49 protein-coding genes and 3 pseudogenes (1 of these 52 only partly in view) are annotated in these 56,520 nt (G+C 66.9%); 29 read left to right on the forward strand and 23 right to left on the reverse strand.

Going from position 1 to position 56,520, the window contains the following annotated elements; all coding sequences use genetic code 11:
• Together AB4Y92_RS17325 and AB4Y92_RS17330 are read left to right on the forward strand one after the other, a co-directional pair.
• Positions 1–110, forward strand: a pseudogene (locus tag AB4Y92_RS17325) (IS1595 family transposase); the annotation flags it as partial.
• A gap of 269 nt (positions 111–379) precedes the next feature.
• Positions 380–1,627 carry a polyhydroxyalkanoate depolymerase gene (locus AB4Y92_RS17330; protein ID WP_441820878.1) on the forward strand — a complete coding sequence of 416 codons (1,248 nt, stop codon included), beginning with the start codon at positions 380–382 and terminating at the stop codon, positions 1,625–1,627.
• Between the two features lie 143 nt (positions 1,628–1,770).
• Here AB4Y92_RS17330 and AB4Y92_RS17335 read toward each other — a convergent pair whose 3' ends face one another.
• Together AB4Y92_RS17335 and AB4Y92_RS17340 are read right to left on the reverse strand one after the other, a co-directional pair.
• Complete coding sequence (locus AB4Y92_RS17335) at positions 1,771–2,784, reverse strand: sensor domain-containing protein (RefSeq protein WP_441820784.1); 1,014 nt, start codon at positions 2,782–2,784, stop codon at positions 1,771–1,773.
• On the reverse strand, positions 2,781–3,146 hold the full coding sequence (locus tag AB4Y92_RS17340; RefSeq protein ID WP_215056407.1) for a PadR family transcriptional regulator: 366 nt from the start codon (positions 3,144–3,146) through the stop codon (positions 2,781–2,783). The genes AB4Y92_RS17335 and AB4Y92_RS17340 overlap by 4 nt, the downstream gene beginning before the upstream one ends.
• Positions 3,147–3,373: 227 nt before the next feature.
• Here AB4Y92_RS17340 and AB4Y92_RS17345 point away from each other — a divergent pair, with 227 nt between their 5' ends.
• Together AB4Y92_RS17345 and AB4Y92_RS17350 are read left to right on the forward strand one after the other, a co-directional pair.
• Positions 3,374–3,838 carry a DUF1579 family protein gene (locus tag AB4Y92_RS17345; RefSeq protein WP_441820785.1) on the forward strand — a complete coding sequence of 155 codons (465 nt, stop codon included), beginning with the start codon at positions 3,374–3,376 and terminating at the stop codon, positions 3,836–3,838.
• A gap of 14 nt (positions 3,839–3,852) precedes the next feature.
• Entirely contained in the window at positions 3,853–4,806 is a 954-nt protein-coding gene (locus tag AB4Y92_RS17350) for a peptidylprolyl isomerase (RefSeq protein ID WP_441820786.1), read from the forward strand.
• A 295-nt stretch (positions 4,807–5,101) separates the two neighbouring features.
• On the opposite strand, the gene speG is transcribed toward AB4Y92_RS17350, so the two are convergent.
• Positions 5,102–5,677, reverse strand: coding sequence for a spermidine N1-acetyltransferase (speG, locus tag AB4Y92_RS17355; protein WP_441820787.1), 576 nt, complete (start codon positions 5,675–5,677; stop codon positions 5,102–5,104).
• Between the two features lie 105 nt (positions 5,678–5,782).
• On the opposite strand from speG, the gene AB4Y92_RS17360 reads away from it, so the two are divergent.
• Entirely contained in the window at positions 5,783–6,079 is a 297-nt protein-coding gene (locus AB4Y92_RS17360) for a hypothetical protein (RefSeq protein WP_441820788.1), read from the forward strand.
• Positions 6,080–6,136: 57 nt separating this feature from the next.
• On the opposite strand, the gene AB4Y92_RS17365 is transcribed toward AB4Y92_RS17360, so the two are convergent.
• Positions 6,137–6,967, reverse strand: coding sequence for a DUF4349 domain-containing protein (locus AB4Y92_RS17365; protein ID WP_441820789.1), 831 nt, complete (start codon positions 6,965–6,967; stop codon positions 6,137–6,139).
• A gap of 146 nt (positions 6,968–7,113) precedes the next feature.
• Entirely contained in the window at positions 7,114–9,759 is a 2,646-nt protein-coding gene (locus tag AB4Y92_RS17370; protein WP_441820790.1) for a TonB-dependent receptor, read from the reverse strand.
• 1,136 nt (positions 9,760–10,895) lie between these two features.
• Between AB4Y92_RS17370 and AB4Y92_RS17375 the strand changes: the two genes are divergently transcribed.
• Positions 10,896–12,740 (forward strand): DUF885 domain-containing protein, encoded by a 1,845-nt coding sequence (locus AB4Y92_RS17375; RefSeq protein WP_441820791.1) that lies wholly within the window; start codon positions 10,896–10,898, stop codon positions 12,738–12,740.
• 160 nt (positions 12,741–12,900) lie between these two features.
• Here the strand turns inward: AB4Y92_RS17375 and AB4Y92_RS17380 are convergent, their stop codons facing one another.
• The 4 genes and pseudogenes from AB4Y92_RS17380 to AB4Y92_RS17395 all read right to left on the reverse strand — a co-directional run bounded on the left by AB4Y92_RS17380 (position 12,901) and on the right by AB4Y92_RS17395 (position 18,373).
• Complete coding sequence (locus AB4Y92_RS17380) at positions 12,901–14,646, reverse strand: ricin-type beta-trefoil lectin domain protein (RefSeq protein ID WP_441820792.1); 1,746 nt, start codon at positions 14,644–14,646, stop codon at positions 12,901–12,903.
• Between the two features lie 374 nt (positions 14,647–15,020).
• A pseudogene (locus AB4Y92_RS17385) lies at positions 15,021–15,476 on the reverse strand (XVIPCD domain-containing protein); the annotation flags it as partial.
• Positions 15,477–16,413: 937 nt separating this feature from the next.
• Positions 16,414–17,064, reverse strand: coding sequence for a hypothetical protein (locus AB4Y92_RS17390; RefSeq protein WP_441820793.1), 651 nt, complete (start codon positions 17,062–17,064; stop codon positions 16,414–16,416).
• A gap of 223 nt (positions 17,065–17,287) precedes the next feature.
• A complete protein-coding gene (locus tag AB4Y92_RS17395) occupies positions 17,288–18,373 on the reverse strand; it encodes a substrate-binding domain-containing protein (RefSeq protein ID WP_441820794.1) in 1,086 nt (361 codons plus the stop codon).
• Between the two features lie 278 nt (positions 18,374–18,651).
• Between AB4Y92_RS17395 and AB4Y92_RS17400 the strand changes: the two genes are divergently transcribed.
• From AB4Y92_RS17400 to AB4Y92_RS17420, 5 genes are all read left to right on the forward strand, one after another.
• A complete protein-coding gene (locus AB4Y92_RS17400; protein ID WP_441820795.1) occupies positions 18,652–19,110 on the forward strand; it encodes a hypothetical protein in 459 nt (152 codons plus the stop codon).
• A 262-nt stretch (positions 19,111–19,372) separates the two neighbouring features.
• On the forward strand, positions 19,373–21,055 hold the full coding sequence (locus tag AB4Y92_RS17405; protein WP_441820796.1) for an OFA family MFS transporter: 1,683 nt from the start codon (positions 19,373–19,375) through the stop codon (positions 21,053–21,055).
• A 46-nt stretch (positions 21,056–21,101) separates the two neighbouring features.
• Positions 21,102–22,028, forward strand: coding sequence for a formate dehydrogenase accessory sulfurtransferase FdhD (gene fdhD / locus AB4Y92_RS17410; protein WP_441820797.1), 927 nt, complete (start codon positions 21,102–21,104; stop codon positions 22,026–22,028).
• Positions 22,025–24,376 carry an FdhF/YdeP family oxidoreductase gene (locus AB4Y92_RS17415; protein ID WP_441820798.1) on the forward strand — a complete coding sequence of 784 codons (2,352 nt, stop codon included), beginning with the start codon at positions 22,025–22,027 and terminating at the stop codon, positions 24,374–24,376. Before fdhD ends, AB4Y92_RS17415 begins: the two co-directional genes overlap by 4 nt.
• Before the next feature lie 13 nt (positions 24,377–24,389).
• A complete protein-coding gene (locus AB4Y92_RS17420) occupies positions 24,390–24,614 on the forward strand; it encodes a hypothetical protein (RefSeq protein WP_441820879.1) in 225 nt (74 codons plus the stop codon).
• A gap of 34 nt (positions 24,615–24,648) precedes the next feature.
• Here the strand turns inward: AB4Y92_RS17420 and AB4Y92_RS17425 are convergent, their stop codons facing one another.
• A complete protein-coding gene (locus tag AB4Y92_RS17425; protein WP_441820799.1) occupies positions 24,649–24,999 on the reverse strand; it encodes a GFA family protein in 351 nt (116 codons plus the stop codon).
• A 118-nt stretch (positions 25,000–25,117) separates the two neighbouring features.
• Here AB4Y92_RS17425 and AB4Y92_RS17430 point away from each other — a divergent pair, with 118 nt between their 5' ends.
• From AB4Y92_RS17430 to AB4Y92_RS17440, 3 genes are all read left to right on the forward strand, one after another.
• Positions 25,118–25,540, forward strand: coding sequence for a VOC family protein (locus tag AB4Y92_RS17430; RefSeq protein ID WP_441820800.1), 423 nt, complete (start codon positions 25,118–25,120; stop codon positions 25,538–25,540).
• Between the two features lie 74 nt (positions 25,541–25,614).
• Entirely contained in the window at positions 25,615–26,448 is an 834-nt protein-coding gene (locus AB4Y92_RS17435; protein ID WP_441820880.1) for a DUF72 domain-containing protein, read from the forward strand.
• Between the two features lie 124 nt (positions 26,449–26,572).
• On the forward strand, positions 26,573–27,532 hold the full coding sequence (locus AB4Y92_RS17440; RefSeq protein WP_441820801.1) for an aldo/keto reductase: 960 nt from the start codon (positions 26,573–26,575) through the stop codon (positions 27,530–27,532).
• A 195-nt stretch (positions 27,533–27,727) separates the two neighbouring features.
• Here the strand turns inward: AB4Y92_RS17440 and AB4Y92_RS17445 are convergent, their stop codons facing one another.
• Positions 27,728–28,378, reverse strand: a complete 651-nt coding sequence (locus AB4Y92_RS17445; protein ID WP_441820802.1) for an NAD(P)-dependent oxidoreductase — start codon at positions 28,376–28,378, stop codon at positions 27,728–27,730.
• A gap of 82 nt (positions 28,379–28,460) precedes the next feature.
• Here AB4Y92_RS17445 and AB4Y92_RS17450 point away from each other — a divergent pair, with 82 nt between their 5' ends.
• Complete coding sequence (locus tag AB4Y92_RS17450; protein ID WP_441820803.1) at positions 28,461–29,363, forward strand: LysR family transcriptional regulator; 903 nt, start codon at positions 28,461–28,463, stop codon at positions 29,361–29,363.
• Positions 29,364–29,586: 223 nt separating this feature from the next.
• Here the strand turns inward: AB4Y92_RS17450 and AB4Y92_RS17455 are convergent, their stop codons facing one another.
• A complete protein-coding gene (locus AB4Y92_RS17455; RefSeq protein WP_441820804.1) occupies positions 29,587–30,483 on the reverse strand; it encodes a cyclase family protein in 897 nt (298 codons plus the stop codon).
• Between the two features lie 240 nt (positions 30,484–30,723).
• Positions 30,724–31,629 (reverse strand): DMT family transporter, encoded by a 906-nt coding sequence (locus AB4Y92_RS17460; RefSeq protein ID WP_441820881.1) that lies wholly within the window; start codon positions 31,627–31,629, stop codon positions 30,724–30,726.
• A 423-nt stretch (positions 31,630–32,052) separates the two neighbouring features.
• On the opposite strand from AB4Y92_RS17460, the gene AB4Y92_RS17465 reads away from it, so the two are divergent.
• Entirely contained in the window at positions 32,053–32,937 is an 885-nt protein-coding gene (locus tag AB4Y92_RS17465; RefSeq protein ID WP_441820805.1) for a LysR substrate-binding domain-containing protein, read from the forward strand.
• A 654-nt stretch (positions 32,938–33,591) separates the two neighbouring features.
• On the opposite strand, the gene AB4Y92_RS17470 is transcribed toward AB4Y92_RS17465, so the two are convergent.
• The 3 genes from AB4Y92_RS17470 to AB4Y92_RS17480 all read right to left on the reverse strand — a co-directional run bounded on the left by AB4Y92_RS17470 (position 33,592) and on the right by AB4Y92_RS17480 (position 38,350).
• A complete protein-coding gene (locus AB4Y92_RS17470) occupies positions 33,592–33,969 on the reverse strand; it encodes a TfoX/Sxy family protein (RefSeq protein WP_441820806.1) in 378 nt (125 codons plus the stop codon).
• 27 nt (positions 33,970–33,996) lie between these two features.
• Positions 33,997–36,447: a TonB-dependent receptor plug domain-containing protein gene (locus AB4Y92_RS17475; RefSeq protein WP_441820807.1), complete on the reverse strand. Its 2,451-nt coding sequence runs from the start codon at positions 36,445–36,447 to the stop codon at positions 33,997–33,999.
• A 481-nt stretch (positions 36,448–36,928) separates the two neighbouring features.
• Positions 36,929–38,350, reverse strand: coding sequence for a M1 family metallopeptidase (locus tag AB4Y92_RS17480; protein ID WP_441820808.1), 1,422 nt, complete (start codon positions 38,348–38,350; stop codon positions 36,929–36,931).
• Between the two features lie 551 nt (positions 38,351–38,901).
• Between AB4Y92_RS17480 and AB4Y92_RS17485 the strand changes: the two genes are divergently transcribed.
• The 3 genes and pseudogenes from AB4Y92_RS17485 to AB4Y92_RS17495 form a co-directional block, all read left to right on the forward strand.
• Entirely contained in the window at positions 38,902–40,101 is a 1,200-nt protein-coding gene (locus AB4Y92_RS17485) for a glycoside hydrolase family 64 protein (RefSeq protein ID WP_441820809.1), read from the forward strand.
• 142 nt (positions 40,102–40,243) lie between these two features.
• Positions 40,244–40,639: a DoxX family protein gene (locus AB4Y92_RS17490; RefSeq protein WP_441820810.1), complete on the forward strand. Its 396-nt coding sequence runs from the start codon at positions 40,244–40,246 to the stop codon at positions 40,637–40,639.
• 29 nt (positions 40,640–40,668) lie between these two features.
• Positions 40,669–40,755: pseudogene (locus tag AB4Y92_RS17495) on the forward strand (DUF6053 domain-containing protein); the annotation flags it as partial.
• Between the two features lie 36 nt (positions 40,756–40,791).
• Here AB4Y92_RS17495 and dbpA read toward each other — a convergent pair.
• Positions 40,792–42,192, reverse strand: coding sequence for an ATP-dependent RNA helicase DbpA (dbpA, locus tag AB4Y92_RS17500; RefSeq protein ID WP_441820811.1), 1,401 nt, complete (start codon positions 42,190–42,192; stop codon positions 40,792–40,794).
• 208 nt (positions 42,193–42,400) lie between these two features.
• On the opposite strand from dbpA, the gene AB4Y92_RS17505 reads away from it, so the two are divergent.
• From AB4Y92_RS17505 to AB4Y92_RS17520, 4 genes are all read left to right on the forward strand, one after another.
• Positions 42,401–42,970 carry a hypothetical protein gene (locus AB4Y92_RS17505; RefSeq protein WP_441820812.1) on the forward strand — a complete coding sequence of 190 codons (570 nt, stop codon included), beginning with the start codon at positions 42,401–42,403 and terminating at the stop codon, positions 42,968–42,970.
• Between the two features lie 100 nt (positions 42,971–43,070).
• On the forward strand, positions 43,071–43,556 hold the full coding sequence (locus AB4Y92_RS17510) for a GreA/GreB family elongation factor (RefSeq protein ID WP_441820813.1): 486 nt from the start codon (positions 43,071–43,073) through the stop codon (positions 43,554–43,556).
• Between the two features lie 239 nt (positions 43,557–43,795).
• The gene (locus AB4Y92_RS17515) at positions 43,796–44,782 is read left to right on the forward strand and encodes an acyl-CoA desaturase (RefSeq protein ID WP_441820814.1); all 987 of its coding nucleotides are present in this window, start codon (positions 43,796–43,798) and stop codon (positions 44,780–44,782) included.
• Positions 44,779–45,858 (forward strand): hypothetical protein, encoded by a 1,080-nt coding sequence (locus AB4Y92_RS17520; RefSeq protein WP_441820815.1) that lies wholly within the window; start codon positions 44,779–44,781, stop codon positions 45,856–45,858. The genes AB4Y92_RS17515 and AB4Y92_RS17520 overlap by 4 nt, the downstream gene beginning before the upstream one ends.
• 18 nt (positions 45,859–45,876) lie before the next feature.
• Here AB4Y92_RS17520 and AB4Y92_RS17525 read toward each other — a convergent pair whose 3' ends face one another.
• Both AB4Y92_RS17525 and AB4Y92_RS17530 read right to left on the reverse strand, forming a co-directional pair.
• Positions 45,877–46,191 carry a metalloregulator ArsR/SmtB family transcription factor gene (locus AB4Y92_RS17525; protein WP_057942115.1) on the reverse strand — a complete coding sequence of 105 codons (315 nt, stop codon included), beginning with the start codon at positions 46,189–46,191 and terminating at the stop codon, positions 45,877–45,879.
• A gap of 282 nt (positions 46,192–46,473) precedes the next feature.
• Positions 46,474–47,493: a fatty acid desaturase gene (locus tag AB4Y92_RS17530; protein WP_441820816.1), complete on the reverse strand. Its 1,020-nt coding sequence runs from the start codon at positions 47,491–47,493 to the stop codon at positions 46,474–46,476.
• 156 nt (positions 47,494–47,649) lie between these two features.
• Here AB4Y92_RS17530 and AB4Y92_RS17535 point away from each other — a divergent pair, with 156 nt between their 5' ends.
• Positions 47,650–47,973 (forward strand): GIY-YIG nuclease family protein, encoded by a 324-nt coding sequence (locus AB4Y92_RS17535; RefSeq protein ID WP_441820817.1) that lies wholly within the window; start codon positions 47,650–47,652, stop codon positions 47,971–47,973.
• Between the two features lie 2 nt (positions 47,974–47,975).
• Here the strand turns inward: AB4Y92_RS17535 and AB4Y92_RS17540 are convergent, their stop codons facing one another.
• Positions 47,976–48,365, reverse strand: a complete 390-nt coding sequence (locus AB4Y92_RS17540) for an MAPEG family protein (RefSeq protein WP_441820818.1) — start codon at positions 48,363–48,365, stop codon at positions 47,976–47,978.
• A 126-nt stretch (positions 48,366–48,491) separates the two neighbouring features.
• Entirely contained in the window at positions 48,492–49,484 is a 993-nt protein-coding gene (locus tag AB4Y92_RS17545; RefSeq protein WP_441820819.1) for a zinc-dependent alcohol dehydrogenase family protein, read from the reverse strand.
• A gap of 166 nt (positions 49,485–49,650) precedes the next feature.
• Here AB4Y92_RS17545 and AB4Y92_RS17550 point away from each other — a divergent pair, with 166 nt between their 5' ends.
• A complete protein-coding gene (locus AB4Y92_RS17550; protein ID WP_441820820.1) occupies positions 49,651–49,875 on the forward strand; it encodes an RNA-binding S4 domain-containing protein in 225 nt (74 codons plus the stop codon).
• Between the two features lie 107 nt (positions 49,876–49,982).
• Here the strand turns inward: AB4Y92_RS17550 and AB4Y92_RS17555 are convergent, their stop codons facing one another.
• Positions 49,983–50,978, reverse strand: a complete 996-nt coding sequence (locus AB4Y92_RS17555; protein ID WP_441820821.1) for a hypothetical protein — start codon at positions 50,976–50,978, stop codon at positions 49,983–49,985.
• A 208-nt stretch (positions 50,979–51,186) separates the two neighbouring features.
• Between AB4Y92_RS17555 and AB4Y92_RS17560 the strand changes: the two genes are divergently transcribed.
• The 4 genes from AB4Y92_RS17560 to AB4Y92_RS17575 all read left to right on the forward strand — a co-directional run bounded on the left by AB4Y92_RS17560 (position 51,187) and on the right by AB4Y92_RS17575 (position 56,151).
• Complete coding sequence (locus tag AB4Y92_RS17560; RefSeq protein ID WP_441820822.1) at positions 51,187–52,242, forward strand: bifunctional nicotinamide-nucleotide adenylyltransferase/Nudix hydroxylase; 1,056 nt, start codon at positions 51,187–51,189, stop codon at positions 52,240–52,242.
• 76 nt (positions 52,243–52,318) lie between these two features.
• The gene (locus AB4Y92_RS17565) at positions 52,319–53,743 is read left to right on the forward strand and encodes a nicotinate phosphoribosyltransferase (RefSeq protein WP_441820823.1); all 1,425 of its coding nucleotides are present in this window, start codon (positions 52,319–52,321) and stop codon (positions 53,741–53,743) included.
• 193 nt (positions 53,744–53,936) lie between these two features.
• On the forward strand, positions 53,937–55,103 hold the full coding sequence (locus tag AB4Y92_RS17570) for a hypothetical protein (protein WP_441820824.1): 1,167 nt from the start codon (positions 53,937–53,939) through the stop codon (positions 55,101–55,103).
• On the forward strand, positions 55,096–56,151 hold the full coding sequence (locus AB4Y92_RS17575) for a DNA methyltransferase (protein WP_441820825.1): 1,056 nt from the start codon (positions 55,096–55,098) through the stop codon (positions 56,149–56,151). The genes AB4Y92_RS17570 and AB4Y92_RS17575 overlap by 8 nt, the downstream gene beginning before the upstream one ends.
• A gap of 43 nt (positions 56,152–56,194) precedes the next feature.
• On the opposite strand, the gene AB4Y92_RS17580 is transcribed toward AB4Y92_RS17575, so the two are convergent.
• Positions 56,195–56,520 carry the end of a hypothetical protein gene (locus tag AB4Y92_RS17580; protein WP_441820826.1) on the reverse strand. 394 nt of this gene lie beyond the right edge of the window, so only the last 326 of its 720 coding nucleotides appear in the window; the start codon falls outside the window, past its right edge — the gene reads right to left on this strand; the stop codon is at positions 56,195–56,197.

Consider the following 56,520-nt stretch of genomic DNA (forward strand, 5'->3'; position numbering starts at 1 on the left):
CCAAGACCACCTTCTACCTGCACCTCAAGGAGTGCGAGTTTCGCTTCAACCATCGCCACGACGACCTCTATCGGGCGACCCTTAAGTTGCTACGATCCAACCCCCTCTGAGGGGCGTTTGCTTCCTAAGACCCTTTTCAAAGGGGGCAACGGTTGGCGCGCCCGGTCGAATGCCAAGCATTCGAATCCGCCGGCCTCGCAAACCCCCGCCCAGCCGACGATCTCGCCACCCACCGCGACACCCCTCACCATTCACGCGACCGCCGTCCCAATCCGCTATGCTGCGGCGCAGCAAACCGCTCGTGCCGGGGTCAGCTACTCTCCGGCGCCAGCCCTGCACCGCCACCGCTGTACACCGCCACTGAGAGTCCGACCCGATGCTGCTTTACCAAATGCACGAACTCGGCCGCGCCTGGATGGCCCCGATGACCTACTGGGCCGACGCCGGCGCGAAGATGTTCGCCGCGCCCGGCAGCTGGCTGTCCACCGTGCCCGGCGCGCCGCGCCTGGCCGCCGGTTACGAACTGCTCTACCGCATCGGCAAGGACTACGAGAAGCCCGAATTCGGCATCCACTCGGTGCAGATCGACGGCAACGCCTATCCGGTGATCGAACGCGAGATGCAGCGCAAGCCGTTCTGCCGGCTGCTGCGCTTCAAGCGCTACGCCGACGACGCCGACAACATCGCCGAACTCAAGGACGATCCGCCGGTGCTGGTGGTCGCGCCGCTGTCGGGTCACCACAGCACGCTGCTGCGCGATACGGTCAAGACGCTGCTGCGCGATCACAAGGTCTACATCACCGACTGGATCGACGCGCGCATGGTGCCGACCGAAGAGGGCGCCTTCACCCTCGACGACTACGTCGGCTACATCCAGGACTTCATCCGCCTGATCGGCGCCGACAGCCTGCACGTGATAAGCGTCTGCCAGCCGACCGTGCCGGTGCTGGCGGCGGTGTCGCTGATGGCCGCGCGCGGCGAAGCCACGCCGCGTTCGCTGGTGATGATGGGCGGGCCGATCGACACCCGCGAAAGCCCGACCAAGGTCAACGACCTGGCCGTGCACAAGCCGCTGTGGTGGTTCGAAAGCAATCTGATCCATCACGTCCCGGCCAACTTCCCCGGCCGCGGCCGCCGCGTCTATCCGGGTTTCCTGCAGCACAGCGGATTCATGGCGATGAATCCGGAACGGCATTTCCAGTCGCACTGGGATTTCTACCAGGACCTGCTCAAGGGCGATCTGGAAGACGCCGATTCGCACCGCCGTTTCTACGACGAATACAACGCCGTGCTGGACATGCCGGCCGAGTACTACCTGGATACGATCAAGGTCGTGTTCCAGCAGCACCTGCTGCCGCGCGGCCTGTGGGACGTGGCCGGCGAGCGGGTCGATCCGGGCGCGATCAAGAACACCGCGCTGCTGACCATCGAAGGCGAGCTCGACGACATCTCCGGCCAGGGCCAGACCCGCGCCGCGCACACGCTGTGCACCGGCGTGTCGAAGGAACGCCGCGAACACCTCACCGTCGAAGGCGCCGGCCATTACGGCATCTTCAGCGGCCGCCGCTGGCGCGAGCAGGTGTATCCGCAGGTGCGCAACTTCATCGCCAAGAACGCGGCGAAGTAACCTAGGCGTCATCGGCTCGATCGAGCCACCAGGAAAGCCCGGCCACGCGCCGGGCTTTTTTCATGCGCGGCCGATCGCCACGCGCCCAATAAAAAAAGCCGGCGCGAACGCCGGCTTTTGCGTTGCATCGCGGCCAGCCGCGATCAGTCGCGCTGCGCCCACTGCACCAGCAGATGCTTGGCCAGCTGCGCATGCGCATAGCCGATCAGGCGCGCCACATGCAGCATCACGAACAGCAGCAACACGCCGACCAGGGCGAAAACCGGCATCGCCCACGGCTCCCAGGCGCCCAGGAAGGAAACGCCGTCGATCCGGATCAGGCCGTCGAACAGGCCGAACAACTGCGCGAACGGCAGGAAGATCAGCGACAACGACAGCGCCAGACCGGTCACCGCGATGCTGAAGTACAGCGTGCCCAGCGGCATCATCAGCAGCATGTACAGCAAGGTGCCCCAGGTGCGCGGATCGGTGAACATCTCCTTGATCCGCTCCAGCACCGGCCGGCTGCGATCGGAATACAGCGGCCGCCGCGGCATGCGCTCGCCCAGCATCACCTCGACCAGGCGCCCTTCCACCAGCGACAACACCCGCACCGAGCCCAGGAACAGGATCAGCAGCGGAATGCCGATGATCAGCACCATCAGGCCGAGCGACAGCGACACGCCGGTGCTGACCCAGGTGAAGTAGAACGTGCCGGTGGCCAGCGACAGCAGCATGTAGAACAGCGCGCCGTAGGTGCGCGGTTCCAGCGCCACGCCGAAGAAGCGGCCCAGCGCCGATTTGCGCGGCGCCGGCTTCGGCGCGCGCAGCGCGGTCTGCACCTTGACCTCGGTGTCGCGGTAGATGTCCGCGACCTCGTCGGGCGCGCCGTAGCTGCCGGCGACCGCGGCGATGATCTCGGCCTCGCTCTGGCCGGGGTTGTCGGCCATTTCCGAGCGCAGGTATTCCTCCGCGTCGTACAGCGCGTCCTGGATCAGCGCCGGGTCGGCGCCTTGCAGCGCTTCGCGCAGGCGCTGCAGGTAATCGGGAATCGAGCGCGGCAGGCCGGCGGCGGCGCCGGCATGGGCGGCGGCGGCGGCGGGGTCGGCGCTGGGCGCGTCGGCGCCGGACGGGTCGGCGGAGGTCGGATAGTGGCTCGTGCCGGCTATGGCGTTCATGAGTTCAGCCCCTGGAGTACGGAATCGACGGAATCGCGGGTGGCGCGCCAGGCCTGCGTCCATTCGCGCAGCACGGCCTGGCCGGTGTCGGTGATGCGGTAGTAGCGCCGCGGCGGTCCGGTCACCGACGGCTCGACATAGCTGTCCAGCAGCCCGGCCGCGCCGAGATTGCGCAGCACCGGATACAGCGCGCTCTGCTTGCCGCTGAGCACGCCCTCGCCTTCGCGTTCCAGGCGCTTGGCGATCTGGTAGCCGTACATCGGCTCGCTGGCCGCGGCCAGCACCGCCAGCAAGGCCAGCGACACGGTGCCGGCGCTGAGCTCTTTCTGGAACTTGCGCAACTGGCTGTCGAGTTCGATCACGGCGGCCCCCGCGGGGTGTCTGGCTAGGTTGGAGCTCAGGCTATTACGAAGTTCGGTATAGCGAATGTGCCGGTAGTCATTGGGCAGGAATTAGTCGAGAGGAGTGAGGAGTGAGTGGAAGGCAGGGCAGGCGAGACTGGGCCGTTACTCACTCCTCACTCCTCTCCACTCACTCCTGCTTCCAGCTACGCTTCGCCGACCCGCCACCCGCCGCCTCCGGAGCCGTCATGGAATTTCCGCGTCCCGATCCCGCCCAAGTCGCCCTGCTCCATCGCCTGGCCGGCGACTGGTCCGGGCCGGAGCTGGCCTCGCCTTCGCCCTGGGGCCCGGGCGGCCCGGCGATCGGCCACGGCCGCTACCGGGTCGGCCTGGACGGCACCGCGCTGATGCAGGACTACGAGCAGGAGAAAGACGGCAAGATCGTGTTCCGCGGCCACGGCGTCTTCCTGATCGAACCCGACAGCTCCGACGTGCTGTGGTGGTGGTTCGACTCGATGGGCTTTCCGCCCGAACCCTCGCGCGGCCGCTGGCAGGGCGACACCCTGCATTTCGAAAAATCCACGCCGCGCGGCGATGCGCGCTACCGCTACGAATTCGGCGGCGACCGCTATCGCTTCGTGATCGAAAACCGCTTCCCCGGCCAGAGCGATTTCGCCGAATTCATCCGCGGCGATTACGCTCGCCAACCCTGATCAGGAGATCGTCCATGCTTTCGATGCATCGAGCCGCGTTGCTCGCCCTCGCCCTGAGCGCCGCGGTCGCCGCGCCGGTCTTCGCCCAGACCGCCGAGCCGGCCAAGGGCCGGACCATGCAGCAGATTCTCGAGGCCAGCCAGCCGTCGGACTGGCGCACGCTGGACCCGAAGAACACGATTTATCTCGAACTGGCGCGCGGCCGTGTCGTGATCGAACTGGCGCCGCAGTTCGCACCGGCGCACGTCGCCAACATCCGCGCCCTGGCCCACAACGGCTATTGGAACGGCCTGAGCATCAACCGCTCGCAGGACAACTACGTGGTGCAGTGGGGTGACGCCAACGGCGAAGACCCGGCCAAGCGCAAACCCTTCGGCAAGGGCGTGAAGGCGAAACTGCCGGCCGAGTTCTCGCGCAAGAGCGCGGGGCTGGCGATGACGGTATTGCCCGACCCCGACGGCTGGGCGGCGCAGGCCGGTTTCGCCGCCGGCTTTCCGGCCGCGCGCGATTCCGGGCAAGGCAACAGCTGGCTCGCGCATTGCTACGGCACCGTCGGCGCCGGCCGCGATCTGGCCGCCGACTCCAGCAACGGCACCGAGCTGTACGTGGTGATCGGGCAGTCGCCGCGTCACCTGGACCTCAACATCACCACCGTCGGCCGCGTGATCAAGGGCATGGAGTTGCTGTCGACGCTGCCGCGCGGCACCGGCAACCTGGGCTTCTACGAAACCGCCGCCGAGCGCACGCCGATCCAGGCCATCCGCCTGGCCGCGGACGTGCCCAAGGCCGAACGCGCCAACCTGGAAGTGCTGCGCACCGACACGCCGCTGTTCGCGGCGCTGGTGGAATCGCGGCGCAATCGTCAGGACGATTTCTTCAAGCGCCCGGCCGGGCACATCAACATCTGTAACGTGCCGTTGCCGGTGCGCGATCAGGTGGCTGAGAGCAAGGCGGCTAAGAAGAAGTGAGGTTGCGCTGGCGGCGAAGTCTCTGCTTCGGCAGAGCATTCGTTTTTTGCTCGTCATTCCCGCGAACGCGGGAATCCAGGGCCTTTCGTGCGAGAACGTTTGAAGTCTCTGGATTCCCGCGTTCGCGGGAATGACGGGCCTATTTTCTGCAGACGCTGACCGTGCTCTTAGCCCCTCTCCCGCTCGCGGGAGAGGGGTTGGGGTGAGGGCACGCGAACCGACAAGCGCGCCGCGGGCCCTCATCCGGCCCTTCGGGCCACCTTCTCCCGCGCAGCGGGAGAAGGGCCGTCAGCGGCTATTTACGATCGCGCCAGGCACTGCCCTGCCCCAGCACCTGCGGCTGGAACAGGCACATCCGCACCACGTCGTGATAACGGCCGTCGCTGAAGAACTCATCGACCAGGATGCCTTCGCGCTGGAAACCGGCGTCTTCGTAGATCTGGATCGCGCGCAGGTTGTCCACGTCCACCAGCAGATACAGCTTGTACAGATTCAACACCCGGAACGCGTAGCTGATCGCCAGCCGCGTCGCCGCGCGCGCGTAGCCGCGACGCTGCTGTTCAGGCGAAATCATGATCAGGAATTCGGCGCGCCGGTGCAGGTGGTCGATCTCGACCAGTTCCACCAGCCCCACCCGCTCCTGGCCGCCGTCCTGGACGATGAAGCGGCGCTCGGACTGGTCGTGGATGTGCTTGCGGTATAGCTCTTCGAGTTCGACGAAGGACTCGTAGGGTTCTTCGAACCAGTAGCCCATCACGCTGCGATTGTTGTTGAGCACGTGGACGAAATGCAGGTCGCCGCGCTCCAGCGGTCGCAATGTGACGCTGGGCACGGGCACCGACGAAGGAGCGGTTTCGGAGGTCGTGTTCATGCGCCTAGCCTACCGCGACGCGATTCAGACGGTGTGACGTTTCACGCGGTCTTAGCTGCGCCCTGCCTAGCCTCCAGGCTCCCCCGCGATTCCAGGTTTCCCGCCATGCCCCTGCTTCGATTGCGTATCACCGGCAACGACGACGACGCGCGTGCGATCAGCAATCTGCTGTCCAGCCTGGACGGGATCGAACACGTGGAGGAAGTCGCTGATCTGATGCCGCACATGGACGACTCCGATTCCAGTTCCGCCGGCCTGCCCGACGACGCCGGCCCCGGCGTGCACGAACTGGAAATCGACGCACCCAACGCGTCCACCGCGAACAAAGTGCGCGAGGCAGTGGAGGCGCTGGCCTTCGACCTGGACGTGCTGGTCGAGTTCGAGTCGGAAGAAGAGCGCTGAGCGCAACGCTCGCCTGCGACCGGGCCGCGTCGCCGCGGCCCGGCTAAAGCCCGCGTCTCAGCTCTTGCGGCGCGCGCGGCGGATACGGCGGATCAGCACCACCAGCACGAACAACACCACCGCCACCGGCAGCAACGCGGCGAACGCGCGGATCATGAAGGCGATCACGCCGGTCACGATGGAACCTACGTCCTTGAAGGCCTGGCCGATTTCGCTGGTGTTCTCCTGGCCGCGCGTGGTCTGGAAGGTCAGCGTGACCAATTGAGTCGAAATGCGCCGCTGCTGCTGCGCGGCTTCCTGCTCGGCCGCCTGCAACTGCGCTTCGATCTCGGCGATGCGGCCGGACAGTGTCATCACGTCGGCGATTTTCAGATCCTTGCGATCCTGGAATTCGAGCAATCGCGCATGCTCCTTGCGCAGGCGATCCTGGCGCAGGCTGTTGTCGCGCACCGCGGTCGCCAGATCCTCGGCCTGGATGCTGCGTTCGGCGATCTCTTCGCCCTTGCCGGCCAGTCCGATCAGCTTGTCCACGCCCTCGGGTACGATCCGCACCTCAACGGTCGCCGACGGCTCGTCGCCGCCGCTCTGGCTCATGCCCAATACCGCGCAGGCGCCGAACTTGCCGCTGTTGCAGGCGGCCTGCACCTCGCTGGCCCGGGCGGCGATGCGCTCGCCGGGCATGCGGATACGGATCTGATGTTCGTAGGCCAACAGCACGCCCAGGTCGGCTTTTACGCCGCCGCCGGGGCTGGGTTTGGTCAGGCTGGCCTCCGGCATCTTCGCCGAATCCTCGGCCGGCGACTCGTAGGCGTGCTTGGCGCAGCCGGCGAGCATCGCCCCGGCCAGCAGCAACGCGCCCAGCCGGTTCGCGATCGTGTTCGTATCCATGGGCGTTCTCTCCAGCCGTCAGTGGCCGCTAGCACTATGCCACCGGCCGGCGCGGCGGACAGCCTTCGTCCGCCGCGCTCGATGACTGGATCAACGCGGGCCGCGCGCCAACGGGGTTGGCGCCGGCCCGCGTCCGCGGCGGCCGATCAGAACTTGTGCTTGAAGCCCACGCTGACGAACCGCCCCAACGCGTCGTACTGGCTGATGTCGTAGGGCAGCGCGCCGCCGGCCGGATCGAACGGCGGGTCCTTGTCGGCCAGGTTCTGCACCGAGACGTACAAGGTCGTATCGCGCAGGCCTTCATAGCCCAGGTACAGATCGAACTGGTGGTGATCGTCTACCTTGTCGCTCAGGCCCGGATTGCTGCGCGCATCGACCACCTGCTGCTTGTAGCCGCCGATGTAGCGCCACGACAGCTGCGCGTTCCAGTCGCCGCGCGCATAGGCCAGCGAGGTGATGCCGCGCCACTTCGGCAACGCGCCGAAGCGGTTGCCGCCGGCGCCTTCCAGCGCGCCCTGCCCGGCGACCTGCGGCTGCTCGTAGCTCAGCAGGCGGGTCCAGGTGCCGTCCAGCGTCCACGACGAATCGCCGGCGTGCCAGACCTTACGGCCTTCGATATCGAAGCCGGTGGTGGTCAAGGTGCCCTGGTTGGCGTAGCGGTTCTCGACCAGTTGCAGACGGCCCTGCGCATCGCGGGTGATGCGGCCAGGATTGCTCTGCGGGTTCGATACGACGAACTGCACGTTGTCCGGCGCGATCAGATCGTCCTGGCGGATGCGGTACAGATCGATGCCCAGGCTGGTGTCGGCGTCGGGCGCCCACAACACGCCCAGATTGACGTTGCTGGAACGCTCGGCCTTCAGGTCCTTGTTGCCGGCGCGCAGGATGGTGACGCCGCGCGAGGCGCCCGGCTGCACCGGATCGAAGGGATCGATCACCGAGCCGTAGCTGATGGTGGTGCTCTGGGCGATCTCCGGCAGCGACGGCGCGCGGAAACCGCGCGAAGCGTTCAAGCGCAGCAACCAGTCGTCGCTGACCTGCCAGCGAATGCCGAGCTTGGGCGAGAACGCGCTGCCGAAGTCGCTGTAGTGATCGCCGCGCCCGGCCAACTGCACTTCCACCTGTTCCCACGGCTTGAGGCTGAATTCGAAGAACGCCGCGGCGACGCGGCGGTCGCCGTCGATCAGATTGATCGCCGGACGCAGCTCGGTGCCGGACAACACCTGCGGGCTGGTGCGCGCGTCCTGGGCTTCGTCGCGGAATTCCACGCCGGCGGCGACGCCGACATCGCCCGCGCGCCATTGCCACGGGAAACCGGAAATCTTGCCGCTGAGCGTGCTCAGGCGATAGGTGCCCGGACGGCGCGTGGACAAGCGCAGCGCGTCGAGCGCGCCCGGCGTGCGCGAGGGGTTGAGGAAATCGTAACTGCCGTCGCGCAGCACCTGCTCGAAGGCATAGCGATTGAGGAAGTTGCGCACGTACTCGTGCTGCTGGCTTTCCGAGTGGCTGCCGGCGACTTCCCAATCCCACACCTCGCCCTTGCCGCGCAGGCCGAACAGGATGCGCGAGAACTCGGACTTGTTGATCTTGTAGCGCGCGCCCAGGTCGAGGAAGGAATACTCGAACGGGGTCGGCACGGCGTTGGGATTGTTCGGATGGCCGACCGGCAGCACCGCCGGAATATCGACCAGGCGGCCGGTGCTGCGATCGTAAGCGCGCAGGCCGGCGCCGACCGTCATCGGCGCGCTGAAATAGGTGCCGTTGTGGCTGGTGCTGTAGAGAATTTCCGCGAAGCCCTGGACCTTGTCGTTGAACCAGACATCGCCGGCGACCATCGCCTGATAACGCTCGACATCCGGAATCAGCGTGCGATACGGCTGGGTGTTGAAGGCGCAGGCGTTGCCCGGCAGCGGGCTGCCGAAGTCGCTGTACGGACGCGACTGCGTGCCCGGCTGGCAGGGGAAGGCGACCGGCGCGCGCGGATTGCTCAGGAACGCGCCGCCCTGGGTAGACCAGCCGGCCAGACGTCCGCCGGGCTGATCGCGGTAATCGCCGTCGCGGGTCAGATCGCGCTCATCGGCGTTGAGCTGGCCGCGCTTGAACACGTCCAGGCTGAAACGCAGGCTGTAGCCGTCCTTGCTCGGATCGCCGTGACCGGCGCGCAGGCCGATGCTGTGCTGGTCCAGGCCGCCTTCGGTGGCCGCGCCATACGACGCATCGAGTTCGATGCCTTCGATCTTGCGGCGCAGGATCAGATTGACCACGCCGGCGATCGCATCGGAACCGTAGAGCGCGGAGGCACCGTCCTTGAGGATTTCCACCCGTTCGATCGCGCCCAGCGGCAGCGCATTGAGGTCGACGAAGTTGTCCTGAGTGTTCTGCGCGAAGCCGTACGAAGCCACGCGATAACCGTTGACCAGCACCAGAGTGTTCTTCTGGCTCAGGCCGCGCAGCGACACGCCGGCCGAACCGTTGGCGAAGCTGCCGGTGTATTGCTCGTTGAAGCTGTTGCCGCTGTTGACGGTAAGGCTGCGCAGCAGATCCGACACGGTGACCTTGCCGCTCTTCTCGATCTGCACGCGATCGATCACCAGCACCGGATTCACCCCGGCCTCGTCGCTGCGCTTGAGGTTGGTGCCGGTGACCTGCACCGCATCGAGGGTGACGCCCGGCTCGGCGGACGCGGCGGCGGCTTCCTCGGCCTGCGCCAGCGGCGCGGTGATGGCGATCGACAAGGCCAGGGCGAGACGTCGGTAACGCACGCGGCTACGGGTAATAGAAACGAAAGACATGGATAAGTCCTGCAAGGCGTGGGAGAGGAAAAGCGAAAGAAGAACGCCCGTCGCGGACGGCGCGCGGCCGCCGGCGCTGCGCAAGCGCAGCGCTGTCACGAGAGAGGGGAGAGAGAAACGCGGGACGGCGATGCCGTAAGCCGCGCGCCGGTCCGCGACGGGCGAAGAAGGCGGCAGGTTCAGCCCGTCAGGGCATCACCCGCCTCATACAAGCGTGGGGATGGCGCATGCACGGCGCGCGCCAGGGGCCGGCCGGGCCGGACAGGATCGATAAGGAGTAAGCGAAAGCGGACATGAGACGAAAACCAGGAGGAACGGGACGAAGTGCGTTGCGGTTCGAGCGGTGGGCGCTCAGCGGCAACACATGCCCATGCGGCGATCGACCGGGATTCGGCGGACGGCGGCGGGCGGATTCGTCGGAGGTGCTCGGTTCACGGCGGTGTCGTTCGGTCTATGCGGGGGAGATCGGCCGCGCGCTGCGGCGATGGGCTTATGTTGCATCGCGATAAAGCGATGTCAACGCGGGCTGGCCGCGCTGAAGGCGCTGTTTCGGGGTTCCGGCGCAGCAGACGAAAGCGGCCGGCGGCGAGCCGCAACCGCCCCGTTCAGTCGCGATGCCCATGCGGCAAGGCGATCGCGGCGTATCGCACGCTCGCCGGGCCCGGCGGCGCGGCGCCGCAAACCGCGGCGCCCGAATATGAGCCCATTACCGATCGTCATGTGGCGGCGGCGCGCGGGAACGGCGAAATCCGACGCCGGGCACGGCAATTGCGCGGATTCGCCAAAGGGCATAGGCCGTTTGCCGGCGATGTCGCGTACCGCGGTCGCATCGCCGCCGCGCGGTCGCGCGCAAGGGCGGTTGCCGTTGCGGGACCGCATCGCCCCGCGCCATCCGAGCCGGTCCGATTTGCCCGCTCAGTCGGCTGCCTTTGCATCGAAAATGCAGCGCGCGTGAATCGTCCGCGTCGATCGCCCGCATCGGCAAGCGCCGCCGCGCGCATACGCAATCCGCACGCGCTTACGGCCATTGCGCCTAGGCCGATCGTCGCCCGACCAATGACCCATGCGGGCGTGACCGGCTTGGCATATCCTCCGCGCAACCCGGCCGCGGCCACCCCACCCCACCGAGAATGGATATGCGCTCGTTGCGCCCTACGCAGCTCGCTGCCTTGCTTAGCCCCACCCTGATCGCGCTGGCCTTGGCCGGCTGCGGTTCGCACGATCCCGCCACGCCTTCGCCGCGCAGCGCGTCCGCGCACGCGGCCGCCGCCGGCGCCGCCGATCCGGCGGTGGATGCCGCCTTCGCCGCGCTGTCCAAGCGCTGGCTCGACGGCGTCATGCAGATCAATCCGATCGCCGCGACGCAGATCGGCGATCACCGCTTCGACGGCGAGGTCGACGACCTCAGCGCCGCCGGCCGCCAGCGCCAGATCGATTTCAACACCAAGCTGCTCGGCGAACTCGACGGCATCGACGCGACCCGGCTGTCGCGCGAGAACCAGGTCGATGCGCTGATCCTGCGCAATCGCCTGCGCTCGGACGTGTGGACGATCCAGACCCTGCAAAGCTGGGCCTGGGACCCGCTGGTCTACAGCGGCCTGGCCGGCGACGCGCTGTACAACCTGATGGCGCGCGAATACGCACCGATGCCGCAGCGGCTGAAGTCGGCGACCGCGCGCATGGAGAAGATCCCGCAGATCTTCGCCCAGGCCCGCGCCAACCTCGATCCGGCCCGGGTTCCGAAGATCCACGCCGAGACCGTGGCCAAGCAGAACGCCGGCGTGCTCAGCCTGATCGATACCTTCATCGCGCCCAACGCCGGCCAGCTCAAGGGCGCCGACCGCAAGCGCCTGGACGCCGCCGTCGCCGGCCTGCGCAAGGCCGTGGCCGAGCAGCAGGAATGGCTGGACAAGACCCTGGTGCCGAACGCCAAGGGCAACTTCCGCATCGGCCAGACCTTGTACGACGAAAAGCTGAAGTTTTCGCTCAATTCATCGCTGTCGCGCGCGCAGATCATGCAGCGCGCGCAAGCCGAGCTGATTCGCGTGCGCGCGCAGATGTACGCCATCGCGCAGAAGGAACTCAAGGACAAGCCCGGCGCGCCGGCGCTGCCCGACAAGCCCACGCCCGAGCAGCAGCAAAAAGCGATCGAAGCGGCGCTGGAACTGGCTTACGCCGACAAGCCGCCGCGCGACAAGATCGTCGATTTCGCCAAGCAGACTCTGAGCGATGCGACCGCCTTCACCCGCGCCAAGAATCTGGTGACCGTGCCTGACGCGCCGGTCAAGGTGATCCTGATGCCGGAATTCCAGCGCGGCGTGGCGCTGGCGTATTGCGATTCGCCCGGCCCGCTCGACAAGGGCCTGGACACGTATTACGCGATCTCGCCGATCCCGGACGACTGGAGCCGCGAGCAGGTCGATTCCTTCCTGCGCGAATACAACACGCGCATGGTCCACCTGCTGTCGATCCACGAAGCGATGCCGGGCCATTACCTGGAAGGCGCGCATTCGGCCAAGGCGCCCTCGACCCTGCGCGCGGTGCTGCGCTCGGGCGTGTTCGCCGAAGGTTGGGCGGTCTACACCGAAGACCTGATGGCCGATTCGGGTTATCTCGACAACGACCCGCTGTTCCGTCTGGTGCAGCTGAAGTTCTACCTGCGCACGCTCGGCAACGCGATCCTGGACCAGGGCGTGCAGGTCGAGGACTGGAGCCGCGAGCAGGCCATGGAATTCATGACCAAGCAGACCTTCCAGCAGGAACGCGAAGCGGCCGGCAAGTGGGTGCGCGCGCAGCTGACCTCGGCGCAGCTGCCGACGTATTTCGTCGGCGCGCAGGAGCACTTCGACATGCGCAAGGCGGTGGAGGCGCAGTTGGGGGCGAAGTTCGATCTGAAGACTTACCACGACCAGGTGCTGTCTTACGGCGCGCCGCCGGTGCGCTTCGTGCGTGAGTTGATGTTGGATGAGCCGATTCGCTGAAGCGATGCCTTGCGCGGCCCTCATCCGCCCCCCGCCTTCGCGGGGGCAGGCTCTGTCGGGCACCTTCTCCCGTGAACGGGAGAAGGGACACCAATCGCCTGCATTGAGCCCCTCTCCCGCTTGCGGGAGAGGGGTTGGGGTGAGGGCCGTCAGCGCCCCCTCAAGGCAACCGAACCCGCTGCCCATCACCCGCATTGCAATCCCAGATCTGCAACTGCGTCCCCGGCGTAGCCGCGCCGTTGGGAACATCCAGGCACCGCCCCGATTGCGGATTGCGCAAGGTGCCGTCGGTGAACAACTGCCACTTCTGCGCGCCGGTGCCGTTGCAGCTCCATAGCTGCACCTTCGAACCGTTGGCCGTGCCGCTCGACGAAATGTCCAGGCACTCCGGGCCGCCGACGATCTTCAGCGAAATCGTCGCATCCGCGTTGCTGGACAGGTTCCACTGCTGATCGCTGGCGCCGTCCGCGCAGGCCTGGATCTCGGCCTGGCGGCCGGTGCGATTGCCGACGCAATACCCGGCCAGGCCGAGGAAGGCGATCGGCTTGCCCGCCACCGGCGCGACCACCTGCGCCGCGCTCGCGTTGCAGTCCCATATCTGCAGCTGCGTGCCGATCACGTTGCTGCTGTTGGGCACGTCCAGGCAACGCCCGGACTGCGGATTGCGCAAGGAGCCATTGGCCAGCGACTGCCACTTCTGCGCGCCGGTGTTGTTGCACGACCACAGCTGCACCTTGGCGCCGTTGGTGGTGCCGCTTGACACGATGTCCATGCACTGCCCGCCGATCTTCAGATTCAAGGTCTGATCGCTGATGCGCGCATAGGTCCACTGCTGGCCGCTGGCGTTCTCATCGCAGGCACGCAGTTCCACGCGGCCGGCGCGGCTGCCGACGCAACGTCCGGCGATGCCCGGGAAACTCAGCGCCGCGCCCGCCACCGGCGCGCCGGTCATCTCGCGCCACAACTGGTTGGGCGTCTTGCCGGTCAGCGACACGAACGCGCCGTCGATGTCGTCGTCGATCTGCCCGCCCTCGTGCTTGGCGATGTTGAGCATGCGCACGAAATCGGGAAGGTTGTACTGCCTGGAAATCCAGTTGATGAAGTACGAACCTTCGCTGTAGCCCGACAGATAGGTCTTGCCGACCGGCAGCGCAATCGGATCGCGATCGTGCAGGACGAATTCGCGCGCCCAGTCGGCCATGCCCTCGGTGATCCAGTCGCCGCGCTTGTGCTGTTGGGCGACGTGGGTGGATTCGTGCAGGAACATGCCCAGGTCGTTGGGGTTGTTGCGCGCATAAGCCGCGCTGACCACCAGGTCGGTGCCGCTGACATAGGCCACGCCGGTGTAGGCCGCATCGATCTTGATCGTATAAGCCGGCGGCGGCGCGTAGTCGGGGAAAGCAATCTGGTCGGAGATCTTCGGATACCAGCTCTTCACGAACGGCAGCACCGTGTTCTGCAACCACGGCTGCAGATCGGCGGCCTGCGAATAATCCAGGGCCACGTTCGGAATCGGCGTGCCCGAAGTCGGATAACTCACCGGCAAGGCCGCGCTCAACTCCGACGGCACGCCGGCGCCGTCCACGGCCTGCACCTGATAACTGTAGTTCTGCCCGGCGACGACGTTCGCATCGATGTAGCCGTTGCCGTTCTTCTCCGGGAAATCGGCGTGGAAGCCCGGCACAACCGAACCGATCTTGGCGCCGTTGCGGAAGATGTCGTAGCGCGCGACCGGGCCGCCGCTGGCGCTGGGATTCCAGCGCAGCGCGGTGCTGCCGCCGCCGGTATAGGCCTGCAAACCGGTCGGCGCCGAAGGCGCGGCGAACGCCGCCTGCGGAATCGAAGCGACGGCCAGGGCGATGGCCAGCGCGCCCGGCATGGCGCGCGTAGTGAGTCGATAGCTCATGGGGTGTGCTCGTGTGTGGAGGTGGCGTGGGAGAACCGCGATGCGGCGAGCGCCGCGGATCGCAACGCGCATGCATCGCCGCGCGCCTCCCGGCATGGACGCTAACAGCGATGCGGCGGCGGCCACTCGCACTGAATGCACAGAACTTCGTCGAGATGACACTCATCATCCCGAGGCGTCGACGCCGGCTGCGCGGCGCATGCGTACCGTCGCAAGATTCAAACTGCGACGGGTTGCGGCGGTTCGCCGCCGTTGTATGAACGCTCGAATGAACGCCGCGTTTTCTATGTGATGCGGGCCACATGCGCCGCTCCACTCCCGCGCACACGCCGGCGACTTCGAATCGCGGGTCCGATTGGCGGCACCCGGATCGTTCAATGCATCAAGGCCGGCCCGCTCTGAGTCTGCTGCTGGCTCAGCTGCCGCGCCCGCTCCTGCTCCTGCGCGATGGCTTGATTCGCCGACTGCAGCTTCTGATCCGACTGCTCCACCGGCGTGCCGAGCGCCCGTTCGATATTCACCGTCGCACGCTTGTGCGCGGGATCGTCCAAGCGGCCCTCGACCGCGAACACATTGCCGTTCGCCACCACCACATGATCGACCCGGCCCAGGGCATTGGCCGCGAGCGAAACCTCCTGGCCCGGATACATCTCACGGTTGTCCTTGCACGCGGCGAGGACGGCGCGGCTGAGCCGTTCCCCGGCCTGCTCATCGGGCCTGCCGAGCGAATCGGCATTCGCGCGCAGGCCACCGCGGATCTGTTCCAGCAGGCCGTGATCGGGATGACGCGGATCGGCCGGACCCGCGTTGGACGGCGGCGGCGTCAGCGGATCGTTCTTCGCGCCGGCGGTATGCCGCACCTCCACCACCCGATGGCTGGCCGTATCCACGAACTCGAACGGACCATCGCGAAACAAGCCGAGGTTTACCGATTGTTTCCGCAAGGTTTCCGGGTCCAGCTTCAACTTCCCCAGATCGATATGGACATCGCTGAAACGGCGGTCCGGATCGAGCCGGCGCGCCTGGAACTCTGCATCGGCGACATAACCGATCGCCTCGGCCTGACTGGACTGGGGATAGCCGCCGCGCGCGCGCTTGATGTCGTAGAAACAAGCGGCGACGGCTTCGATGTTCTGCGGCGTGACCGGGAGCGATTGGGTTTTGGGGTCGAAACTCAGGCCGGGTTTGAAACTGAATTTGTCTACCTCCGACGACTCAACGCACGAACTGATGAGCGCAGAACGCTCGGCCAGGCCTTTGGCGGAAACCGTCCCCATGCCCTCATGGCGCATCCGATCCGCCAGGATGTTGATTCCGTTCAACTCGGCGCGGGCCTCGTTCTGGCGTTGGATCGCGTCATAGCGTTCGATCAGTTCGGTGTAATCGCGCGGCCGCGCGTCGCTGTCGGCCAGCGACCGAATCTCAGCGATGACGGCCCGTTCGGCCTTGTAGGCTTCCGGACTTTGCTGGGCATGGGAAATTTCGTGACCGAATGCATACGCAAGCCGATCCACGGATTTGGTGATGAGCGGCGCATCGAGCAGGTCGCGCTGGAAACCGATCTCACGCGTCGTCGGGGCGTACCAGGCCGAAGCTGGGGATTGCGGCGGCAGGAAATGCAGGCCCAGCACTCGCTCGTTCAAGATGGCATCGGTCATCGCGCGGTTCAGTTCGGGCGAACTGCGCATCGCCGCTTCCAATATGCGTAACTGGTGTTCGGTTGCGCCGCGCTTCACGAACCCATCGAACACCGCTTCAAGTTCGTCCCTATCGGCCATGGCTCGGGTCTTTCTCAGGCATGGCGAACTCCATGCCAAGCCATTCGATGCACCGGCCCTCGACGGCAAATGGCTCGCCCGTGTAGTAGAACTTCACCCACACCGACTGACTGCCGCGTCGATAGTCCCAAGCCGTTCCCTTGCCCAAAGGGCCGAAACCTTCCGAGTCTTCGAAACCCATCCGCTTCATTCGTTGGTGAAAGGCCGGATAGTCGAGCGTGCAATCGGGAGAATTACCCTGTTCGTCGCGCGTATTCGGCAGTGCCATCAATCGAAGACCACTGCTGGTGGGCGTGTGGGCGGTAATACTCATGCTCCATCGCCACCCGCCGTCGGCGCCTGAACCCGCGATGGAATACCCGGCAGCCGCGTCGCTCTTCGGCGATAACTTCAATCCCGTGATGGACTCAAGATGCGCGCGGGTCAACTCTTCCCGCCGCGTAATACCCTCGATCACCCTGAACACCAGCGCCCGATACTGCTCCCGGCTCAACGTCGGTCCCTTCATCGTCTCCTTCTCCGCTACGCCATCGGTTTTCGCCCTCGCCGCCGGCGATGCGGGGCGATCGCCTTGCGCACAGGCGCTCGCGGTCAGGCAGACAAGCAACGGCACGAACGTCCAGCGGTAAGTCGATGGCATGGCCAACTCCGTTGCCTTGCGATGCTTCAATAGTTGGGCGGGCAGGTGCGGGGGTCAAGCCGGCGCCGGCCGTCGAGTACGTGAAATTTACCGCTACCGATCAAATTCTTTCGAATCGCGGATCGATTGGACATCAATGCGGTGCATTGCGAACGCGAAAAATATGGCCCTCGCTTTTTCGCGACTCCCTGCGGCTTATCGGCGACAACTTAACGCTTAGCCCTCAAGCAAACACCGCCCGCGCCGAAGGAAACGCCTCGAACAAATCCTGCACCGTGCCGCAGCGATCGGCGTCGTAACCCGGCAGCAGGCCCAGTTCCTGGCGGAAGCGCTCGCTGTGCAGGATCGCCATCACCTCGGCCAGCGCCGGCGCGGTCAGGGTCTGTTCGCGCACCAGGAAGAAGTAATGCTCCGAGGCGATCGGCAGGAATTCCAGGCCGTAACGCCGCGCCGGCGTTTCCAGGCCGAAGCCCGCGTCGGCCATGCCGCTGGCGACATAGGCCGCGACCGCGGCATGGGTGAGTTCGTCGATGCCGCAACCGCGTATTTCGCGGATCGAATGGCCTTGCTTGGCCAACATGCGCTCCAGCAGCAGGCGCGCGCCCGAGCCGTGTTGGCGATGGATAAAACGCACGTCCTCGCGCAGCAGATCGGCCAGCGTGCGGATGCGCTTGGGGTTGCCCGGCGCGACGATCAGGCCGATCCGCCGCGTCGCCAGATGCAGCGCGCGGTCGCCGACCGGGTCGATGCGATCGGCGTAGTGGCTGAGGATGTCGCGCTCGAATTCGCCGATCGGCAGATGCACGCCGGCCAGATCGCAATCGCCCGAGCGCAGCGCCGCCAGCGCCTCGCCGGGGCTGCGGTATTTCAGGTCGACGGCGACGTCGGCCTCATCGAGAAACCGCCGCAATGTCTCGACCGCGAATCCATGCGCCGCGTGCAGCCGCGGCGGCGCCGCCTGGGCGCTGAGCACGCGGCCGAGTTCGACTTCGACCTCCGAGGCCAGACTGTCCAGGGTCGGCGCCAGGCGCGCGGCGATGCGCTGGTCGGCCCACACCAGACTTTCGCCGAGCGCGGTCAGCGTGGCGCCGCGGCCGCGGGTCATGCGCAGCAACGGCGCGCCGAACAGCGAACGCGAGGATTGCAACAATCCCCAGGCATAACGATAGGACAGGTCCAGATCGCGGCACGCCGCCGCCAGCGAACCGGTCGCGTGCACGCCCAGCAGCAGATCGATCAGCTTGGGCGGCAACGGCCGGCCGTCGGCGGCGTGCAGGGTCCACTTGGGTTGGATCAATACTTTGAACATGTCCGCTCCGCGCGGTGGGGGCGCTCGCGCGCGGTTGCGATCGCTATGCGGTGCGCATCGGCACGTCGAACTGAGACCTGCTGCAGCGAACGGCGATGTCGCAGTTGGAAATGAAGCCGGTTGCAGGCAGATTCGATCGGACGCACGCAAACCTTTCGCGACCGCCGCGGTCGCGCATGGGTTGGACCGTCCATCGCCGCGGACGGATGCATCGGCATCGTGCGATCGTCGATGCGTTCGGCCGATCCGGCTACGACAACGGCAAGGATTCCCCGCCCATGAGTGTTTTTCTCCAAGCATCGCCGGGGCGCGCGCTGAGCGCGCTCGCCGCAGCGGCGATGCTGCTGGCGTGCGGCGGCGCGGCGGCGCGCGAAAGCCGCGCGGACATCCGCATCGTGCGCATCGACGCGGCGCAGATGCACGGCGCCTACGACGCCGCCGACCCGAGTCAGGCCAGCCTGGCCAAAGCGTGCAAAGCCTGGACGCTGCGACCGCAGCAGGCGGTTCAATTCTTTCGCCTGGCCAAGCAATACCCGCAAGGTCGCGGCGACGATTTCTATTGGCTGCCGTGTTCGATCAAGGGCCAGCTGATCGCCAGCGACGGTGTGTGGGATTTCGAGATCGACGCGGCCGCCACCGGCAGCTGGCGCCGCGGCGACATCGTGCGCCAGTGGGGCTGTCGCGACCGCCGCTGCAAGGCGCTGGTGCTGTTGATGCCCGACGACGGCGCGCCCTGAGCCGGGCCGGCATCGGGGTCGCGCGGGTGGCCGCATCGTCTTCATCGCCGTCCTCGTTTCCAGTAGCCGCCGCGCCCGGGCCTGGGCTCAGCACAGTGGCAGCAATAGGCTATCGATAGCCGATTATTAGACTACCCGAGGATATACGCCAACCCAGAGCTACGTTAGCCTCGCTGAGCGCCTCAGGACTGACCCCCCTTTATGTCCTGAAAAACCTATTTCGTACGAATCCGCAGTCCGTAGCATCGGGAGGGGTCCAAGCATGTCCAGTGAGAGCGCGGTGCTCGCAGCACCGCAGTCGGCCGCCGAAGGGTTGTTGTCGAAAGAACGCATCGTCGCCAAGCCGGGATTCAACCGCTGGCTGGTCCCGCCGGCGGCGCTGGCGATCCATCTGTGTATCGGCATGGCCTACGGCTTCAGCGTGTTCTGGCTGCCGCTGTCGAAGGCCGTCGGCATCACGCAAGCGATCGACTGCCCGAAAGAGATGGGCCTGTTCGCGCGCATGTTCGCCGCCGGCTGCGACTGGAAAGTCAGCGAGCTGAGCTGGATGTACACCTTGTTCTTCGTGCTGCTGGGTTGCTCGGCGGCGATCTGGGGCGGCTGGCTGGAACGCGCCGGTCCGCGCAAGGCCGGCGTGGTCTCGGCGGTGTGCTGGTGCGGCGGCTTGGTGATCTCCGCGATCGGGGTGAAAACGCATCAGATATGGATGCTGTGGCTGGGCTCGGGCGTGATCGGCGGCGTCGGCCTGGGGCTGGGTTACATCTCGCCGGTATCGACCCTGATCAAATGGTTTCCCGACCGCCGCGGCATGGCCACCGGCATGGCGATCATGGGCTTCGGCGGCGGCGCGCTGATCGGCAGCCCACTCGCCGACATGCTGATGAAGCACTACGCCAGCGCGACCTCGGTCGGCGTGTTAGAAACCTTCCTGACCATGGCCGCGGTGTATTTCGTGTTCATGATGGCCGGCGCGTTCGGTTACCGCGTTCCGCCCAGCGGCTGGAAACCGGCCGGCTGGACGCCGCCGGCGGCGAACAACAACGCGATGATCACCCAGCAGCACGTGCACGTGAAAAAGGTCTGGGGCATTCCGCAGTTCTGGCTGTTGTGGGGCGTGCTGTGCCTCAACGTCTCCGCCGGCATCGGCGTGATCGGCATGGCCTCGCCGATGCTGCAGGAAGTGTTCGGCGGCAAGCTGATCGGCGTGGACGGCGGCATCAAGAGTCTGGATGCGACCCAGCTGGGCCTGATCGCCACCATCGCCGCCGGCTTCACCGGCCTGCTGAGCCTGTTCAACATCGGCGGACGTTTCTTCTGGGCGTCCACCTCCGATTACATCGGCCGCAAGATGACCTACGTGGTGTTCTTCGTGCTGGGCTTCGCCCTGTACGCGGCGGCGCCGACGGCCGGCTCGGCGGGCAGCATCGCGGTATTCGTGGCGATCTTCTGCGTGATCCTGTCGATGTACGGCGGCGGCTTCGCCACCATCCCGGCCTATCTGGCGGACATGTTCGGCACCCAGATGGTCGGCGCCATCCACGGCCGCCTGCTCACCGCCTGGGCCACCGCCGGCATCCTCGGCCCGGTGGTGGTGACCTACATGCGCGACTACCAACTGGGCCTGGGCCTGCCGCCTTCGCAGGTCTACAACACCACCATGTATATCCTGGCCGGGATGCTGGTGCTGGGCCTGCTGTGCAACCTGATGGTGCGTCCGGTCGCGCAGAAGCATTTCATGACGCCGGAAGAACTGGCGCGCGAAAAAGCCCTCGCCCACGAGAAGACCGGCAGCAACGGCGAAGCGCTGTACACGCCGGAACAGATGGCCCTGGTCGGCCACGGCGGCAATCCGGCCCTGGTGCTGGGCGCCTGGGTCGCGATCGGCATTCCGATGGCCTGGGGCGTGTGGGTGACTTTGCAGAAGGCCTTCGTGCTGTTCCATTGAGGCCCGCGGCCGGACGGCTCCACGGCCGTCCGGCCACCGAATCGATATGAGTACTCAGCGACCATTGCCCGGCAGCGAACGCGATGCCGAACCCGAAGCCGATCGCGCCGGCGCGGTGCGGCGCACGGTGCGCCGACGGCGCGGCGCGAACGTGCGCGAGGCGCTGGACGCAATCGCCGCCGAAGTGCCGGTCGCGCTGATCTACAACGACACGCCGTTCGCGGTGATGATGGCCACGCCCGAGGATCTGGCCGATTTCGCCCTGGGTTTCTCCCTCAGCGAAGGCATCGTCGCCAGTGCCGGCGAATTGCGCGTGGAAGAAATCGCCACTTCGCTGGAAGGCATCAGCCTGCGCCTGAGCATCCCTGACGAACGCGCCGCCGCGCTCGAACAACGCCGGCGCAATCTGCAGGGCCGCAGCGGCTGCGGCGTGTGCGGCACGGAAAGCATCGAGGCGGTGCTGCGCCCGCCGCCGCGCGTGGGCGACAGCGCGCCGGTGCGCGCGCGTGCGCTGCAACGCGCCCTGCGCGAGTTGCGCCAGCGCCAACCGCTCAACGCGCTGACCGGCGCCACCCATGCCGCCGGCTGGGCCGACGCCCACGGCCGCGTGCTGCTGGTGCGCGAGGATGTCGGCCGCCACAACGCCCTGGATAAACTGATCGGCGCGATGTCCGCCGCCGGCATCGATCCGCTGCGCGGCTTCGCCGTGGTCACCAGCCGCGCCAGTTACGAGATGGCGATGAAAGCCGCGCAGGCCGGCATCGCGCTGCTGGCGGCGATCTCGGCGCCGACCGCGCTGGCGATCGCGCTGGCCCAGGCCGCGCACCTGACCCTGATCGGCTTCGCCCGCGACGACGGCCACGCCGTCTACACCCATGCGCAGCGTCTGCTCGAAAGCGACGGGCTCGAAGACGCCGCGCACCTCTCACGCGAACGCGACGCAGATCGCGACGCCACGGAATCGAACTCATGAGCAAGAAAACCATCCGCCCCTACGACGGCCCCGCCGGCGGCTGGGGCGCATTGCGCAGCGTCGCCACCCATCTGCTGGAACAGGACGTGCCGGTGCACGGCGCGCGCACCTTGTTGTCGGCGAACCAGCCCGACGGCTTCGACTGCCCCGGCTGCGCCTGGCCCGATCGCGATCACACCTCCACTTTCGAGTTCTGCGAAAACGGCGCCAAGGCCGTCGCCGCCGAAGCCACCCGCCATCGCGCCACGCCGGAGTTGTTCGCCAACTACACCCTCGCCGAGCTGGCCCGCTACAGCGACCATTGGCTGGAAAACCAGGGCCGCCTGACCCATCCGATGCGCTGGGACCCGGCCAGCGACCGCTATCTACCGATCACCTGGGACGAAGCCTTCGCCCGCATCGGCGCGCATTTGAACGCGCTGGCCTCGCCCGATCAGGCGCTGTTCTACACCTCCGGCCGTTGCAGCAACGAGGCCGCATTCTTGTATCAGTTGTTCGTGCGCGAGTTCGGCACGAACAACTTCCCCGATTGCTCGAACATGTGCCACGAGCCTTCCGGCACCGCCATGAAGGCGCAGATCGGCATCGGCAAGGGCACGGTGCAGTTGCGCGATTTCGAACTGGCCGATGCGATCTTCATCTTCGGCCAGAACCCCGGCACCAACCATCCGCGCATGCTCGGCGAATTGCGCCAGGCCTCCAAGCGCGGCGCGGCGATCGTTTCGTTCAACCCGCTGCGCGAGCGCGGGCTGGAGAAGTTCGCCGATCCGCAGGACAAGCTGGAGATGCTGCACAACGGCTCGACCCGCATCTCCTCGGATTATTTCCAGTTGCGCATCGGCGGCGATCTGGCCGCGCTCAAGGGCATGATCAAGCGCACTCTGGAACTGGATGCGCTGGCGCAGGCGGAAGGCCGCGCGCGGGTGATCGATATCGATTTCATCGCCGAACACACGCGCGGTTTCGATGCGTTCGCGAGTGAGGTGGCGACCGAATCGTGGGACACCATCGTCGCCGAGTCGGGCCTGTCGCGCGCCGAACTCGAACGCGCCGGCGATATCTACGCGCACGCCGAACGGGTGATCTGCTGCTGGGGCATGGGCATCACCCAGCACAAGCATTCGGTGGCGACGATCCAGATGATCCTCAACCTGATGCTGCTGCGCGGCAACATCGGCCGCCCCGGCGCCGGCCCCTGCCCGGTGCGCGGACACAGCAACGTGCAGGGCGACCGCACGATGGGCATCTACGAAAAACCCTCGCCCGCGTTCCTGGACCGGCTGCGCGAGGTGTTCGGTTTCGAACCGCCGCGCGAACACGGCCACGACACCGTCGGCGCCATCGAAGCCATGCTAGACGGCCGCTGCAAGACCTTCTTCGGCCTGGGCGGCAACTTCGCCACCGCCACGCCGGACACCGAGGCCACCCATCGCGCGCTGCGCCGCTGCGACCTGACCGTGCACGTGACCACCAAGCTCAACCGCAGCCATCTGGTGCACGGCCGCGACGCCTACATCCTGCCTTGCCTGGGCCGCACCGAAATCGATATCCAGGACACCGGCCCGCAAGGCGTCACGGTCGAGGATTCGATGAGCATGGTCCACCTGTCGGCCGGCATCAACGCGCCGGCCGATCCGATGCTGTTGTCGGAACCGGCGATCGTCGCACGCCTGGCCCACGCCACCCTGGGCGCGCGCAGCAAGGTGCCGTGGCTGTGGCTGATCGGCGATTACAACCGCATCCGCGACAAGATCGAGCAGGTGTTCGACGATTTCCACGACTTCAACCAGCGCCTGCGCGTGCCCGGCGGTTTCCACCTGACCAATTCGGCCAGCGAGCGGCGCTGGCTCAATCCCGAAGGCAAGGCGCTATTCAAGCCGCACGCGGTGCCGACCGACCTGCCCGTGCACCGCGCCCGCGCCAGCCACTCGCAACCGGTGTTCACGCTGGCGACCACGCGCTCGCACGATCAATACAACACCACCATCTACGGCATGAACGACCGCTATCGCGGCGTATTCGGCGAACGCCGGGTGTTGTTCATCAACGCGCAGGACATCGCCGCGTTGCAGATGAGCGCGGGCGACTGGGTGGATCTGGAAAGCCTGTGCGACGACGGCGTCAAGCGCGTCGCCAAACGCTTCATGCTGGTCGAGTACAACATCCCGCGCGGCTGTCTGGCCGCGTATTACCCGGAAACCAATTCGCTGGTGCCGCTGTCGAGCTTCGCCGACGAAGCACGCACGCCGACTTCGAAATCGATTCCGGTGATCGTGCATCCGCACCAGCCGCAGCCGGCGCAAAGCCTGCAGTCGGCCAGGGACATCGGCCTTGTCCGAGTTGACTGAGCCGCTGCTGGCGATGCTGGCCGGCGAAGCCGGCGGCGTCTCGCTGCCGCGCCTGTGCAAGCGGCTGGGCGTGCGCATGAGCGTGCTGCTGCGCGAGCTGGCGTGGATCGGCGAAGACGCGATCGGCGATCATCCCGCGCCGGGCTGGGTGCGGGTCGAAGCGCATGGCGAGAGCAGCGTGGCGGTGCTGACCGAGCGCGGACGCGAGCGTCTGCGCAGCGGCGAGATCTCGAACTAAAGCAACGCCGCTCTTTGCTTAAGCGGCGCGAGGCTCAGTAAGAACGCCCGTCGATCGGCACGATCTTCAGCGATTTCAGATCGACCCCGTCCAGGCAGCGCACGTTGATCGCCGTCATCGGCGTACCGTCGGGCATCGACGCTTCGCTGTACGGCGCGATGCCGCAGTTGCGGCAGAAGTGGTGATCGATCGAATGTTTGTTGAAGTGATACGTGCCCACCTCGGCCGGATCGCTCTTCAGGCTGAAGGCCGCGCGCGGCACGAACCAGAGCAGGCCGCCGCGGCGCTGGCACATCGAACAATTGCAGTCGATGGCCTGATCGATCTGGCCCTCGACTTCATACGCGACCTTGCCGCAGTGGCAACTGCCGGTGTAAGTGGTCATGCGCGCGCTCCCGTCCCGTTGAAGACGCGAGAATAACGTTGCCGCGCTATCCTCGTCGCCTGACGAACGTCACCCGTCGCCGCGACAACCGCCCATCCGCCGCCTCAGGAGCCCTGTCATGGATCCCATCGCCGGAAGCACCATCATCCCGTCCCTGCGCTACCGCAACGCGCCCGCCGCGATCGAATGGCTGTGCCGCGCCTTCGGTTTCGAGAAACACGCGGTCTACCAGGACGGCGAGATCGTCCACCATGCCCAGCTGACCTACGGCCCGGGCATGATCATGCTCGGCTCGGTCGTCGATGGCGATAACGAGTGGAGCAAGCGCATCGTCCAACCCGATGAGATCGGAGGGCGCGAAACTCAGGCCTGCTCGGTCGTCGTCAGCGACGCCGACGAGCACTACGCGCGCGCCCGCGCGGCCGGCGCGCAGATCGTGGTCGCAGTCGCCGACCAGGACTACGGCGGACGCGCCTACACCTGCCGCGACATCGAAGGCCGCCTGTGGTGGTTCGGCACCTACAATCCCTGGAACCTATGAACCGCAAATCGAGCAAGTCCGATCATCCCTCCGCCGGCGGCGATCTGTTCGCCGCCGCGGCCAAGCCCGCGGCCGTGGATCCGCTCGCCGGCAACAACGGCGTGGCGCCCATCGACGGCATCCGCAGCGGCATCGGCGGCTGGACCTTCGTGCCGTGGCGCGACAACTTCTATCCCAAAGGCCTGGTGCAGCGGCGCGAGCTGGAATACGCCAGCCGCCAGCTCAGCAGCATCGAAATCAACGGCACCTTCTACAGCGCGCAGAAGCCGGCGACCTACGCCAAATGGGCCGCGGACACGCCGGAACATTTCATGTTCTCGCTCAAGGCGCCCGGCCGCATCACTCAGGCCGGCGCGTTGGCCAAGGCGAATTCGGGCGCGAAGGCCTTCATCGACGGCGGCCTGGGCGAATTCGGCGAACGGCTCGGGCCGATCCTGTGGCAGCTGGCGCCCAGCCGCCGCTTCGATGCCGACGACCTGACGCCGTTCCTCGACGCCCTGCCGCTCACGCTCAACGGCCGCGCGCTCAAGCACGTGCTGGAAGTGCGCCACGCGAGCTTTCTCGATCCGGCCTATCTGCAACTGGCGCGCGAGCGCCGCATCGCCACGGTGTTCACCGATTCCGACGAATATCCGTCGCTGGCCGACATTACCGGCGATTTCGTCTATGCGCGGCTGATGCGCGCGCGCGCCAACATCGCCACCGGTTATCCCGAGGACGAGCTCGACGCCTGGGCGCGGCGCGCGCAGGCCTGGGCGCGCGGCGAGGACAATCCGGAGCTGCCGCATGTCGGCGCGCCGCTGGCCAAGGCCGCGCCGCGCGAAGTGTTCGTGTATTTCATCAGCGCGGCGAAGGAGCGCAATCCGGCGGCATCGATGCGGCTGCTGGAGATGATCGGGGCGCGTTGAACGCGCCGCGGTCGCGTTGCTGACGCACGGCGGCGGCCCCGGCGCTTGAGCGCGGCGCCGGGATACGCGAGGCTGCGCATCGAAACCGCACCGAACCGCATCGATTCCAACGCGAGTCATCGTCATGGCCAGTCGTCGCGAATTCCTCAGTTCCACCGCCGTGGTCGCCACCGGCCTTGCTCTCGCGCCGTTGAGCGTCTGCAGCAGCGAAGCGCCGTCGGCGGCGGCCGCCGAGCGTCCGGATACGCCGTTCTCCGGCGTGCTGATCAAACGCAAGATTCCCGCGACCGGTGAACTGCTGCCGGTGATCGGTCTGGGCACCTCGGGCAATTTCGAAATCGGCGACGACTTGGCTGCGCGCGAACCGCTGCGCGAAGTGGTCAGGCGTTTCGTCGATGCCGGCGCGCGCGTGGTCGATACCGCGCCGACCTATTCCAGCGCCGAGGACGTGCTCGGCGAACTGGTCGCGCAGGCCAAGCTGCGCGATCGCCTGTTCCTGGCGACCAAACTGTCCGGCGTCAGCGGCCGCGCCGAAGGGCTGGCGCAGTTCCAGCGCTCGCTGCAGCGCCTGCGCACCGATCGCATCGACCTGCTGCAAGTGCATAACCTGCGCGACACCCGCACGCAGCTGGCCTTGGCGCGCGAACTCAAGCAACAGGGCAAGGTGCGGCTGGTCGGCCTCACCCATTACCTGGAAAGCGCGCACGCGCAACTGGCGCAGGACATGCGCGCGCTCAAGCCGGACTTCATCCAGATCAATTATTCGGTGATATCGCGCGGCGCGGAGCGGACGATCCTGCCGCTGGCGGGCGAGCTCGGCATCGCGGTGATGATCAACCGCGCCTTCGAAGACGGCCGCCTGTTCGCCCAGGTCAAGGGCAAGCCGCTGCCGGCGTGGGCGGGCGAGGTCGGCGCCGATTCGTGGGCGCAGTTGTTCCTGAAGTTCGTGCTCAGCCAGCCGGCGGTGACGGTGGTGATTCCGGCTACGGCTAAGCCCAGGAATCAGACCGATAATCTCAAAGCCGGGGTTGGGGCGATGTTGGATGCTGAGCAGCGTGAGGCGTTGATTGCTGCGGTGGGGTGAGAGGTGAGTGCGCAACTCTCAGTCCGTCATTCCCGCGAACGCGGGAATCCAGCGGCTTTCGTGCAGGTCGCGTCAAAGTCACTGGATTCCCGCGTTCGCGGGAATGACGGCCTTGAGGGAATGACGGTCTGCAAGGGAAACGAAAACCGAATCAAGCAGCGGGCGCCATCCGCCCGCCGCCATCGATCCCTTCGCTCAATACGCCACAGTAAACCGCTTGCGCGAATGCGCCGGCTGCTCCAGCTCATCGATCAGCGCGACCGCGTAATCCTGCACCGAAACATTGCTCTCGCCCTTGTCATCGACCAGCAGTTGATCGCCGCCGATGCGGAACCGGCCGCTGCGCTCGCCCGGCACCAGGTGCGCGGCCGGGGACAGGAAGGTCCAGTCCAGTTCGCGCTCGCCGCGCAGCGTGTTGAGCACCGTGCGCATGGCTTCGGCGCCGCCGCGGTATTGCTCCGGGAAGCCGGGCTGATCGAGCACCTGCTGACCGGGCGAGACCTCCAGGCTGCCGGCGCCGCCAACCACCAGCAGGCGCGGCACCGAGGCCTGCTTCAGGCCGTCGACGATCTGCGCGTAACCGGCGACCGTATCGGCGCCGAGATTCGGGTTGTTCCAGCCGCCGGCGTTGAACGAGGCGATCACCGCCTCGTGGCCGCGCACCAGCTCGGCGACCTTGGCCGGGTCGCCGCCGTCGATGGCTGCCGCCTTAGCGGTCAGGCCGGCGTGGGCCGGCAGCGAGGCGGTGTCGCGGGCCACGGCGGTGACGCGGTGGCCGCGGCTCAGGGCTTCTTCGAGTACGGCGCGGCCGACGTAGCCGGTGGCGCCGATCAGGACGATGTTCATGGGTGACTCCAGTGAGGTGAGGACGGGATATAGTTTGCTCACTTAAAGACCCCGCGATAATCCGGCCACAGAAGCTAAGACCATGAAGCTGGACTTCACGATAGACCGCCTCAAGCGCATGGCCCTGTTCGCCCGCGTGGTCGAACTGGGCTCGATGAGCGCGGCCGCGCGCGAGCTGGACATGACCCCCTCGGCGGTCAGCCAGCAACTGCGCCAGTTGGAGAGCGAAACCGGCGTGGTGCTGCTGCATCGGTCCACCCGCAAGCTGACCACTACCGAGATCGGCCAGGCCTATTACGAGGACTGCGCGGCGATGCTGCACGCCGCGCGCAACGCCGACGGGCGCCTGGGCGACCTGCGCGACACGCCGCGCGGCGAGTTGCGGGTCGCGGTGCCGGTAGGGTTCGCCTCGCACCTGGCGCCGGCGCTGGCGCCGCTGCTGCGCGCGTATCCGGAGTTGTCGCTGCGCGTGTTCGCCGACGATCGGCAGATCGACCTGATCGCCGAGCGCATCGATCTGGCGATCCGGATCGGGCGCCTGCTGGACTCCAATCTGATCGCACGGCGCATGGCCGAATGGCGGCATCTGCTGGTGGCCTCGGCGGCGTATGCGCGCGAACACGGCCTGCCGGCGACGCCGGAGGAGCTGTCGCAGCATCCGATGCTGATCCTCAGCGTGATCAATCAGCCCGAGTACGTGGAGCTGTATCGCGACGGCGAACCCTCGCGGCGCGTGCGCGTGAGCGGACGCATCGTCAGCAACAGTTCGCGCACGGTGAAGGAGATGATGCTGCAGGACCTGGGCATCGTGCGCCTGCCCGAGCCCGATGCGGCGCCGCTGCTGGCCGACGGCCGCGCCGTGCTGGTGTTGCCGGACTGGACGATGCCGCCGCTGGGCGTGTTCGCGGTGACCGCGCAGCGCGATGCGCAGCCGGCGAAGGTGCGGATGGCGATTGCGGCGTTGCAGGAGTATTTGCGGCGGTGAGTTTCGGGTGGTCTGGCCGAAAAGCGTCGGGGCTGAAGCCCCTCCCACAAAAGACTTCGCGGCTACGAGGTTTGTTGTGGGAGGGGCTTCAGCCCGATGCTTTTCGGTCAGGGCGATTCGATTCGATCCGAATGCTACGACAACCCGCGCAGCCGCGAAGTCTTTTGTGGGAGGGGCTTCAGCCCCGATGCTCTTCGCTCAGCACCCACGCAACCCCAACAGATCAGCCCACCAGCTTCGCCAAAGCCCGCACCGGAAACGTCCCCATGCCCTTCACCTTCGGCGGCACCGCGCTGAAGCTGAAACCCTCATCCGGCAGCGCGGCCAGATTGCGCAGGTGTTCGACGATCAGAATGCCGGCGCCGAGCAAGGTCGAATGCACCGGCCGGCTCTTGCCGCGCGTGTCGTCGATATTCACCGAGTCGATCCCGACCAGCTTGACTCCGCAATCGCGCAGCCACACCGCCGCCGATTCGGTCAGGAACGGATGGTCCACGCCATAGGCCGCGGTGGCGAAATGCACGTCCCAGCCGGTATGCACCAACACCGCGCGGCCGCGCAGCTCCAGATCGCGGAAATACGTATCGTCGATCGCGCGCACGTCCGCGCCGACCCGCACCACGATCGCGTCGAGGTCGGCGCAGTCTTCCGCGCCGATTTCGGACAGATCCTTGCCGTCGGCATAGCGATGCGAAGGACAGTCGATGTAGGTGCCGGTGTTGGCGACCATGTCGATGCGTCCGATCTGGAACTGCGTGCCTTCTTCGTAAATGTCGCGCGAGCGTTCGCGGCTGAGGTAATCGCAGATGTGCGCCGGCGGCATGCCCGGATACGTGACCAGCCCGTCTTCGATGGTGTGGCTCAGATCGATATAACGGATGCTGCCGCTCTCGATCGCGCCGGCCTTGCGCTTGTGCGCTTCGACCAGGATGCGCTTGTTGAGGATGCGCGCCGGGCCGACCATCAACAGGCGCAGATCGCGCACGATGTAGTCGATCAGCTCGGCATCGCTGATGTCGTCGCCGTCGATGTCGAGACGGAAGCCTTGGCCTTGCAGGCCGCCGCCGTTGCTGAATTCGATGTCGAAGTCGAATTGGACGCGGTGTTGGATGGGGGACACGTGAGGCTCCGGGTAAAACTGCTGATTCGTTTGTTGCTCGTCATTCCCGCGAACGCGGGCTCGGCTTTACTTCGGCGAAGCCGAACATCCAGTGACTTTGACGCGATCTGCACGAAAGTCGCTGGATTCCCGCGTTCGCGGGAATGACGGAGTGAGAGGTGCGCGGGAAGCGGGAATGCAAAAGGCGCGACAACAGCGGCATCCGCGCGATGCCATTACGATGCCGCAGCCGGCAGAGGCCTACTTAGCCGCCCGCTGACTCAACGCCACACTCCCCAAAATCAACATCGCCGCGATCACCATCGTCACCGTCAACGGCTCGCCCAGCAGCATCCAGCCCCAGGCCACGCCGAACAGCGGCACCAGATAGGTCACCGCAACCGCGCGGGCGGCGCCGATGCGCTGGATCAGGCGGTAGTACATGACGAAAGCGATGCCGGTGCAGACCACGCCCAGCATCGACGCGGAGAACCACGACTTGGCCGCGATCGCGTGATCGGGCCAGTTGGCGATCGCGAACGGCAGGATCAGCAGCGCCGAGGTGCCCAGCGTCGCCGCCGCGACCGCGGCCGCCGGCAGGCCGGTGAGCTGGCGCCGCACCAGGTTGGCGCCGATGCCGTACAAGAACGCGGCCGAACAGCCGGCGGCGACCGCCCAGCCGATGCTCGCGCCCGCGGTCTTGCCGCTGGCCAGCACCACCACGCCGGCGAAACCGGCGAGCAAGGCGATCGCGCGCTTGCCGCCGATCTTCTCACCGAAGAACAGGAACCCGACCAGGGCGGTGAACAGCACCGCCATCGAATTGGTGATCGCGCCGATGCCGGCCGGCGCGCGCTGCGCGGCCCAGGCGAACAGGATGAAGGGAATCGCCGAATTGATCAGGCCGATCAAGGCGAGCTTGGCCCAGATCGCGCCCTTGAACGAAGCGCGCGCCTTCCACAGGAACGGCAGCAGGATCAGCGCGCCCAGGCCCAGGCGCATCTCCACCAGCGGCACCGCGCCGAAATCTTTCGCCGCCACGCGCATGAACAGGAACGAGGAGCCCCAGATCGCGCCGAGGATGGTCAGCTCCAGCGGCGTGCGCCAGGACTGTGCGGTCGCCGCTTCGCCCGTGGGCGTAGCGGTGGGTGGCGATTCGGCGGGCATGCGGAGCGTTTGCGACGTACTCATCTCGACCTCGCGAGTGACGGTGGCGGAACGACCGGAGCGTGGGGGCGCCGGCTGGCGATTCTGGGTGCAGCATGCCGCTGACGAAGCGGCGGGAATATCCGTAATCGGCCTGGTCCGGGATGCGCGAACCGGCGTGTGCGGTTGCGGATTTCATCCATCGGTCCGGGCCGGTGGAGCGGCCTGTCGCGATCCGTTCGTGTCTGCCGGGCCCGGCGGTTGCATCGCCTCGCCGCGGGTCGGCCACAGGCCGTTTCGACACCGCTGCGACCGCCTGCAAACGCCAGCGATGCGGCCCGTGGCGACAATCTGGCTTTTCCCTCCCCGCTATTCTGACTGGCCGCCAAACCCAGACAAGCGCATACTTTCGAACCCAGGCACAAATTTAATTTAAGGCTCGACATGGCCCTCAGAGCAGACTGGTTACCGGCCCTGGCGGCGTTCGAAGCGGCCGCGCGCCACCAGAATTTCGCCCATGCCGCCGAAGAGCTGCATCTGACCGCCAGCGCGATCAGCCATCACGTGCGCAAACTCGAAAGCCGGCTCGGCCTGAGCCTGTTCCAGCGCCATGCGCGCGGGGTGGCGCTGACCGACCAGGGCCGTCAGCTCGCCGACGCCGCCGGCACCGCCCTGGCCGACATGGACGGCGTGCTGCGCAGCCTGCGTCTGGCGCGCGAAGAGCGCGACCGCGTGCGCATCACCACCCTGCACTCGCTGGCCTACATCTGGCTGCTGCCGCGCCTGAGCCAGTTCACCCGCGCGCACCCGCAAATCCAGCTCAGCGTCGATACCGAGATCGCGCTGACCCGTTTCGACGACAGCGGCCCCGACATCGGCATCCGTCACGGCGCCGGCCATTGGCCGGGGCTGACCGCGCACCATCTGATGGACGATGCCTTGTTCCCGGTGGCCTCGCCCAACCTGCCCGGCGTCGAGCAGATCACCGAGCCTGCGCAGATCGCCGAGATGCCGTTGATCGCCGATCAGGCCCGGCAGGGCTGGCACGACTGGTTCCGCGCCGCGGACGTGCACGGGCGTAAGCTGGAAGAGCGCTACATCTTCAGCAACACCACCGACGCGATGATGGCGGCGGCGCAAGGCATCGGCGTGGCGTTGGCGCGCGAGCAGATCGTGGGGCCGTATCTGCGCTCGGGCCAACTGATCCGCCTGCCCGGCCCGGCGATGCCGGCTCGGTGGGGGTATTACGCGATCTATCCGTCGCATCGGCGTTTGCGGGCGACGGCGCAGACGTTTTTGGATTGGTTGTTGGCGGTGGAGAAGAACTGAGGCTGAAGCCCGCACGGCAATTCTGCCCCCTTTGAAAAAGGGGGCGGGCGCCCGGCGAGAATCGGCTTCTGGCTGAACCGCAGCGCGGGGGATTTGCTCTTTGCTGTGCGTCGTCCTAGAGCAAAAGCAAATCCCCCCTGCCCCCCTTTTTCAAAGGGGGGAGGCGGTTGGAAGGTGGAGTTGGGATCTGGAGGGATGTCGGCTTCGAAGCCTGAGACCTGCGCGCCAATATTGCCCCCTTTGAAAAAGGGGGCGGGCGCCCGGAGAGAATCGGTTTCGGGCTAAACCGCAGCGCGGGGGATTTGCTCTTCGCTGTGCGTCGTACTGAAGCAAGAGCAAATCCCCCCTGCCCCCCTTTTTCAAAGGGGGGAGGCGGTTGGAGGGTGGCGTTTAGGTCTGGAGGGACTTCGGCTTCGAAGCCTGAGACACGCGCGCCAATATTGCCCCCTTTGAAAAAGGGGGCGAGCGCCCGGCGAGAATTGGTTTCCGGCTAAACCGCAGCGCGGGGGATTTGCTCTTCGCTGTGCTTCGTACTGAAGCAAAAGCAAATCCCCCCTGCCCCCCTTTTTCAAAGGGGGGAGGCGGTTGGAAGGTGGCGTTGGGGTCTGGAGGAGTTCGGCTTCGGGTCGTGCTGAGTGAGCGATTCGACTTTGCCTACTTCTTCGCACCCGGCCGCTTCGACGACCGGGGCCGCTTAACCGGCGCCGCATTCGCCTTACGCAACGCCGCCTCGAACGCCAACCTTAGCCACGGCCTCATATCCTGCGGCGAATCCATCGCCGCCTCCGGCACCGACCAATAGCTGGTCGGCACCGTCTCGCCGCGCCGCGTGTACATAAAAGGCCCGCTGCCGGCGGCGCGGAACCGTTCCTGGGTGTCGGCGTCGGTCTTCAGATACAACACCTCGCCCGACACCAATCCGATCATCACGCCGTCGTGGTAGACGCCATGACCGCCGAACATCCGGCGCGCGCTCAGCGCGCCGAAGTCCGAGGCCAGATCCTGCAGATGCGCGATCAGATCGTTGCTCATGGCCGCGATCTTATCGCCATCGCCACATCAGAACTTATGCCACAGGCGCACGAAATACGAAGCGCCGTTCAAGCCGAACTGCACGCTGTCGAAGATGTGGCCGTTGTCGGTTTCGTCCGGGTTCTGCCGGGTCGGCTTGACGTTGAGCAGATTGGCGCCGCCGACGGTCAGCTTGGTGTTGTCGCTGAAGGCGTAGGTCACGCTCAAATCGGCCGAGCTCTTGGCCTTGTAATGCGCGTTCGGCACGCCGCCGGCGGTGCCCGAGAACGTGCCCAGGGTCTGCGGCCCGAAGTAGATCAGCTTGAGGTTGCCGTCCCAGGCGCCGCGCGACAGGTCGAAGCCGAGCACGGCCTTGGACTTGGGCGCACCCTGCTCGATGAACAAGCGCTCGCGCTCGGACAACAGCACGTCTTCGCGGCCGATCAGCGCCGGCGGCGCGTGGATGGCGTTGACCTTGGTGCGGTTGAGGTTCAAGGCGAAGAAGGTGCCGAGCTTGAAGTCGTTGCCCAGTTCGCGCTCGTTGTTGAAGGTGAAGTCCACGCCTTCGGTGCGGGTATCGACCGAGTTGACGAAGAACTGCGCCTGGCCGACGCCGAGCGAATCCAGGATGGTGCCGATGGTCGGATCGGTGGTGTCGAAGCGGCCGCTGAGCACGATGCGGTCGTCGATGTCGATGCGATACGCGTCCAGGGTCAGCGAGGTGTCGGCGGTCGGCGACCAGGTCAGGCCGAGGGTGTAGTTGCGCGACTTCTCCTTGGTCAGCAGCGGCAGGCCGGCGGCGTTGGCGATGGTGCCGCCGTTGGGCGCGATCACCACGTCCACCGGTTCGCCGTTGACGAAGTCGGTGATGGTCGAGGAGAAATACTTCTGCTGCAGCGACGGCGCGCGGAAACCGGTGCTGGCCGAGGCGCGGAACATCAGCGTGTCGGTGGCGCGGAAGCCGGCGGCGAGCTTGCCGGTGGTGGTCTTGCCGAAGTCGCTGTAGTCCTCGTAGCGCAGCGCCACGCCGGCGGTGAAGCGTTCGGTGAAATCGGCTTCAACGTCGGCGTAGGCCGACCAGCTGTCGCGGCTGTGGGCGCCGGCATCGGCCGGCTGGAAGCCCGGGAAGCCCTGGCTGCCGGCGTTGCCGCCTTCGCCGACGCCGTCGGCGTCGATATAGGAACCCGGCTCGCCGGCGAAGATCTTGTACTTCTCGTTGCGCCGTTCCAGGCCGAAGGCGACGTTGAGGCCCTTGAATATCTGGTCGTAGAAACGGTTGACGTCGAAGTTGATCGTGTTCTGCTCGAACGAGAATCCGCCGGCATCGAAGCTGCGCGCGCTCACGCCCTTGCCGCCGTTAAGCAGGTCGAGGTTGGCGATGGACGCGTTGAGGGTGTTGTTGATCGTGTAGCGCAGCTTGTTGTAGCCGTAGGTGTAGGACAGGTCGGCGTTCCACTCGCCCATCGCCCAGCGCAGGCCGAGGATGCCGAAGCGGTCGTCGATGTCGCCGTCGATGAAGGGCACGAAGCCGTCGGGATACATCGCTGCCGAGTTGCGCGAGGGGATGTCTTCCGAGCCCAGGCCGTCGCGCGCGAACGCGGCCGAGGACGCGTCGCGGCGCTGCACGCCGAGGGTGAAGTACAGGTCCACGTTCTCGGCCAGCGGCTTGTCGCCGTTGAGGAACAGGGTTTCGTTGCGGATCTTGGAATCGCCGATGATGCGCGGGCTGCCGGCCGGCTCGGAGCGGTCGGAGCGGCCGCGGTCCTGCCATTCGCCGGTGATGCCCAGGCTGCCGTCGCTGCCCAGGCCGAAGCCGCAGTAAGCGGTGGCCAGCCAGTTTTCGCCATCGCCCTTGGAGTACTGGCCGTAGCCGGCGACCGCTTCGCAGCCCTTGCGCTTCTTCAGCGAGATGTTCATGACCCCGGCGATGGCGTCGGAGCCGTACTGCGCGGCGGCGCCGTCGCGCAGGATCTCGACGCTGTCGATCGCCATCAGCGGAATGGTGTTGAGGTCGGTGCCGGTGTTGCCGCGGTTGCGCGCGCCGAACAGATTCAGCAGCGCGGTGGTGTGGTGGCGCTTGCCGTTGACCAGCACCAGGGTCTGGTCCGAGCCCAGGCCGCGCAGCGCGGCCGAATCGACCAGGTCGGCGCCGTCGGCGCCGCTCTGGCGGGTGGAGTTGAATGCGGGCGCGGTGTACTGCAGCGACTGGGCGAGGTCGAACTGCGCGCCCTCTTCCACGGTCTTGGCCATCGGCAGCACATCGACCGGCGAGATCGAGGTGGTGTCCGAGGAACGTTGGCTGCGGCGCGAACCCAGCACCGACACCGTCTCAAGCGTGCGCGCCTCGCTGGCCGGCGCGGGCGCCGCGTCCTGGGCGGCGTCCTGAGCCAGTGCGCTGCCGGCGAACAGGCTGCCTCCGAGCCATAACGCGCAATGGACCGCGCGGAACAAGCCGGCGCGGTGCAGGCGGGCACGGGGGGCGAGACGGGGCTGGGTCATAGCGGAATCCTTGCTGGTCTGGCGGGGCGATCCCCCTAGCCTAAAGCCAAGACACCCGTTCGTGCACAGTGGCCGGACCGGAACTGTGAAAGGAAGCGTGCGGGTGGTTGCGGTCCCGGGGCTGCGGACGGCATGGCCAGCAGAGCGGCGCGAACCTTTGCCCCCTTTGAAAAAGGGGGCGGGCGCCCGGCGCGGGATGGTTCCAGATCGAACACCGCAGCGCGGGGGATTTGCTTTCGCGAACCGTTGCCCCCTTTGAAAAAGGGGGCGGGCGCCCGGCGCAAGATGGTTCCGGATCGAACACCGTAGCGCGGGGGATTTGCTTTGGCTTTGCGGTGGCGGATTCGGGCGAAGAGCAAATCCCCCCCGCCCCCCTTTTTCAAAGGGGGGAGGCGTCGGGCTTCAGAAGGTCGAGGCGCTTGGCGTTATCGGCGGGCGTTGGAGATAGATCCGTGAGACTTGGACGGCTACCGACGCCGATCTACTTCGCCGGAACATCCGCCTTCACCGGCGTCGCCTCAGCCTTGAGCGGCACGTTCTCCGCCGACTCCACCCAACGTGCGAAGAACCCCGCCAGATCGCGCCCGCTCGCCCGCTCCATCGCCGCGCGGAAATCCGCGGTGACCACCGAATGGCCGTAATAAGCCCGGGTGTAAGCGCGAATGCCGCGCCAGAACGCGCGCTCGCCCAGTTCCTCGCGCAGCACGTGCAGCACATAGGCGCCCTTCTGATAGACCACGGCGCGATCGTCGGCGCTGGGCTTGTTCCAGCTCGCATAAACCAGCGCATGGTCCTTGCCGCTTTCGCGCAGCTTGTCCACGCGCCGCTTCCACGCATCCACCCGCTCGCGATACGCCGCATCGCCGAAGCGATGCTGCATGTAGGCGGCGGCCATGAAGTTGGCGAAGCCTTCGTTGAGCCAGAAATGGCCCCAGTCGCGGCTGGTGACCATGTTGCCCCACCACTGGTGCGCCAACTCGTGCGCGATCAGCGATTCGTTCTCCGGCTTTTCCAGCACTTCGCGGCCGTAGGTTTCCGACATCAGCGAGAAGCCGTCCAGTTCCTGACCGATGGTCTTCGCCACCAGCGCCTGGGTGTAGTCGCCGCGATAACGGATGCCGGCGCGGCGGCCGAAGAAACGCATCATGTCGGCGCTGTCGGCGAACACGCGGCGCAATTGCGCGGCTTGCAGATCGGCGGAGAGAAAACGCAGAGCGCCGTTTTCGCCGGTGGCGCCGGCCTCGGCGTAACGTCCGGCGGCGAAGCCGTAGACGTAGCTCGGCATCGCCATGTCCTGGCGCCAGCGATACGAATCGCGGCGGCCGCCCAACGCCGACTTGGCCACCAGCCGACCGTTGCCGACCGCCTTCAGGCCGCTGGGCACGGTCAAGGTCAGGTCCAGGCTCGCGCGCTCGGACGGCGCGTCGATGCATACCAGCCATTGGCTGGTGGAGAAGATCGTGTAGACCTCGCCGCGCTCGGGATGGAATTCCAGGCCGTAACGCGGCGCGCCGCGGTAGGCGATGTCGATCTCGTGGCGCTCGCCGGCCGCGCCGGGTTTGGGCAATCGCACGCGCAGACGCTGTTCGACCTTCTCGAAGTTCAGCGCCTGCCCGCGTTCGCCGACCCGCTCGATGTCCAGATCGCCGGCGTCGAACTCCAACTGCTGCGCGCCGTCGCTGCGCAAGGCCAGGCGGATCGACACCTGCCCGCGCAAGCTTTTGGCGCCGATGTCCGGTTCGATGCGCGCGGTGTAATGCAGCACGTCGAGATTGGCGCCGGCGCGCGCGGCGCCCTGCGCCAGCGCGGAACCGGCCGCGCAGCCGCACGCGAGCGCCAGCGCCGCGGCGGCGATGCGGCGGCGCAACGAAGAAACTCCGGATTGGCTCAACGGCTGATGCATCGGTGATTCGTCCTGCCCCACGCGCCGCGCGACGCGCTCCTGTTTTGATACCTGCCGCCGCGGCCGCCGGAATCGGCGAAGCGTGCGCGGCCTGCGCGTGATCCGCGCGAGCGGACCGGCCGTGCGCAGATGATCGCCGATCAGGCCGCCAGGCCGAAACCCATGCGTTGTCAGCAATTTGTACTAGGTTCGGGATGACGCGCGCGAACCGGCAGATCGGGTAAAGCTCCGCCGCGGCCGCGCGCGGGTTCGGGCCCGCCCCGCGCGCGGACGATCGCGCGCGAAGCCGCATTCAGGCGCTTTTCGCGCCGCAGTGCAGCATCGCGGGCGCTGCCGGTTCTGCGCCTCCGGTCACTGACAGCGCTGTCATACATAGGACAAGGTGCGGGCCGTGGACGCAGGCGCGCGGACGATCGCGACGCGGGCGCTCACGCCCTTCCCTGCAAGCCAGTTGCCTTCTGCAAGGCCCTGCCGCGGCACGAAGCCGCCAGACCCTCCCAGTCTGAAGCCCTGACGGATCGCCATCGCTTGCCCACTTCAGGAGCTCAACGATGGTCACTCGCCGTAAGTTTCTCGGCGCCTCCGCGGCCGCACTCGCCGCCGGCGTCGCCAGTCCGCTGATATCGCGCCAAGCCTTCGCGGCCACGTCGGCGCGCTTCAATCTCGCCCTGGTCAACGCCTCGGGGCAGAACACCGCGTATGCCTACGTGGTCGGTTTGTCCAACGACCGGCCGTTCTTCGTGCGCGCCGACGGCGGCAGCTATTTCCCGCCTTCGCCGTCTTCGCCGGTGACGCCGTTGGGTCAGGACTGCGCGATTCCGCTCGGCGGACAGGGCTCGACCACGCGGGTGTCGGTGCCGCGCATGTACGGCGCGCGCATTTACCTCGTCACCGGCAGCAAGCTCAATTTCTACGTGAATCCCGGCCCGGCCGTGGTGCATCCCAGCTTCCTCAACACCAGCGACACCAACTTCCATAAGAACTGGACTTTCGCCGAATTCACCTTCAACGAGTTCGAGTTGTTCTCGAACATCAGCTACGTCGATTTCGTCGCCGCGCCGCTGAGCCTGTCGCTGCGCTCGCTGTCGGGCCGCAGCGAAACCGTTCCGGGCCTGCCGGCCGGCTCGCTGGATCCGATCTGCTATTCGCTGCAGCAACAGGCCTCGCAGGAAGGTTCGGCCTGGGATTCGCTGATCCAGCGCGGCAGCGACGGCCGCAACCTGCGCGCGATGAGCGCGCACTACCAGGCCGCCCGCTTCCAGAATTATCTCAGCGGCTACATCAACTCGGTCTGGAGCAAGTACGCCTCCAACACCTTGACGGTGGATACCCAGTCCGGCTTCGGCGTGTTGACCGCGCGCGTCGGCGGCGACGGCCTGCTGCGCTTCAACAACGGCGAGACCTTCGCCCGTCCCAGCACCGCCGACGTGCTCAGCTGCGACAGCGGCCCCTTCAGCCTGGCCGGCGCCAGCGAGGTGCGCAAGGCGATTATCCCGCGCCTGGCCGCGGCCTTGAACCGCACGACCCTGCTCGACAACGCCAACCAGCCGCAGGGCGAAGTCGCCAGCCGGTTCTATCGCAACGCCCAGACCAACCACTACGCGCGGCTGGTGCACGAGCGCCTGCCGGACAATCGCGGCTACGCCTTCCCCTACGACGACGTGGCGCCGAGCGGCGGCCAGGATTTCAGCGGCGCGGCGCGTTCGGGCGATCCGGATACCTTGACGGTGACCTTGCGCGCGTTGCGTTGACGATTGCGCGGCGGGCGCCTTGAGCGTCCGCCGCTTTCGCCGGCTCGCTGATTCGGCGCGCCGACCGGGGGCGACGGCTTCACGGGGCGTGTTCGCGGCGAAGATTTATCCTGCAGGCCTCGCCGCTTTCGCAGGAATCGCCATGAACGCCGACCGATACCAGGACCTGGGCAAGCTGCTGCTGCGGCTGACCTTGGGCGCGCTGATCCTGCTTCACGGCGTGTCCAAGTTGCGCGGCGGCACCGAGGCCATCGTCGGCCTGGTGCAGGCGCACGGGCTGCCGGGCTTTCTCGGCTACGGCGTGCTGATCGGCGAAGTGCTGGCGCCGCTGCTGCTGATTCTGGGCTGGCATGCGCGCGTCGGCGCGGTGCTGATCGCCGGCAACATGCTGGTGGCGCTGGCGCTGGTGCATCTGGGCCAGTTGGGCGAGCTCAACAAGGAAGGCGGCTGGGCGATCGAGCTGCAGGCGATGTTCCTGGGCACCGCGGTGGCCATCGCGTTGCTGGGGCCTGGGCGGTACAGCCTCAACGACAAATAACAACCGATGCGGAACTTCCGCTGGATTTTGTGGGAGGGGCTTCAGCCCCGAGGCTTTTCGCTCAGATCCAGATAAATTTCACCGCGATCCGAGCCAAGAGCATCGGGGCTGAAGCCCCTCCCACAAAAGACTTCGCAGCCCTTCGCTCGGACTCAAATCCGATTGACCCGGAACTTGCGTCCCTTGATCTTGCCCTCGCGCAAACGCGCCAGCGCGGCCGCGGCCTGGGAAGTCGCGACGGCGACGTAGGAACGCGTGGCGTAGACGTTGATCTTGCCGACTGCATCGGCCTTCAAGCCGGCGTCGCCGGTCAACGCGCCGAGGATGTCGCCGGGACGCAGCTTGTCGGTCTTGCCCGCGTCGATGCGCAAGGTCGCCATCGGCGCGGCCGGGGCGTTCTTGGCTTTTCCGCTCAACGGTTCGGCGCGGCGCCATTGCAAGGGCGCGCCCTGCATTTGTTCGATCTGCTGGGCGCGGCCGGTTTCGCGCGGGCCGCACAGGCTCAGCGCGACGCCGCCGCGTCCGGCGCGGCCGGTGCGGCCGATGCGGTGCACGTAGACGTCCGGGTCGGTCGGCAAGTCGTAGTTGACCACCGCGCCGAGGTCTTCCACGTCGAGCCCGCGCGCGGCCACGTCGCTGGCGACCAGCACGTTGCAGCTGCGATTGGAGAAACGCACCAGCACTTCGTCGCGATCGCGCTGTTCCATTTCGCCGTGCAGAGCCAGCGCGGTGAAGCCGTAGTGGCTGAGCGAGCCGACCACTTCCTCGGTGTCCTTGCGCATGTTGCAGAACACCACGCACGAATCGGGCCGGTATTCGAGCAACAACGCGCCCAGCAGCGGGGTCTTCTTGGCCGGATCGACTTCGTAGAAGTATTGTTCGATCCGCGGCGCGCTGCTCTGGCCTTCGACCGTGACCTCGACCGGTTCGCGCATCGCGGCGCGGGCCAGTTCGCGGATCGCGTCGGGGAAGGTCGCCGAGAACAACAGGCTCTGGCGGTTCTTCGGCGTCTTGGCGACGATCTCGCGCATGGGTTCTTCGAAGCCCATGTCGAGCATGCGGTCGGCTTCGTCGAACACCAGCGTGCGCACGCCGTCGAGCTTCAGCGCTTTCTTGCGCAGCAATTCCTGCAGGCGGCCGGGCGTGCCGACCACCACGTGCGGCGCGTGTTCCAGCGACGCCAGCTGCGGCCCCAGGGCCATGCCGCCGCACAGCACGGAGACTTTCAGATTCGGGATTGCGAAGGCCAGCTTGCGCAGCTGGTTGCCGACCTGATCGGCCAGCTCGCGGGTCGGGCACAGCACCAGGGCCTGGGTGCGGATCGCGGCCGGGTCCAGCGCCTGCAGCAGGCCCAGGCCGAAGGCGGCGGTCTTGCCGCTGCCGGTCGGCGCCTGCGCGATCAGGTCGCGGCCGTCCAGGATCGCCGGCAGCGCGCGCGCCTGCACCGGGGTCATGACGGTGTAGCCGAGCGCGGCCACGCCCTGCAGCAGGGCGGGACTCAGGGAAAGGGTGTCGAAAGCGGCGGTGTCGGCCGGGGGCGTGGGCGGATTCATGCGCCATGATCGCAGCTTCGGGGCACGGGCACACGGCAAGCCCCGGCCTGCGCGGTCCATTCCCAAGCCGATCCGGCCCTCGCCGGCCACTCGCGCCGCCTCGATCCCCCACCAAAGTCATCGCCCGCGAGCATCGCGTCCCGCACTCGCCCTATGCTGTCGCGGTACCGTCGGCCAGCCGCCTCACCGCATCCGCAGGGAGACCGTCATGGAGCAGTTCCTGCATATCCGCGTCCTGCTCGGCATCGTGCTGGGCTTGGCCATCACCACCTTGCTCAAGGGCCTGGCCCGCTTCGTCCAGCACCCCGGCCGCGAGCGCGTGTACTGGGTGCATATCGGCTGGGCGCTGTCGATGTTCACCTTGCTCGCGCACTTCTGGTGGTGGGAGTTCCGCCTGGTGCATTTGAGCCAATGGAGCTTCGTCGCCTTCGCCTTTTTGATCCTATACGTGGTGGTGCTGTTCCTGCTGTGCACCTTGCTGTTCCCGGACGACATCGGCGACTACGAGGGCTGGCGCGATTACTTCCTGTCGCGGCGCGGCTGGTTCTTCGGGATCATGGCCCTGTCCTATGTGATCGACTTCGGCGATACGCTGATCAAAGGCAAGCGCTATTTCGAAGCCTTCGGCCTGGAATATCCGCTGCGCAATCTGGCCTACGTGGCGCTGTGCCTGATCGCCATGCGCACCCGCTCGGAGCGCTTCCACAAGGGCTTCGTCGTCGCCAGCCTGCTGTATCAGTTGTCGTGGATCTACCGGCTGTACGACTTCGTCGAATGAGTTGCGGCCAAGTTGCGCACAGTGTCGGCGCCGCTGCGCTCACTCGCCGGCAACGCGGTTTGTCCTACATTGGTCGGATGCCCGATCACACTGCCCATCCGTGAGCCGCGCTTTCGTCAAGGAAGGCGACGGCGACGAGAACGCCGGCGATCTGCCGGAGTTGCCGATCAGCGAGCACCCCAACTACGTGACGCCGCGCGGCATGGCCTTGCTGCGTTCGCGCCTGGACGACGCGGCCCGCCGCGCCGCTGCGCTGGACGCCGACGCCAGACTCGAACGCGCGCATATCGAACGCGAGATGCGCTGGTTGCAGGCGCGCATCCTCGGCGCGATCACCATCGCCCCCGAGCGCCAGCCGGCCGACCGTGTCGCCTTCGGCGCGCGGGTCGAGCTGGTCGATGACGACGGCCAGGAGTATCGCTATCGCGTGGTCGGCGAGGACGAAGCCGATCCCGAGCATGGCCTGATCAGCTGGGTCTCGCCGCTGGCGCGCGCGCTGCACGGCGCGCGCGTGGGCGACAACGCGCTGTGGAAACGGCCGGCCGGCGATTTGAATGTGGAAGTGCTGGCGATCGAGTACGGCTGATCGCGCGGCGTCGCCGCTGGTCCGTGGGCCGCGCGCGCAAGCGGCCGGCGCGCTGAGCCGCGCCCGCATCGCAAACTGCATCCCGACGAATCCGCGCCATGCCTCGATGCCGACCGCTCGTCGGCCCAGGCTTGACGCGCGGGCGCCATCGGCCGAATCATTTAGCAAATTAGTTAATTGCTGAAAATATGCAGGTCGGCGGCGACACGCCGCTCGCGGGCCGTCACCAGGGAGAGGTCATGAACGCATTACCCGAAAGCCTGAAGTCGCATCGCGTCCAGTCGCTGGCCGATCAGGCGGCGTCGGTGCGCAGCGTCAGCCACGGCCTTGTCGCCTGGGAACCGGTGCGCTCGCTGTGGTTGAGCGGCATGGCGCTCGGCGCGATCGTCGGCGGCGCGCTGACCTTCACCTGGGCGGCGTTCGCGCTGTTCGTGGTGTCCACAGCATTGGTGCTGCTGCTCGGCCATTCGGTCGGCATGCACCGCAAGCTGATCCACGACAGTTTCGCCTGCCCGAAGTGGCTGGAATACCTGCTGGTGTATTGCGGCGTGCAGGTCGGTCTGGCCGGGCCGATCGGGCTGGTGCGTACTCACGATCTGCGCGACTACGCCCAGCGCCTGCCCGCCTGCCACGACTACCTCAGCCATCGCCAGCCCTTCGCGATCGACGCATGGTGGCAGTTGCACTGCCGGCTGCATCTGCTCGATCCGCCGCAGATCCGCATCGAAGCGCGCATCGCCGACGACCGTTTCTATCGCTTCCTGCAACGCACCTGGATGCTGCAGCACCTGCCGTGGGCGCTGGCGTTCTTCGCCATCGGCGGCTGGGGCTGGGTGTTCTGGGGCGTGTGCGCACGGGTGACCGCGGGCGTGTTCGGGCATTGGTTGGTCGGCTATTTCGCCCACAATCACGGCGGCATGCATCACGAGGTGCGCGGCGCCGCGGTGCAGGGCCGCAACGTGCGCTTCATGTCGCTGCTGACCATGGGCGAGTGCTGGCATAACAATCATCATGCGTTTCCCGGTTCGTCCAGGCTCGGCCTGTATGCGGGCGAATGGGATCCGGGCTGGTGGTTTTTGCGCGCTTGCGAGCGGGTCGGGCTGGTACGCGATCTGCGCTTGCCGGAAGATCTGCCGCCGCGCGAGGAACTGCATCGGCTCGACCCGCAAGCGCCGCCCGCGCGCGCGGCCGCTTCTCTTCCGCTACTCACGCGTGCCGCCCCATGAGCCAGACGCCGTCCGATCCCTCGCTTCCGCCGCCGCTGCCGCCTTCGGCGCAGCCGCGATCCGTCGCACCGCAACAGTCGCCGCCGCCGCCTCCGCCACGCACCAGCGTGCTGCGCGCGGCCCTGATCGGCGCCGTGCCGGTCATCGGCGGCGCCGTGATCGGCCTGGGGTTGCGCCTGGCCTTCAACGGCAATCCCGGCACTACGTTCGCGACCATGCTGTGGATCTTCATCTTGCTCGCGCCGTTCGCGATCGGCGCGGTCACGGTCTATCTGGCCGAACGGATCAGGCCGCGCAGCACCGCGTACCACTTCTTCATGCCGATGCTCAGCGTCTGCCTGTGCCTGCTCGGCAGCATGATGGTGATGCTGGAAGGCGCGATCTGCGTGCTGCTGATCGCGCCGGTGTTCGCGGTGATGAGCGCGGTCGGCGGCATCGTCATGGGCGTGATCTGCCGCGCCGCCGGCTGGTCGAAGACGCCGACGGTCTACAGCTTCGTCGCCCTGCCCATCGTGCTGGCCCTGCTCGGCGTCGGCCAGGACGAGCCGCGGCGCTTCGAGCACGTGGAACGCAAGGTGCTGATCCAGGCGCCGCCCACGGCGGTGTGGAAGGTGCTGCTGGACGCCGACCACATCCGCGCGGACGAAGTCGACCGCGCCTGGATGTACCGCATCGGCGTGCCCACCCCACTGGCCGGCCTCACCCATCAAACTCCGACCGGCCTGGTCCGCGAGGTGCGCATGGGCAAGGGCATCCACTTCCGGCAGATGTCGGCCGACTGGCGCCCGCAGCGCTACGTGCACTGGCAATACCAGTTCGAAGAAGATTCGGTGCCGGCCGGCGCGCTCGACGATCATGTCCGCATCGGCGGCGACTACTTCGACCTGCTCGACACGCGCTACACGCTGACGCCGCGCGGCGACGCCACCGAGTTGAGCATCCGCATGGACTACCGGGTCAGCACCGGCTTCAACTGGTACACGGTGCCGCTGGCGGATGGGCTGATCGGCAATTTCAGCGAGGTGATCCTGGAGTTCTATCGCCACCGCGCCGAGGCGCCGGCATCGGCCGGCTGAGCGTGCGCGGCGAGCGAATCAGCCGGCCGCCTTCTTGGCGCGCCGGCTTTCGCGCTTGAGCGGGCCGCCGACCGGGCAGATTTCGAAGGCGAACTGGCTCAGGGTGTTGACCAGATTGTCCGGCACCAGCTTGTAGACCACGAACTGGCCGCGGCGCTCGCTGCTGATCAGGCCGGCGTTGACCAGCACCGACAGATGGCGCGAGATCGCCGGCGCGCTCATCTCGAAGCGCGCGGCGATGTCGCCTGCGCTGAGTTCGCGTTCGGACAGGAAGGCCAGGATCTGCCGTCGCGGCGAGGAAGCCAGGGCTTCGAAGATCTTGTCCTGCATCATGGGGCACCGCCGCGGTCGGGCTGGGCGCCGGGGATCGGCGCGGGTGCGGGTATAGTGATGCTTATTTAACTAAAATGCTAATTGTCGTAAGGGGCGGGTGACGGCCGGACGTAATTAGGGTGGCGAGCCGGCGACATTCAGGCGACTGCAAAGCCGTCAATGGCTCGGAGTACCTCGCCCTCCCGGCCCAAACGCATAGCGTTTGGGCGTTCGCGGACACGCGAGCCGATGGCTCGCAAGCCGCGTCCGCTCACCCGCCAGCGGGAGAGGGGAAATCGGGGATCAGGCGCGGGCGCGCTTCGGAAAGCCCACCATCCGCTGCAACTCCTCATCCCACAGCTTCATGCGCGCGCACTTAAGGCTGGACCACATGGTCAGCCGCGGCGCGGCCTGCAGCAGCGGGCTGGACTCGAAAGCCTCGCGCAGACGGTAGTTGGGAATGCGGCTGGCCAGATGGTGGATGTGGTGGTAGCCGATGTTGCCGGTGAACCAATGCACGATGCCCGGCAGGTCGTAGTAGGAGCTGCCGGCGATCGCCGCCTCGTGCGAGTCCCACTCGCCCTTGCGGGTCCAGTAGGCGTCTTCGAAGGTGTGCTGCACGTAGAACAGCCACACGCCGGCGGCGCCGGCGAACAGCACGATCGGCAGATGCACCATGAACACCGTATGCCAGCCGATCGCGAAGCCCATCGCCAGGATGGTCAGCGCCAGCGCCAGGTTGTTGAACAGCACGCTCGCCCACTCGCGCTTCCAGGTGAAGGGAAGGTCGAACGGGAAGCGATGCTTGATCACGAACTGGTACACCGGGCCGACGCCCAGCAGCACCGGGATGCTGCGGTACAGGCGATAGCTCAGGCGGCCGAGCCAGGAGCGCGCGCGGTATTCGGCGACGGTCAGGGTCTCGATGTCGCCCATCTCGCGGCGGTCGAGGTTGCCCGAGGTGCCGTGGTGAATGGCGTGGGTCTTCTTCCAGTAGCCGTACGGGAACAAGGTCACCAGGCCCAGGCAGCGCCCGACCATGTCGTTGGCGCGGCTGCTGGCGAAGAACGAGCCGTGCCCGCAGTCGTGCTGGATGATGAAGGTGCGCACGTACAGGCCGGCGGTCGGCAGCGCCATCAGCAAGGTCCAGCCGTAGCCCCAGTGGCCGATCACGCTCCAGGCCATCAGCGCCCACATCGCCGCGAATGGAACCAGCGTGTTGATGAGCTGCCAGACGGCCCGTCCGAGTTGAGGCTTGGCGAAACGCGCGCAAAGCTGACGCAGGTTGGCAACGGAGGTTTGCGATTCGGCGTCGGCGTTCAAGCGGCAACTCCTGGAAGGAGGCTCATTGTGGTGAGCCCGACAAGACTAGGCAATGACGTTCGTGTGCGTATGGTTGTGATGAACGGCGGGATTCGCGATAACCGCCACTGCTTGGACCACGCTGCGCCTGAGGCGTTCAGCCGCTAGGCTAGTGCCATGTCGCCCTGGTTCGTCTATGTCATCGAATGCCGCGACGGCAGTCTCTACACCGGCATTGCCGTCGATGTGGAGCGCCGTTACGCCGAACACGTCGCCGGCAAGGGCGCGCGTTACACGCGCTCACACCCGCCAGCACAGCTTCTTGCCCGATTCCCCCACCCCGACCGGTCTTCGGCCCTGCGCGCCGAGTATGCGATCAAACAACTGACGGCGCCGGCCAAACGGGCCTTGTGCGCCGGCGCGGCCGTCGCCGCGGCGGCCGCCGGGGCGAGCGCGGACGCGCCGGGCGAACCGGTTCAGGCGGACACCGCGTCCGTGTGAACCTAAAGCAACGCCCACAACATCTGCAGCACACCCCACAGCGCCGCGGCCCAGATTGCGGTGCGCAAATAGGGAATTCCCGCGGCGTACACCGGCACATAGGCCAGCCGCGCCCAGAAATACACCTGCGCGCCGAGCGCGGTGGCGTCGTTGCCGCGACCGCTCAGGCTCACCGCCAACACCACCGCGGCGAAGAACGGGAAGGTTTCCATGAAGTTGCGCCAGGCCCGGTCCAGGCGCGCGGCCACGCCGGTCAAGGGTTCGGGCGTGCCGTCGCGGGCGCCGGCGTTCCAGTGCACGCCGCGCTGGGCGGTCATGAAGGCGGCGGCGATCAGCAGTTGGACGATGCCCAGGGCGATCGACCAGGCCAGCATCTGCAGTTCGGTGTTCATGGGCCTGGCGATCCTCCCCTTGCGATGGCTTTCAATGTCGATGCTTTGCGATCGGCTCACACCGCTTCGCGATGCGACCTGTGCGAAGCGCATCGGGGCTGAAGCCCCTCCCGCAAAGCTTTGCCCTCACACCGGCCCGTTCGGCAGGACCAGGATCTTGCCGTCGCGTTCGCCGGCCGCGGCGGCGATCACCGCCTCCTTGATCTGATCCAGGCCGTAGGTCGCCTGCACCCGCGCCTGCAGCTTGCCGGTGGCGATCAGCTTGGTGATCTCGCCGAACACTTCCGCGCGCCGCGCCGGGGTCGCGGTCTGGAACCAGCGCGACAGCCAGAACCCGCGCAGGCTGACATCGCGGAACACGAACGAGGCCGGCGAAATCTGACAGGCCTCGCCGCTCATCGCGCCGTAGTTGACCACCACCCCGCCCTCGGCCAGCGATTGCGCGATGTGCTGGGTCGCCAGCCCGCCGACCGCGTCGATGCCGAGCTTGATCGGCGCCTTCTCCGCCGCTTCGCGCGCGCGCTTGCCCAGGTCCTCGCCATCGACCAGGACCACGTCCGCGCCGGCCGCGCGCACCGCCTCCACCGCCGACTCGCGCCGCACCACGTTGATCGTGCGCAGCCCGCGCAGCTTGGCCAGCTGGATCAGATAGGTGCCGACCGCCGAATTGGCCGCGTTCTGGATCACCCAGTCGCCCGGCTGCAGCTCGACGATGTCGCTGAGCATCAGCAGCGCGGTCGGCGGATTGATCGTGATCATCGCCAGTTGCTTGGGATCGGCGCCGTCGGGCAGCGCGATCAGATGCTTGGCCGGCGCGACCATGTGCGTGGCCCAGGTGCCGCCCTGGATCGGCAGCAGCACGGTCTGGCCGGGTTTCAGATTGGTCACCTCCGGCCCGACCTCGGCGATCCGGCCCACGCCCTCGTTGCCGCCGACCGCGGGCAGCGGCGGCAGCAGGCCGTAATCACCGGTCAGGGTCAGCACGTCGGAGGGATTGATCGGCGAAGCCAGCACCTCGATCAGCACCTGCCCGGCGGCCAGGGGCGGCGTCTGGAACTCCACCGCCTGGATCACGTCCTGCGGCACCGGACCGCGCTGCTCGTACTGGGCCTTCTTCATCGCCGTCCTCATCTGGGGTAGTGGAGTCGAATCGGCGGGGCGGACCGATCGCGACCGACCCGTCCGCCCCGCGCACATACCCGAGAGTACGCCCGCGCCAGTGCAAACGTCTTGCGTCCAAGTCTCAGCGCTGCGACCCTGCCCTGCCTTATCAGCCGCCGGCCTCATGCAACCGATCCGTTTCGAACTCGACCCCAGCCACGACCACGTCGAACTCAACCAACTGCTCAAGCTGGTCGGGCTGTGCGACAGCGGCGGCGCCGGCAAGGCCATGGTCGCCAGCGGCGTGGTGCGGGTGGACGGCCAGGTCGAGCTGCGCAAGACCTGCAAGATCCGCGCGGGGCAGACGGTGGAGTGCGAAGGCACGACGATTCAGGTCGTCGCCGGCTGAGCCGATTCGCGCGGCCATCGCTGCGCCGCCGTTCTTCGGGCGATTCGCTCACGACTGGACAAGATCGGTCAGGCCGCAGGCGCTCCGCGCTGAGAACGGCGATAGCTTTACGCCAACGGCAGGTTGCGATCGGCCCGGCACATCGCATCGTGCATCCGCTGCACCCCTTGCGTTTCCGACACGTAATCGCGACTGCCCAGCGCTTCAACGAAGCGGCATGAGGCATAGGCATCGGACTTGCGCTCGTACTCGGCAACCCAGCGCTCGCGCTCGGGCATGCGTTCGGGCGCGATCGGCCATACGCCGGTGCGCGGCGGCATGCGTTCGCGGATGCCGATGCGCCAGGGTTTCGGGCTGACCCGCGCGCGGAAGCAATGCTGGCGCTGGCAGAGCAAGGCGTAGTACGAATCGGCGCCGATGGCCTTGAAGAAATCCGGCACGCTCGGATCCAACGGATCGAATACGCGATGCATGGCCAACAGGCGAAAACCGTTGGGCGTGCGATAGACCCGCAGATGCCAGTGAGGATTCGCCGCGACGAAGGCCCGCACCGGCGCCATCGCGCGCGCTTCCAGGCCGCCGCCTTCGCTGCGATAGCGCCGCGCCGCGACGGCGCGGGCGATCAACGCGAACAGCCACAGCAGTGCGAGCAGCGACAGCACGCCGATCCACGGCTTGATCCAGAACCCGGTCGCCGCGCCGACCGCGAGCGATATCCAGAAGTAAGCGGCGCGCCAACCTGACGGCGGCGGCGCGAAATCGATGTCGGCGAACAATACGTTCGGCGAGTTCAAGCAGCGCGCGCCGTAACTGTTGCGGGTGATGACCACCTCGCCGTCGCGCTCGACGATGGGCTCGCGAATCGGCAGGCCTTCGGCGTCGTAAGGCACCCGCGGTTCGCGCTTGGCCAGCGATTCGCCGGCGAGGATGCGGTCGAACGCGGCGCGGGCGCGCGCGTCGGCCATTGCCTGCGCCTCGGCGAGGCTGGAATCGGACCAACCGAAGCGACGCACCGTAAGCGAATACCGCCCGGAGACATGCCCCCGCCCGAACTGCTCGCTGACCCGCCCCTCCGCCCAGAACTCCGGAACGATCATCGCCATCTACATCCTCCCCTGTGTCGGAAACAGTATGCGCAGGAACGAGTTCAGGGGAGTGAGGAGTGAGTAAAGGCAGGCTCGCTCCACTCACTCCTCACTCCTCTGAACTCGTTCCTCCCAACCAGCACTTGACGACCCAAACCATCGGCGTAGCATTTCCCATACGCCAACGGACAGACCGATGGCGACATCAACTCCGTGAGGGATTCTCATGGCACACCAATACGATTACCTGGTTTTCATCGGCCGTTTCGAGCCTTTCCACAACGGTCACGCCGCCGTCGCCCGCCACGCGTTGGGCAAGGCCGCCAAAGTCATCTTCCTGGTCGGTTCCGCCGACACGCCCCGCACCATCAAGAACCCCTTCACCGTCGCCGAGCGCGCGGTGATGATCCAGGCCGCGCTCAACGACGCCGACGGCCGGCTGATCGTGCGGCCGCTACGCGATCACCTCTATAACGAAAGCCTGTGGATCGCCAACGTGCAGCGCACCGTCGCCGAGGCGGTACGCGCCGACGGCGGCGATGCCGAGGCGCGCATCGGCCTGATCGGCATGGACAAGGACGCCTCCAGCTACTACCTGCGCGAATTCCCGCAGTGGCCGCTGGTCGATGTCAGCCACACCGCCACGCTGTCGGCGACCGAGCTGCGCCGTTATCTGTTCGAAGCCAACCAGATCGACAGCCACGGCGGCCTGATGCTGATCCGCGCCAACGTGCCCGGCCCGGTGTTCGACATGCTCGAAGCTTTCCGCAAAAGCTCTCCGGCGTTCACTCAGCTGGTCGCCGAGTACCGGTTCATCGAGCAATACCGCGCCGCCTGGGCCGATGCGCCGTATGCGCCGACCTTCGTCACCACCGATGCGGTGATCGTGCATTCCGGCCACGTGCTGCTGGTGCGACGCCGCGCCGAACCGGGCAAGGGCCTGTGGGCGTTGCCGGGCGGTTTCGTCGGCCAGGACGAGACCGTGCTCGACGCCTGCCTGCGCGAACTGCGCGAGGAAACCCGGCTCAAACTGCCGCTGCCGGTGCTCAAGGGTTCGATCAAGGGCGAGCACGTGTTCGATCATCCCGAACGCAGCGCGCGCGGCCGCACCATCACCCACGCCTTCCACTTCGAATTCCCGGCCGGCGAACTGCCCGCCGTGCGCGGCGGCGACGACGCCGACAAGGCGCGCTGGATTGCGGTCAGCGAAGCGCTGGAGATGAGCCCGCAATTGTTCGAAGACCACCTGCACATCCTCGAATTCTTTCTCGGCCGCGGTTAAGTCCACAGGGACCGCCCGGCCACACGCGCCGGTGGACAGACCGCCGGCTACTCCCAGACGCGAAGGAGCTTCCGTCATGCAATGCCTCGACAACCTGCTGCTCAACACCGACAGCTACAAGGCCAGCCACTGGCTGCAATACCCGCCCGGCACCGATGCGACGTTCTTCTACGTCGAATCGCGCGGCGGCGTGCACGATCGCACCGTGTTCTTCGGCCTGCAGGCCATCTTGAAAGAGTATCTGGCCAAGCCGGTCACCCATGCCGACATCATTGAGGCGCGCGACCTGTTCGCCGCGCACGGCGAGCCGTTCAACGAGGCCGGCTGGCGCTACATCGTCGATCATCACGGCGGGCTGATGCCGATCCGGATCCGCGCCGTGCCCGAAGGCACGGTGGTGCCGACGCATCAGGCCCTGGTGACGATCGAATCCACCGACCCGAACGCCTACTGGGTCCCGTCCTATCTGGAAACGCTGCTGCTGCGCCTGTGGTACCCGGTGACGGTGGCGACGATCAGCTGGCATGCCAAGCAGACCATCCGCCAGTTCCTGGAACGCACCAGCGACGATCCCGAAGGCCAGTTGCCGTTCAAGCTGCACGACTTCGGCGCGCGCGGCGTATCCAGCACCGAATCGGCGGCGTTCGGCGGCGCCGCGCATCTGGTGAATTTCCTCGGCACCGACACGGTGTCGGGCCTGTTGCTGGCGCGCCGCTACTATCACGAGCCGATGGCCGGCTTCTCCATTCCCGCCGCCGAGCACAGCACCATCACCAGTTGGGGACGCGAACACGAGGTGGACGCGTACCGCAACATGCTGACCCAGTTCGGCAAGCCCGGCGCCATCGTCGCGGTGGTGTCCGACAGCTACGACATCTTCCATGCGATTCGCGAGCATTGGGGCAAGACCTTGCGCGATGAGGTCATCGCTTCGGGCGCGACCTTGGTGGTGCGTCCGGACTCGGGCGATCCGGTCGATGTCGTGCACCAGTGCGTGACCATGCTCGACGAAGCCTTCGGCCATACCGTCAACAGCAAGGGCTACAAGGTGCTCAACCACGTGCGGGTGATCCAGGGCGACGGCATCAACCCGACCAGCATCCGCGCAATCCTGGAACGCATCACCAGTTACGGCTACGCCACCGACAACCTCGCCTTCGGCATGGGCGGCGCGCTGTTGCAGCGGCTGGATCGCGATACGCAGAAGTTCGCGCTGAAGTGCTCCGCGGCGCGGGTCAACGGCGAGTGGATCGACGTCTACAAGGACCCGATCACCGACAAGGGCAAGTCGAGCAAGCGCGGCCGCATGACCCTGCTGCGCCATCGCGAATACGGCCACTTCAAGACCGTGCCGGTACCGCCGGAAGCGGCGTCGCTGGAAGAAGCGGTGAAGCCGCTGGGCTTCGACGATGCGATGGTGACGGTGTGGGAGGACGGCAGGATCGTCAACGACTGGACGTTCGCGCAGGTGCGCGAGTTGGCTAACGCTACGCGGCTTTGAGTTGGCGCGCGGCCCTCACCCCAACCCCTCTCCCGTTGCACGGGAGAGGGGCTAAGAACACACGATCATCAAGCAACGACGCAATCCTTCCCTCTCCCGCTCGCGGGAGAGGGCTAGGGTGAGGGCATGAGCGCCGAAGGCGCGAATGCTTCAGCTCTCCCGCTTCAGCAAACCAACAAACCGGAACCCCACCATGCAAGCCCCCATCGAAGGGCTCGCCGCCGCAGACCCGGCGACCCTGCCCCTCAGCGCAGCCTCCTCCCTGTTCGAACGCCTGCGCGCCAGCACGCCGCAACTGGCGCGCCGTGCCCCGGTCGAACACGACGCCACCCGCTGGCATGCGCACAGCCTCGGCGGCCGGCGCTATCGCTTCGCCCAACCGATCACCTTCACCCCTTACGCCTCGGTGCGTCCGTGTTCGGCGCGCTGCCGCTTCTGCTCGGAAACTCTGCAGCCGGTCGAGCGCGGCACGATGGCGCAAACGCTGCGGCCCGGGCCGGACTATTTCGCGACGCTGAGCCAAGCGCTGGCGCAGCTGCGCGGCCTGCCGCTGTCGTGGTCGCTGTCGGGCCTGGAATCCAGCGACGACGAAGACTGGTTCCTGCGCCTGCTGAGCACCTTGCAACAGGCCGAAGAGGGCGGCGTTGTCGCCGGGGACCGCGTGCTCTACAGCAACGGCGCCGGCTTCGCCCGCGGCCGCGGCGCGGAACTGATCGCGGCGCTGACGCGCTTCGGCCTGTCCTGGGTCGAACTGTCGCGCCATCATCCCGATGCGCTGCGCAACCAACGCATCATGCGTTTCCGCGACGGCGAGCCCATCGCCGGCAATGCGGCGTTCGAGACGGTCGCGCGCTCGATCGCGCAGGAAATTCCGCTGCGCCAGGTCTGCATCCTGCAACGCGGCGGCGTGGACGATGCGCACGGCGTCGCCGCCTATCTGGACTGGGCGCGGCGTTGCGGCGCCGGCACGGTGATCTTCCGCGAGTTCTCGCGCCTGGGCGAGGGTTACCGCGACAACGGCACGCGCCGCTATGTCGAAAGCGAACGCGTGGCGATCGAGCAGGTGCTCGGCGACTGCATGGCCGCGCCGTGGTGGCCGCGGATGACGCCGCTGCAGATCACCGAAGGCTATTACTTCTGGAACCTGCGCCTGCGCGAGGACACCAGCGGGCTGGAGGTGGTGTTCGAATCCTCCGACTACAGCGCCATGCATCGCCGCCATGCCAGCGGCGACATCTACAAGCTGGTGTTCCATGCCGACGGCCGGCTGTGCGCGGGTTGGCAACCCGATCGCGACGTGCTGTGGCCGCTGGAATCCTCATCCGCAGCACCGGCGGACGCGGAGCGCGCGCATGGATAGCCGCAGCTGGCTGCTGTTGCAGCCCGATCCGCCCGAACACGATCTGCCGGCCGACCTGCGCGCACGCGACCGCTTCGGCGGCCGCGATTGTGGCTGGGTCGCGCAGATGCGTCCGTTCGTGCGCCATTTCAGCCAGCCCGGCCAATGCGTGTTCGATCCGTTCTGCGGCTTCGGCACCACCTTGCTTGCCGCCGCGCTGGAAGGCCGCGCCGGCTGCGGAATCGAGATCGACGCCGCCCGCGCCGAACTCGCGCGCGAACGTCTGCGCCGCCACGGCGTGGACGCGCCGATCGCGGTGGGCAGCCTGCCGCAGACCGCAATCCCAAGCGCCATCGATCTGTGCCTGACCAACGTGCCCTACTTCGGCTGCCGCTGGCCAACCGATGAGGCCGATCAAGCCGAAGGCCAGCTTTATCTGGAACACGACTACGCCGCCTACCTGCACCGCCTGCGCGACATCTTCCACGCCGTGCGCCGCGCCTTGCCCGAGGACGGTTTCTGCATCGCCATGGTCGAGAACGTGACGATCCAGGACCGCATGCTGCCGCTGGCCTGGGATCTGGCCGCCGTGCTGCGCGGCTTGTTCGTGGCGCGCGAGGAGCGTCTGCTGTGCTATCAACGCGACGCGCAGGCGCTGCCGGCCGGCGCCACTCTCAGCAATCGCAGCCACGAGTACGCGCTGATCTTTCAAAAAACCCGCGAAACCCCGTGCATCGCCAGCACCCGCGCCGAGCTGCGGGCGATGGCCGAGGCCGGCTTCGCCTTCGAAGTGTTCGGCAGCTTCACCTCCTGGCTGTCACGCGACGACGACACCGCGCCGCGCCCGCCCGGCGATGCAGATCTGCTGCTGCCCGACGATCAGGCGCGTTTCGATGCGCTGCTGCACTGGCTGCACGCGCGCAATTACGAACTCACCCTGTGGAGCGAAGCGGTGCTGCCGCCGGTGTCGCTGGAACGTCTGCGCGCGCATTGGTATCTGCGCGCGCAGCGCCGCGACCGGCTCGGCCGGTTGGTGCGGCTGGATTTGTGTTTGGACGCGTCCGGCTGACAACCCTCACGGCCGGCGCGCGACAAGCGCGCCGGCCGCGGCTTCATTCCGCCAAGGCTTCTGCGAGTTGCGGCAGCCGCGTTTGCCCTCCCAGCCGTTTCAGCAAGTGCTCGCAACGCGCGCGGATCGCCGCGGGCGGCATCGGCCAGGCCGGGGTCATCCGCGATTTCGGGAACACCAGACACAACATCGATCCGAACGGCACGCCCTGCCCGCTCTTGGCCTCGGCGCGCTGGCCGGACAGATCGCTGGCCATGCGCATGGAAATCTCGCCCAGGGGCCGGTCGGCGCCGATGTCGCCGATCAGCCCGTAGCTGAAGCGGCGGGTGACCGGGTGATAGGCGACGACGAAATCGCCCAGATCGCCGC

This window comes from Lysobacter sp. TAB13, assembly GCF_052113885.1.
Taxonomy (GTDB): domain Bacteria; phylum Pseudomonadota; class Gammaproteobacteria; order Xanthomonadales; family Xanthomonadaceae; genus Lysobacter; species Lysobacter gummosus.

Coding starts and splice junctions, on each gene's coding strand:
- AB4Y92_RS17535 (WP_441820817.1), top strand. CDS start 47,650: ATGTCGCCCTGGTTCGTCTATGTCATCGAATGCCGCGACGGCAGTCTC.
- AB4Y92_RS17415 (WP_441820798.1), top strand. CDS start 22,025: ATGAGCAAGAAAACCATCCGCCCCTACGACGGCCCCGCCGGCGGCTGG.
- AB4Y92_RS17555 (WP_441820821.1), bottom strand. CDS start 50,978: ATGGCGATGATCGTTCCGGAGTTCTGGGCGGAGGGGCGGGTCAGCGAG.
- fdhD (WP_441820797.1), top strand. CDS start 21,102: ATGAGTACTCAGCGACCATTGCCCGGCAGCGAACGCGATGCCGAACCC.
- AB4Y92_RS17565 (WP_441820823.1), top strand. CDS start 52,319: ATGCAATGCCTCGACAACCTGCTGCTCAACACCGACAGCTACAAGGCC.
- AB4Y92_RS17405 (WP_441820796.1), top strand. CDS start 19,373: ATGTCCAGTGAGAGCGCGGTGCTCGCAGCACCGCAGTCGGCCGCCGAA.
- AB4Y92_RS17395 (WP_441820794.1), bottom strand. CDS start 18,373: ATGTTCAAAGTATTGATCCAACCCAAGTGGACCCTGCACGCCGCCGAC.
- AB4Y92_RS17465 (WP_441820805.1), top strand. CDS start 32,053: ATGGCCCTCAGAGCAGACTGGTTACCGGCCCTGGCGGCGTTCGAAGCG.
- AB4Y92_RS17485 (WP_441820809.1), top strand. CDS start 38,902: ATGGTCACTCGCCGTAAGTTTCTCGGCGCCTCCGCGGCCGCACTCGCC.
- AB4Y92_RS17380 (WP_441820792.1), bottom strand. CDS start 14,646: ATGAGCTATCGACTCACTACGCGCGCCATGCCGGGCGCGCTGGCCATC.
- AB4Y92_RS17450 (WP_441820803.1), top strand. CDS start 28,461: ATGAAGCTGGACTTCACGATAGACCGCCTCAAGCGCATGGCCCTGTTC.
- dbpA (WP_441820811.1), bottom strand. CDS start 42,192: ATGAATCCGCCCACGCCCCCGGCCGACACCGCCGCTTTCGACACCCTT.
- AB4Y92_RS17365 (WP_441820789.1), bottom strand. CDS start 6,967: ATGGATACGAACACGATCGCGAACCGGCTGGGCGCGTTGCTGCTGGCC.
- AB4Y92_RS17420 (WP_441820879.1), top strand. CDS start 24,390: ATGCTGGCCGGCGAAGCCGGCGGCGTCTCGCTGCCGCGCCTGTGCAAG.
- AB4Y92_RS17575 (WP_441820825.1), top strand. CDS start 55,096: ATGGATAGCCGCAGCTGGCTGCTGTTGCAGCCCGATCCGCCCGAACAC.
- AB4Y92_RS17545 (WP_441820819.1), bottom strand. CDS start 49,484: ATGAAGAAGGCCCAGTACGAGCAGCGCGGTCCGGTGCCGCAGGACGTG.
- AB4Y92_RS17460 (WP_441820881.1), bottom strand. CDS start 31,629: ATGCCCGCCGAATCGCCACCCACCGCTACGCCCACGGGCGAAGCGGCG.
- AB4Y92_RS17390 (WP_441820793.1), bottom strand. CDS start 17,064: ATGCCATCGACTTACCGCTGGACGTTCGTGCCGTTGCTTGTCTGCCTG.
- AB4Y92_RS17445 (WP_441820802.1), bottom strand. CDS start 28,378: ATGAACATCGTCCTGATCGGCGCCACCGGCTACGTCGGCCGCGCCGTA.
- AB4Y92_RS17540 (WP_441820818.1), bottom strand. CDS start 48,365: ATGAACACCGAACTGCAGATGCTGGCCTGGTCGATCGCCCTGGGCATC.
- AB4Y92_RS17345 (WP_441820785.1), top strand. CDS start 3,374: ATGGAATTTCCGCGTCCCGATCCCGCCCAAGTCGCCCTGCTCCATCGC.
- AB4Y92_RS17490 (WP_441820810.1), top strand. CDS start 40,244: ATGAACGCCGACCGATACCAGGACCTGGGCAAGCTGCTGCTGCGGCTG.
- AB4Y92_RS17400 (WP_441820795.1), top strand. CDS start 18,652: ATGAGTGTTTTTCTCCAAGCATCGCCGGGGCGCGCGCTGAGCGCGCTC.
- AB4Y92_RS17350 (WP_441820786.1), top strand. CDS start 3,853: ATGCTTTCGATGCATCGAGCCGCGTTGCTCGCCCTCGCCCTGAGCGCC.
- AB4Y92_RS17370 (WP_441820790.1), bottom strand. CDS start 9,759: ATGTCTTTCGTTTCTATTACCCGTAGCCGCGTGCGTTACCGACGTCTC.
- AB4Y92_RS17335 (WP_441820784.1), bottom strand. CDS start 2,784: ATGAACGCCATAGCCGGCACGAGCCACTATCCGACCTCCGCCGACCCG.
- speG (WP_441820787.1), bottom strand. CDS start 5,677: ATGAACACGACCTCCGAAACCGCTCCTTCGTCGGTGCCCGTGCCCAGC.
- AB4Y92_RS17560 (WP_441820822.1), top strand. CDS start 51,187: ATGGCACACCAATACGATTACCTGGTTTTCATCGGCCGTTTCGAGCCT.
- AB4Y92_RS17430 (WP_441820800.1), top strand. CDS start 25,118: ATGGATCCCATCGCCGGAAGCACCATCATCCCGTCCCTGCGCTACCGC.
- AB4Y92_RS17550 (WP_441820820.1), top strand. CDS start 49,651: ATGCAACCGATCCGTTTCGAACTCGACCCCAGCCACGACCACGTCGAA.
- AB4Y92_RS17475 (WP_441820807.1), bottom strand. CDS start 36,447: ATGACCCAGCCCCGTCTCGCCCCCCGTGCCCGCCTGCACCGCGCCGGC.
- AB4Y92_RS17525 (WP_057942115.1), bottom strand. CDS start 46,191: ATGATGCAGGACAAGATCTTCGAAGCCCTGGCTTCCTCGCCGCGACGG.
- AB4Y92_RS17360 (WP_441820788.1), top strand. CDS start 5,783: ATGCCCCTGCTTCGATTGCGTATCACCGGCAACGACGACGACGCGCGT.
- AB4Y92_RS17520 (WP_441820815.1), top strand. CDS start 44,779: ATGAGCCAGACGCCGTCCGATCCCTCGCTTCCGCCGCCGCTGCCGCCT.
- AB4Y92_RS17425 (WP_441820799.1), bottom strand. CDS start 24,999: ATGACCACTTACACCGGCAGTTGCCACTGCGGCAAGGTCGCGTATGAA.
- AB4Y92_RS17515 (WP_441820814.1), top strand. CDS start 43,796: ATGAACGCATTACCCGAAAGCCTGAAGTCGCATCGCGTCCAGTCGCTG.
- AB4Y92_RS17480 (WP_441820808.1), bottom strand. CDS start 38,350: ATGCATCAGCCGTTGAGCCAATCCGGAGTTTCTTCGTTGCGCCGCCGC.
- AB4Y92_RS17470 (WP_441820806.1), bottom strand. CDS start 33,969: ATGAGCAACGATCTGATCGCGCATCTGCAGGATCTGGCCTCGGACTTC.
- AB4Y92_RS17440 (WP_441820801.1), top strand. CDS start 26,573: ATGGCCAGTCGTCGCGAATTCCTCAGTTCCACCGCCGTGGTCGCCACC.
- AB4Y92_RS17570 (WP_441820824.1), top strand. CDS start 53,937: ATGCAAGCCCCCATCGAAGGGCTCGCCGCCGCAGACCCGGCGACCCTG.
- AB4Y92_RS17375 (WP_441820791.1), top strand. CDS start 10,896: ATGCGCTCGTTGCGCCCTACGCAGCTCGCTGCCTTGCTTAGCCCCACC.
- AB4Y92_RS17505 (WP_441820812.1), top strand. CDS start 42,401: ATGGAGCAGTTCCTGCATATCCGCGTCCTGCTCGGCATCGTGCTGGGC.